The organism is Luteimonas sp. MJ250 (assembly GCF_039548455.1).
In the GTDB taxonomy this organism is placed as follows: Bacteria; Pseudomonadota; Gammaproteobacteria; order Xanthomonadales; family Xanthomonadaceae; genus Luteimonas.
In genome coordinates this window covers 170,850-227,543 of the sequence record NZ_JBCLVB010000012.1, presented here as the reverse complement: position 1 = coordinate 227,543, position 56,694 = coordinate 170,850, and the positions used below count along the sequence as shown (strand labels likewise).

51 protein-coding genes (1 of these 51 cut by a window edge) are annotated in these 56,694 nt (G+C 68.2%); 29 read left to right on the top strand and 22 right to left on the bottom strand.

The features are described from left to right. Positions 1–475: the 3' portion of an FAD:protein FMN transferase gene (locus tag WCE37_RS10745; protein ID WP_343279354.1), read on the top strand. 434 nt of this gene lie to the left of the window's left edge; only the last 475 of its 909 coding nucleotides appear in the window; the start codon falls outside the window, past its left edge; the stop codon is at positions 473–475. Positions 476–519: 44 nt separating this feature from the next. Here the strand turns inward: WCE37_RS10745 and WCE37_RS10740 are convergent, their stop codons facing one another. After that, positions 520–810, bottom strand: a complete 291-nt coding sequence (locus WCE37_RS10740; RefSeq protein ID WP_343279438.1) for a metalloregulator ArsR/SmtB family transcription factor — start codon at positions 808–810, stop codon at positions 520–522. Positions 811–1,013: 203 nt separating this feature from the next. Between WCE37_RS10740 and WCE37_RS10735 the strand changes: the two genes are divergently transcribed. From WCE37_RS10735 to WCE37_RS10705, 7 genes are all read left to right on the top strand, one after another. Further along, positions 1,014–2,282, top strand: a complete 1,269-nt coding sequence (locus tag WCE37_RS10735) for an FAD/NAD(P)-binding oxidoreductase (RefSeq protein ID WP_343279353.1) — start codon at positions 1,014–1,016, stop codon at positions 2,280–2,282. Between the two features lie 36 nt (positions 2,283–2,318). Beyond that, positions 2,319–2,522, top strand: coding sequence for a DUF2892 domain-containing protein (locus WCE37_RS10730; RefSeq protein WP_343279352.1), 204 nt, complete (start codon positions 2,319–2,321; stop codon positions 2,520–2,522). Between the two features lie 10 nt (positions 2,523–2,532). After that, positions 2,533–3,627: an efflux RND transporter periplasmic adaptor subunit gene (locus tag WCE37_RS10725; RefSeq protein ID WP_343279351.1), complete on the top strand. Its 1,095-nt coding sequence runs from the start codon at positions 2,533–2,535 to the stop codon at positions 3,625–3,627. A 1-nt stretch (position 3,628) separates the two neighbouring features. Beyond that, positions 3,629–6,934: an efflux RND transporter permease subunit gene (locus WCE37_RS10720; protein ID WP_343279350.1), complete on the top strand. Its 3,306-nt coding sequence runs from the start codon at positions 3,629–3,631 to the stop codon at positions 6,932–6,934. 52 nt (positions 6,935–6,986) lie between these two features. After that, on the top strand, positions 6,987–7,430 hold the full coding sequence (trxC, locus tag WCE37_RS10715) for a thioredoxin TrxC (RefSeq protein WP_343279349.1): 444 nt from the start codon (positions 6,987–6,989) through the stop codon (positions 7,428–7,430). Continuing rightward, entirely contained in the window at positions 7,427–8,554 is a 1,128-nt protein-coding gene (locus WCE37_RS10710) for an FAD-dependent oxidoreductase (RefSeq protein WP_343279348.1), read from the top strand. Before trxC ends, WCE37_RS10710 begins: the two co-directional genes overlap by 4 nt. Positions 8,555–8,746: 192 nt before the next feature. Beyond that, positions 8,747–9,343, top strand: coding sequence for a GNAT family N-acetyltransferase (locus WCE37_RS10705; RefSeq protein WP_343279347.1), 597 nt, complete (start codon positions 8,747–8,749; stop codon positions 9,341–9,343). Positions 9,344–9,412: 69 nt separating this feature from the next. Here WCE37_RS10705 and WCE37_RS10700 read toward each other — a convergent pair whose 3' ends face one another. The 5 genes from WCE37_RS10700 to WCE37_RS10680 all read right to left on the bottom strand — a co-directional run bounded on the left by WCE37_RS10700 (position 9,413) and on the right by WCE37_RS10680 (position 13,669). Further along, on the bottom strand, positions 9,413–9,700 hold the full coding sequence (locus WCE37_RS10700; RefSeq protein ID WP_343279437.1) for a lipid-A-disaccharide synthase N-terminal domain-containing protein: 288 nt from the start codon (positions 9,698–9,700) through the stop codon (positions 9,413–9,415). Between the two features lie 38 nt (positions 9,701–9,738). Further along, on the bottom strand, positions 9,739–10,509 hold the full coding sequence (locus WCE37_RS10695; protein ID WP_343279436.1) for a glycosyltransferase family 2 protein: 771 nt from the start codon (positions 10,507–10,509) through the stop codon (positions 9,739–9,741). 229 nt (positions 10,510–10,738) lie between these two features. Continuing rightward, positions 10,739–11,914 carry an ATP-binding protein gene (locus WCE37_RS10690; protein WP_343279346.1) on the bottom strand — a complete coding sequence of 392 codons (1,176 nt, stop codon included), beginning with the start codon at positions 11,912–11,914 and terminating at the stop codon, positions 10,739–10,741. Between the two features lie 169 nt (positions 11,915–12,083). Next, complete coding sequence (locus WCE37_RS10685) at positions 12,084–13,106, bottom strand: zinc-dependent alcohol dehydrogenase (RefSeq protein WP_343279345.1); 1,023 nt, start codon at positions 13,104–13,106, stop codon at positions 12,084–12,086. 170 nt (positions 13,107–13,276) lie between these two features. Further along, positions 13,277–13,669: a hypothetical protein gene (locus WCE37_RS10680; protein ID WP_343279344.1), complete on the bottom strand. Its 393-nt coding sequence runs from the start codon at positions 13,667–13,669 to the stop codon at positions 13,277–13,279. Between the two features lie 144 nt (positions 13,670–13,813). On the opposite strand from WCE37_RS10680, the gene WCE37_RS10675 reads away from it, so the two are divergent. Further along, complete coding sequence (locus WCE37_RS10675; protein WP_343279343.1) at positions 13,814–15,214, top strand: MBL fold metallo-hydrolase; 1,401 nt, start codon at positions 13,814–13,816, stop codon at positions 15,212–15,214. Then, positions 15,198–17,621 carry a cation-transporting P-type ATPase gene (locus tag WCE37_RS10670; RefSeq protein ID WP_343279342.1) on the top strand — a complete coding sequence of 808 codons (2,424 nt, stop codon included), beginning with the start codon at positions 15,198–15,200 and terminating at the stop codon, positions 17,619–17,621. Before WCE37_RS10675 ends, WCE37_RS10670 begins: the two co-directional genes overlap by 17 nt. 78 nt (positions 17,622–17,699) lie before the next feature. Here the strand turns inward: WCE37_RS10670 and WCE37_RS10665 are convergent, their stop codons facing one another. Further along, positions 17,700–18,947, bottom strand: a complete 1,248-nt coding sequence (locus tag WCE37_RS10665; protein WP_343279341.1) for a thymidine phosphorylase — start codon at positions 18,945–18,947, stop codon at positions 17,700–17,702. A gap of 231 nt (positions 18,948–19,178) precedes the next feature. Here WCE37_RS10665 and WCE37_RS10660 point away from each other — a divergent pair, with 231 nt between their 5' ends. From WCE37_RS10660 to WCE37_RS10630, 7 genes are read left to right on the top strand one after another with little or no spacing between them, the layout of a single operon-like run. Then, the gene (locus WCE37_RS10660; protein ID WP_343279340.1) at positions 19,179–19,835 is read left to right on the top strand and encodes a thermostable hemolysin; all 657 of its coding nucleotides are present in this window, start codon (positions 19,179–19,181) and stop codon (positions 19,833–19,835) included. Then, positions 19,832–21,310, top strand: coding sequence for an AMP-binding protein (locus tag WCE37_RS10655; protein ID WP_343279339.1), 1,479 nt, complete (start codon positions 19,832–19,834; stop codon positions 21,308–21,310). Before WCE37_RS10660 ends, WCE37_RS10655 begins: the two co-directional genes overlap by 4 nt. After that, entirely contained in the window at positions 21,307–21,987 is a 681-nt protein-coding gene (locus WCE37_RS10650) for an iron-containing redox enzyme family protein (RefSeq protein WP_343279338.1), read from the top strand. The genes WCE37_RS10655 and WCE37_RS10650 overlap by 4 nt, the downstream gene beginning before the upstream one ends. Next, on the top strand, positions 21,987–22,826 hold the full coding sequence (locus tag WCE37_RS10645) for an SDR family oxidoreductase (protein ID WP_343279337.1): 840 nt from the start codon (positions 21,987–21,989) through the stop codon (positions 22,824–22,826). Before WCE37_RS10650 ends, WCE37_RS10645 begins: the two co-directional genes overlap by 1 nt. Continuing rightward, the gene (locus WCE37_RS10640; protein ID WP_343279336.1) at positions 22,807–23,472 is read left to right on the top strand and encodes a hypothetical protein; all 666 of its coding nucleotides are present in this window, start codon (positions 22,807–22,809) and stop codon (positions 23,470–23,472) included. The genes WCE37_RS10645 and WCE37_RS10640 overlap by 20 nt, the downstream gene beginning before the upstream one ends. Before the next feature lie 21 nt (positions 23,473–23,493). Next, positions 23,494–24,168, top strand: a complete 675-nt coding sequence (locus WCE37_RS10635) for a response regulator transcription factor (RefSeq protein WP_343279335.1) — start codon at positions 23,494–23,496, stop codon at positions 24,166–24,168. Positions 24,169–24,185: 17 nt separating this feature from the next. Next, positions 24,186–25,574, top strand: a complete 1,389-nt coding sequence (locus WCE37_RS10630; RefSeq protein WP_343279435.1) for an ATP-binding protein — start codon at positions 24,186–24,188, stop codon at positions 25,572–25,574. A gap of 524 nt (positions 25,575–26,098) precedes the next feature. Here WCE37_RS10630 and WCE37_RS10625 read toward each other — a convergent pair. Further along, on the bottom strand, positions 26,099–26,545 hold the full coding sequence (locus WCE37_RS10625) for an MBL fold metallo-hydrolase (RefSeq protein WP_343279334.1): 447 nt from the start codon (positions 26,543–26,545) through the stop codon (positions 26,099–26,101). A 138-nt stretch (positions 26,546–26,683) separates the two neighbouring features. Between WCE37_RS10625 and WCE37_RS10620 the strand changes: the two genes are divergently transcribed. Both WCE37_RS10620 and WCE37_RS10615 read left to right on the top strand, forming a co-directional pair. Continuing rightward, complete coding sequence (locus WCE37_RS10620) at positions 26,684–27,031, top strand: metalloregulator ArsR/SmtB family transcription factor (RefSeq protein ID WP_343279333.1); 348 nt, start codon at positions 26,684–26,686, stop codon at positions 27,029–27,031. A 2-nt stretch (positions 27,032–27,033) separates the two neighbouring features. Next, the gene (locus WCE37_RS10615) at positions 27,034–27,813 is read left to right on the top strand and encodes a sulfite exporter TauE/SafE family protein (protein WP_343279434.1); all 780 of its coding nucleotides are present in this window, start codon (positions 27,034–27,036) and stop codon (positions 27,811–27,813) included. A 98-nt stretch (positions 27,814–27,911) separates the two neighbouring features. Here WCE37_RS10615 and WCE37_RS10610 read toward each other — a convergent pair whose 3' ends face one another. Together WCE37_RS10610 and WCE37_RS10605 are read right to left on the bottom strand one after the other, a co-directional pair. Further along, positions 27,912–29,261 (bottom strand): ATP-binding protein, encoded by a 1,350-nt coding sequence (locus WCE37_RS10610; protein WP_343279332.1) that lies wholly within the window; start codon positions 29,259–29,261, stop codon positions 27,912–27,914. Further along, positions 29,258–29,923, bottom strand: coding sequence for a response regulator (locus WCE37_RS10605; protein ID WP_343279331.1), 666 nt, complete (start codon positions 29,921–29,923; stop codon positions 29,258–29,260). The genes WCE37_RS10610 and WCE37_RS10605 overlap by 4 nt, the downstream gene beginning before the upstream one ends. Before the next feature lie 144 nt (positions 29,924–30,067). On the opposite strand from WCE37_RS10605, the gene dsbD reads away from it, so the two are divergent. The 9 genes from dsbD (at position 30,068) to WCE37_RS10560 (ending at position 41,578) form a co-directional block, all read left to right on the top strand. After that, on the top strand, positions 30,068–31,870 hold the full coding sequence (gene dsbD / locus WCE37_RS10600) for a protein-disulfide reductase DsbD (RefSeq protein WP_343279330.1): 1,803 nt from the start codon (positions 30,068–30,070) through the stop codon (positions 31,868–31,870). Continuing rightward, a complete protein-coding gene (locus tag WCE37_RS10595; RefSeq protein WP_343279329.1) occupies positions 31,870–32,721 on the top strand; it encodes a TlpA disulfide reductase family protein in 852 nt (283 codons plus the stop codon). Before dsbD ends, WCE37_RS10595 begins: the two co-directional genes overlap by 1 nt. Continuing rightward, positions 32,721–33,536 carry a thiol:disulfide interchange protein DsbG gene (gene dsbG / locus WCE37_RS10590; RefSeq protein WP_343279328.1) on the top strand — a complete coding sequence of 272 codons (816 nt, stop codon included), beginning with the start codon at positions 32,721–32,723 and terminating at the stop codon, positions 33,534–33,536. Before WCE37_RS10595 ends, dsbG begins: the two co-directional genes overlap by 1 nt. Before the next feature lie 129 nt (positions 33,537–33,665). Beyond that, complete coding sequence (locus tag WCE37_RS10585) at positions 33,666–34,331, top strand: response regulator transcription factor (protein ID WP_343279327.1); 666 nt, start codon at positions 33,666–33,668, stop codon at positions 34,329–34,331. After that, complete coding sequence (locus WCE37_RS10580) at positions 34,318–35,733, top strand: HAMP domain-containing sensor histidine kinase (RefSeq protein ID WP_343279326.1); 1,416 nt, start codon at positions 34,318–34,320, stop codon at positions 35,731–35,733. Before WCE37_RS10585 ends, WCE37_RS10580 begins: the two co-directional genes overlap by 14 nt. Positions 35,734–35,789: 56 nt before the next feature. Then, a complete protein-coding gene (locus WCE37_RS10575) occupies positions 35,790–36,857 on the top strand; it encodes an efflux RND transporter periplasmic adaptor subunit (RefSeq protein ID WP_343279325.1) in 1,068 nt (355 codons plus the stop codon). 1 nt (position 36,858) lies between these two features. Beyond that, complete coding sequence (locus WCE37_RS10570; RefSeq protein ID WP_343279324.1) at positions 36,859–39,936, top strand: CusA/CzcA family heavy metal efflux RND transporter; 3,078 nt, start codon at positions 36,859–36,861, stop codon at positions 39,934–39,936. Beyond that, the gene (locus WCE37_RS10565) at positions 39,933–40,247 is read left to right on the top strand and encodes a DUF3240 family protein (protein ID WP_343279323.1); all 315 of its coding nucleotides are present in this window, start codon (positions 39,933–39,935) and stop codon (positions 40,245–40,247) included. Before WCE37_RS10570 ends, WCE37_RS10565 begins: the two co-directional genes overlap by 4 nt. Further along, positions 40,208–41,578: a TolC family protein gene (locus tag WCE37_RS10560; protein WP_343279322.1), complete on the top strand. Its 1,371-nt coding sequence runs from the start codon at positions 40,208–40,210 to the stop codon at positions 41,576–41,578. Before WCE37_RS10565 ends, WCE37_RS10560 begins: the two co-directional genes overlap by 40 nt. Positions 41,579–41,588: 10 nt before the next feature. Here the strand turns inward: WCE37_RS10560 and WCE37_RS10555 are convergent, their stop codons facing one another. From WCE37_RS10555 to WCE37_RS10505, 11 genes are all read right to left on the bottom strand, one after another. Continuing rightward, positions 41,589–42,053, bottom strand: coding sequence for a cytochrome c (locus WCE37_RS10555; RefSeq protein ID WP_343279321.1), 465 nt, complete (start codon positions 42,051–42,053; stop codon positions 41,589–41,591). 45 nt (positions 42,054–42,098) lie between these two features. After that, positions 42,099–43,274 (bottom strand): lipid A deacylase LpxR family protein, encoded by a 1,176-nt coding sequence (locus WCE37_RS10550; RefSeq protein WP_343279320.1) that lies wholly within the window; start codon positions 43,272–43,274, stop codon positions 42,099–42,101. 11 nt (positions 43,275–43,285) lie between these two features. Beyond that, the gene (locus tag WCE37_RS10545) at positions 43,286–44,152 is read right to left on the bottom strand and encodes a TIGR00730 family Rossman fold protein (RefSeq protein WP_343279319.1); all 867 of its coding nucleotides are present in this window, start codon (positions 44,150–44,152) and stop codon (positions 43,286–43,288) included. Continuing rightward, positions 44,149–45,555 (bottom strand): MBL fold metallo-hydrolase, encoded by a 1,407-nt coding sequence (locus WCE37_RS10540; protein WP_343279318.1) that lies wholly within the window; start codon positions 45,553–45,555, stop codon positions 44,149–44,151. The genes WCE37_RS10545 and WCE37_RS10540 overlap by 4 nt, the downstream gene beginning before the upstream one ends. After that, positions 45,552–47,027, bottom strand: a complete 1,476-nt coding sequence (locus WCE37_RS10535) for an efflux transporter outer membrane subunit (protein ID WP_343279317.1) — start codon at positions 47,025–47,027, stop codon at positions 45,552–45,554. Before WCE37_RS10535 ends, WCE37_RS10540 begins: the two co-directional genes overlap by 4 nt. Next, positions 47,024–48,115 (bottom strand): ABC transporter permease, encoded by a 1,092-nt coding sequence (locus WCE37_RS10530; protein WP_343279316.1) that lies wholly within the window; start codon positions 48,113–48,115, stop codon positions 47,024–47,026. The genes WCE37_RS10535 and WCE37_RS10530 overlap by 4 nt, the downstream gene beginning before the upstream one ends. 30 nt (positions 48,116–48,145) lie before the next feature. Beyond that, on the bottom strand, positions 48,146–49,267 hold the full coding sequence (locus WCE37_RS10525; protein ID WP_343279315.1) for an ABC transporter permease: 1,122 nt from the start codon (positions 49,265–49,267) through the stop codon (positions 48,146–48,148). A 62-nt stretch (positions 49,268–49,329) separates the two neighbouring features. Further along, complete coding sequence (locus WCE37_RS10520) at positions 49,330–51,114, bottom strand: ATP-binding cassette domain-containing protein (protein ID WP_343279314.1); 1,785 nt, start codon at positions 51,112–51,114, stop codon at positions 49,330–49,332. Between the two features lies 1 nt (position 51,115). Then, positions 51,116–52,162 (bottom strand): secretion protein HlyD, encoded by a 1,047-nt coding sequence (gene hlyD, locus WCE37_RS10515; RefSeq protein WP_343279313.1) that lies wholly within the window; start codon positions 52,160–52,162, stop codon positions 51,116–51,118. Beyond that, positions 52,159–52,770 (bottom strand): TetR/AcrR family transcriptional regulator, encoded by a 612-nt coding sequence (locus WCE37_RS10510; RefSeq protein ID WP_343279312.1) that lies wholly within the window; start codon positions 52,768–52,770, stop codon positions 52,159–52,161. Before WCE37_RS10510 ends, hlyD begins: the two co-directional genes overlap by 4 nt. 211 nt (positions 52,771–52,981) lie before the next feature. Then, complete coding sequence (locus WCE37_RS10505) at positions 52,982–54,358, bottom strand: rhodanese-like domain-containing protein (protein WP_343279311.1); 1,377 nt, start codon at positions 54,356–54,358, stop codon at positions 52,982–52,984. Between the two features lie 480 nt (positions 54,359–54,838). Here WCE37_RS10505 and WCE37_RS10500 point away from each other — a divergent pair, with 480 nt between their 5' ends. Further along, entirely contained in the window at positions 54,839–55,048 is a 210-nt protein-coding gene (locus WCE37_RS10500) for a hypothetical protein (RefSeq protein ID WP_343279310.1), read from the top strand. 1,332 nt (positions 55,049–56,380) lie between these two features. On the opposite strand, the gene WCE37_RS10495 is transcribed toward WCE37_RS10500, so the two are convergent. Continuing rightward, positions 56,381–56,665 (bottom strand): helix-turn-helix transcriptional regulator, encoded by a 285-nt coding sequence (locus WCE37_RS10495; protein ID WP_343279309.1) that lies wholly within the window; start codon positions 56,663–56,665, stop codon positions 56,381–56,383. Positions 56,666–56,694: the final 29 nt, after the last annotated feature.

Genomic DNA, 56,694 nt, shown 5'->3' with positions numbered 1-56,694 from the left:
CTATGGCGTGGATGCGCTGGCGCGTTGTCTGGACGGTTTTGGAATCACCCGTTACCTGGTTGGCATCGACGGGGAAATGCGCGCAAAGGGCCACAAGCCGGATGGCCAGGCGTGGGCCGTTGCCATCGAAAAACCGCTGCGCCACGTGCGCGAAGTCATGGGCGTGATGGAACTGGAAGATGCCGCAATCGCCACCTCGGGTGACTACCGACACTGGGTGGAAGTCGATGGCATGCAACATTCCCACACCATGAGCCCAAGCGGCCGTCAGCCTGCGCGCAACCGGCTCGCGGCGGTCACGGTGGTGATGAATGACTGCATGCTTGCCGATGCCTGGGCGACGGCCTTGCTGGTGCTGGGAGATGTCACTGGCGTCGAGCTGGCGCAAAAGCGGGGAATGGATGTCTTGTTCGTATTGCGCGATGGCGATGGTTTCCGGGAAGTATCCATCGTGGACGGCCAACGCCAGCCTTAGGTGTGTCCCGGTGGCAGGGCGGCAGGCGACGGACCCTCTGGCCATCAGCGCCCAGCGGGGGCGCAGTAGATCCCGTGCAAGGTCTGGATGATGTCGAAGGCTGGCCCCGGTTGAAGGGCGTAATGGATCGATTGCGCCTCGCGCCGGGTCCGCACCAAGCCCTCTTCCCGCAACACCGCCAGATGTTGGGAGAGCGCTGACTGGCTCAGGTCGACCATCGCATTGATCTCCCCGACCGTCCGCTCGCCCCCGGCGAGCAGGCAAAGCACCTGCAGACGGGTCTCATTGGCCAAGACCTTCAGCAGCCGCGCGGCATCGCCGGCGTGTCCGCGCATGGCCGCAGCATCGAAGATGAAGGAGGGATCGGTGGGGGCGCTGCTCACAGGGTGGGGCTCCTTTTGGCGCCGACTCGTACGGATGCGCCTGCATGGGGGACGGCGTATATTCTCACACTCTTGATTAGTTGACACGCATATAAGAGTTTGCTAATTTTCCGACGAGTCAAGGAGCATCCGTTCGACCGGAGAGGAGGTGAGCCATGCCACGCATCGTCGTACTGGGCGCGGGACTGGGCGGCATGAGCGCCGCCTACGAACTCCGCGACACACTAGGCCCCGCAGCGGAGATCCTCGTGATCGGCGAGGGAGATCTGTTCTCGTTCACACCTTCCAACCCTTGGGTCGCCGTGGGCTGGCGGTCCTCCGACGACATCCAGCTGCAGGCCGCCACCTGCCTGGCGAAGCGGAACATCGGCTTCGAAGGCGTCGGCGCCGAGCGCGTGGATCCCGCGGCGAACCGTGTCCTGCTCCGCGACGGCCGCCACCTGGCCTACGACTACCTGGTAATTGCCACGGGTCCGCGGCTGGCCTTCGATGAGGTTCCGGGCCTCGGCCCTGCGGGACACACCCACTCTGTCTGCACCACGCCGCACGCCAGTGCCGCGTACGCCGCCTACCAGGCCTTCCTCGACGACCCGGGACCGGTCGTGGTGGGTGCGGCGGCTGGCGCCAGCTGCTTCGGCCCGGCCTACGAGTTCGCGATGATCCTCGACCGCGACCTGCGCAAACGCAAGCTGCGCGACCGCGTGCCGATGACCTACGTGACCCCGGAACCGTACATCGGCCACATGGGGCTGGGCGGCGTCGGCGATTCCAAGGGCCTGATGGAATCCGAACTGCGCCAGCGCCACATCCGCTGGATCACAAACGCCAGCATCACAGGCGTGCGCGACGGCGAGATGGACGTGGCCGAAATGGACGAGGACGGCCAGCCAAAAAAGACCCACACGCTGCCGTTCCGGTATTCGATGGTCCTGCCCGCCTTCACCGGCGTGGACGCGGTGCGCGGCGTGGAGGGCCTGGGCAACCCGCGCGGTTTCATTCTGATCGACCGACAGCAGCGCAATGCGGCGTATCCCAACGTCTACGCACTGGGTGTGTGCGTGGCGATCCCGCCGGTGGAGGTCACGCCCGTGCCGACCGGCGCGCCCAAGACCGGTTTCATGATCGAGTCGATGGTGACCGCGGTGGCGCGCAACATCCTGGCCGACATCGAAGGCACCCGAGGCACTGCGGAGGCGACCTGGAACGCGATCTGCCTGGCGGACATGGGCGACACCGGCGTCGCGTTCGTGGCTCTGCCGCAGATCCCGCCGCGCAACGTCACGTGGGCAAGGGCTGGCAAATGGGTCCACGTGGCCAAGATCGCATTCGAGAAGTACTTCCTGATGAAGATGAAATCCGGCCATACCGAGCCGATCTACGAAAAATACGTGCTCAAGCTGCTGGGCATCATGCGCACCCGCTGAGCTCCCCTCCCCTGTACAACCCGTAAGGAGACCCACATGAACCTCGACCGCGCCATCTTCGCCTTCGCCGGCGTGATGATCCTCGCCAGCCTCGCGCTGGGATATTTCGTTTCGCCCTGGTTCCACCTGCTGACCGCCTTCGTCGGCCTGAACCTGCTGCAGTCCAGCTTCACCGGCTTCTGCCCGGCGGCCCGGCTGTTCGCCCGGTTCGGCGTGCGCAGCGGCTGCGCGTTCAAGTAAGGGGCACGACGTGCAAGACGGCACCCCAGCGTTGTTCCCGCGCACCCTGGCCCGCATTGGCGGCATTGCGCTGCTGGCGGGCGTGCTCGCGGCATGCGGCGGCGCGGGCGATGCTGCCCCTGCGCCGGACTCGATCGAAGGCCTGGACACGCTGGTCGTTCCCGCCGGCGAGGCCGCCGGGGGTCGCGACTGGGACGGCGTGGTGGAAGCGGTGCGCCACGCCACGCTGGCCGCGCAGACCAGCGGCCGCGTCGCGGAGGTGCGGCGCGACGTCGGCGAGCACGTGGCCGAGGGCGAGTTGCTGCTTCGCCTGACCGCCGTGGAGCAGCAGGCCGGCGTCGATGCCGCGCGCGCCGCGTTGCACGCCGCCGAGGCCGTGGCCCGGGAGGCCGACGCCAACTACCAGCGCTACCTGTCGCTGTCGCAAGGGCAGTACGTGTCGCGTGCGCAGCTGGAGCAGGCGCACGCGGTGCGCAATTCGGCGCGCGCCGCACGCGACGCCGCGCGCGCGCAGCTGTCCAATGTCGGCCAGCAGGCCGCCTACACCACCATCCGCGCGCCCTATGCCGGGATCGTCGCCTCCCGCGACGTCGAGCAGGGCGAAAGCGTCGGCGTCGGCCAGCCGTTGATCAGCGTGTTCGCGCCGGATGCGTTGCGGATCGAGGTCAGCGTGCCGCAGTCGGCGGCCGAGTCGATCCGCGCCCACCCGGTCGCACGCGTGCGCTTCCACGACGGACGCAGCGCGGATGCCGCCGGCGTGACCGTGTTCCCCGCCGGCGACGCCGCGACCCACGCGGTGCGCATCCGCATCGACCTGCCGGCGCTCGACCCGGTGCCGGCGCCGGGCAGCACCGCCAAGGTGGCGTTCCCGGCGGTGGCAGGTGCCGCGTTCCCGCGCATTCCGACCTCGGCGGTGGCCACGCGCGGCGAGGTCGCCGCCGCCTACGTGCTGGCCGACGGCCGGCTGTCGCTGCGCCAGCTGCGCCTGGGCGAAACCTCCGCCGGCCAGGCCGACGTGATCGCCGGCCTGCGCGCCGGCGAGACCATCGCCACCGACCCGGTCGCGGCGCGCCAGGCGCTGGTCGCCGCGCGCGGGGGCGACTGAGATGGCGACGCCCGACACCCCGCGGCTGGGCATTTCCGGCCGCCTCGCGCGCACCTTCCAGGCCAATCCGCTGACGCCGATCCTGGCCCTGCTCGGCCTGCTGCTGGGCGTGGTCGCGGTGATGATCACGCCGCAGGAGGAAGAGCCGCAGATCGACGTGACCATGGCCAACGTGATCGTGCCCTTCCCCGGCGCCGACGCGCGCCAGGTGGAGCAGATGGTGGCCTACCCGCTGGAGCAGACGCTCGCGGAGATCGAGGAGGTCAAGCACACCTATTCGGTCAGTCGCCCGGGGATGGCGGTGCTGACCGTGGAGTTCGAGGTCGGCGTGAAGCGCCAGCCGGCGCTGGTGCGCCTGTACGACAAGGTGTTCTCCAACCAGGACTGGATGCCCCGTGGCCTGGGCGTCGGCCAGCCGATCATCAAGCCCAAGGGCATCGACGACGTGCCGGTGATGGCGCTGACGCTGTGGACCGACGATCCGGACCGCGGCCCGCTCGAGCTGGCGCAGATCGCACACACGCTGGAAACCGAACTCAAGCGCATTCCCGGCACCCGCGACGTATTCACCATCGGCGCGCCCGAGCGCGCGCTGATGGTCGAACTCGACGCCACACGCCTGGCCAGCCACGGCCTGGCGGTCGAGGACCTCGCCGGCGCGCTGCAGGCCGCCAACCTCGCGCGCCAGGCCGGCGAGCGCGTCGGTGCCGAAGGCGTGGTGCAGGTGACCTCGGGTACCTTCCTCGCCGGGCACGAGGACGTGGCCGGGCTGGTGCTGGGCGTGGATGGCGGCCAGCCGGTGCGGCTGGGCGACGTGGCCCGGATCAGCGACGCCACCGACACCCCGTCAAGCTACGTCTGGCACGGCGCGCCGGCCGGCCGCGCGGGCCCGGACTCCGGCGTCGCGCCCGCGGTGACGCTGGCGATCGCCAAGAAGCCGGGCAGCAACGCCGCCGATATCACCACCACCGTGCTCGAGCGCATCGATGCGCTGCGCGGCCAGGTGATCCCCGAGGGCGTACATGTCGAGGTCAGCCGCGACTACGGCCTGACCGCGAGCGACAAGGCGAAGACGCTGATCAAGAAGCTGTTCTTCGCCACCTCGGCGGTGGTGCTGCTGGTGCTGTTCGCGCTCGGCCGCCGCGAGGCGCTGGTGATCGGCACCGCCGTGGTGCTGACCCTGTCGCTGACCCTGTTCGCGTCCTGGGCGATGGGCTTCACCCTCAACCGGGTGTCGCTGTTCGCGCTGATCTTCTCGATCGGCATCCTGGTCGACGACGCGATCGTGGTGGTCGAGAACATCCACCGGCACATGGCGCTAGGCGGGAAGAGCCTGCGCGAGGCGATCCCGCCGGCGGTCGACGAGGTCGGCGGCCCGACCATCTTGGCCACCTTCACCGTGATCGCGGCGCTGCTGCCGATGGCCTTCGTCAGCGGGCTGATGGGTCCGTACATGCGCCCGATCCCGATCAACGCCTCGGTCGGCATGCTGCTGTCGCTGGCGATCGCGCTGGTGGTGACGCCGTGGCTGTCGCTGAAGCTGCTGAAGCGGCACGGCGAAAGCGACGCTGCCGGGCCTGGCGGACCCATCGCGCACCACGGCGCGGCAGACGCGCCCGCCCCCGACGCGCGATCCGGCCATGCGCACGGGTCCATTGCCGCCCGCCTGCACCGCTTCTTCGACTGGCTGATGACGCCGTTCCTCGACCCCGCCCGCGGCGCGCGCCGCCGCCACCTGCTGTTCGCCTCCATGGCCGGGCTGGTGCTGCTGGCCGTGAGCCTGGCCGGCTTCAAGCTGGTGGTAATGAAGATGCTGCCCTTCGACAACAAGTCGGAGCTGCAGGTGGTGGTCGACCTGCCCGAGGGCCGCACGCTCGAGGACACCGGTGCGCTGCTCACCGAGCTGGCCGCGGTCATCGACCGGGTGCCCGAGGTGCTGCACTACCAGGGCTACGCCGGTACCGCCGCGCCGATCAACTTCAACGGCCTGGTGCGCCAGTACGACCTGCGCGCCGACGCCAACGTCGGCGACCTGCAGGTCAACCTGGTCGACCACCGCGAGCGCGATCGCAAGAGCCACGACATCGCCGTCGCCCTGCGCCCGCAGCTGGCCGAGGTCGGTCGCCGTCACGGTGCTTCGGTGAAGGTGGTAGAGGTGCCGCCGGGGCCGCCGGTGCTGTCGCCGATCGTGGCCGAGGTCTACGGGCCCGACTACGCACGCCAGCGCCGGATCGGCCTGGCGCTGGAGCAGCGCTTCCTCGCCACCGAGGGCATCGTGGACGTCGACACCAGCGTCGAGGCCAATGCCGCGCGCGAGGTGCTGGTGATCGACCGCGAGCGCGCCGCGCGCCTGGGCGTGTCGCAGTCGGCGATCGCCGACACCATCGCCGCGGGGCTGTCGGGCCATGACGCCACGTACATCATCGACGGCAGCTCCCGATACCCGCGCCCCATCCGCCTGCGCCTGCCCACCGCCGACCAGGCCACGCTCGACGGCGTGCTGTCGCTGCGCGTGCGCGGCGGCGACGGCCAGCTGGTGCCGCTGTCGGAGCTGGTCGAGGCGCGCGCGGACGCCTGGGACGGCGCCATCCACCACAAGGACCTGCTGCCGGTGGTGTACGTGATGGGCGACGAGAGCGGCCGCATCGACAGCCCGCTGTACGGCATGTTCGACCTGGTCGGCCAGGTGGCCGACAACGCCATCGACGGCCAGCGCCTGCAGCAGACCTTCATTGGCCAGCCGGAAGACACCGCCGGCTTTTCGATCAAATGGGACGGCGAGTGGCAGATCACCTACGAGACCTTCCGCGACATGGGCATCGCCTACGCCGCCGGCCTGGTGCTGATCTACCTGCTGGTGGTGGCCTACTTCGGCAACTACCTGGTGCCGCTGGTGATCATGGCGCCGATCCCGCTGACCGTGATCGGAGTGATGCCCGGGCACGCGCTGATGGGCATGCAGTTCACCGCCACCAGCATGATCGGCATGATCGCGCTGGCCGGGATCATCGTGCGCAACTCGATCCTGCTGGTGGACTTCATCAACCACCTGCTGGCACAGGGCCGCACGCCAGCGCAGGCGGTGATCGACGCCTGCGCGGTGCGCGCGCAGCCGATCGCGCTGACCGCGCTGGCGGCGATGGCCGGCGCGGGGTTCATCATCGACGATCCGATCTTCAACGGCCTCGGGATATCACTGCTGTTCGGCATCCTGGTGTCGACCGTGCTGACGCTGCTGGTCATCCCGCTGCTGTACTACGCACTGATCACGCGCAAGCCGCCGCAACCTGAGGTTTCCACGCCATGAGCATTGACAGCCCGATCCGCACCAGCCGCACCAGCCGCTTCGAGGCCGGCGCATGAGCACGCACCTCAAGGTCGCCTGCCCGCATTGCAGCGCGCTCAACCGCGTGCCGGACGAGCGCCTGGCCGACGGGCCGACCTGCGGCCGCTGCGGCAAGCCGCTGTTTACCGCCGCGCCTCTCGTGCTCGATGCGGGCAACTTCGACCTGCACTCCACGCGCTCGGACCTGCCGCTGCTGGTGGATTTCTGGGCACCCTGGTGCGGGCCGTGCCGGATGATGGCGCCCCACTTCGAGGCCGCCGCCGCGCAGCTGGAGCCGCGGATGCGCCTGGGCAAGCTCGACACCCAGGCCGAGCCCGCGCTGGGCACGCGCTTCGGCATCCGCAGCATTCCCACGCTGGCGCTGTTCCACGGCGGCCGCGAGATCGCGCGCACGTCCGGCGCGATGCAGGCCGCGGACATCGTGCGTTGGGCCACTTCGCAGCAGGCGCGCCCATGAAGCACATCGCCATCCTCGGCAGCGGCTTCGCCGCGCTCACCACCATCCGCAGGCTGCGTGCCCTGGGCGTGCGCGACGCGATCACCGTGGTGTCGCCGCGCAATGAACTGGTCTACCTGCCCAGCCTGATCTGGCTGCCCTCGGGCCAGCGCAGTGGCGACGACCTGCGCATCCCGCTGGCCCGCTTCTTCGAGCGCCAGGGCGTGCGCTGGCACCGCGGCAGCGTGCTGCAGGTGCTTGACGGCGGGCGCCGCGTGGCCACCGACCAAGGCGATATCCACAACGATGTGCTCGTGATCGCCACCGGCGGTCGCTACCTGCGCACGCTTCCCGGCATCGAGCACGCGGTCATCCCCTGCGAAGGCATCGCCGCTGCGGAATCGATCCGCGACCGGCTCGCGTCCATGGACGGCGGCACCATCGCGGTCGGGTTTTCCAGCAATCCGAAGGAGCCCGGCGCGGTGCGCGGCGGGCCGATGTTCGAGTTCCTGTTCGGCATCGACACCCTGCTGCGCCGGCAGGGGCGGCGCGAGCGCTTCAAGCTGATGTTCTTCAATCCGGCCGAGCAGCCCGGGCAGCGGCTCGGGCCGGCAGTGGTGGCGAAGATGCTGGCGCGCATGCAGGCGCTGGGCATCGACACCCACCTGGGCCACAAGCCGCTGCGCTTCGAGCCCGGCCGGGTGGTGACCGATGGCGGCGGGTTCGACGCCGACCTGATCCTGTTCATGCCCGGCCTGACCGGCCCGGCCTGGCTGGAAGGCAGTGCGCTGCCTCAGTCGGACGGCGGCTTCGTGGCCGCCGACGAAAGCTGCCGCGTGCGCGGCATGGAGCAGGTGTACGTGGCTGGCGACGCGGGCAGCTATCCCGGGCCCGAGTGGATGGCCAAACAGGCCCACCAGGCGGACCTGCAGGCCGGGGCCGTCGCGAAGAACATCGCAGCCGAAATACGCGGCGAGCCCACGCGTCATGGCTTCAAGACCGAACTGGTGTGTATCGTCGACGCGCTCGACAGCGGCATGCTTGTCTACCGCCGTGGCAGGCGGAATCTCGCATTGCCGCGAACGCGCGGCTTCCACTGGCTCAAGCAGTACTTCGAGGCGCGGTACCTCAAGGCTTACCGTTGACCCCCCGCTCCTGTCCTTCGGGAGACACGAAGTTCAGAGGGTGCTCAATTCATCCATCAATAGGCAGTTGGTCCGCGCTCTGTGGAGCGACTCCCCCACCGCCACCGCAGCATGCATTATTGATCTGGATCAATTAATCGGGCTGGATGTCAGTGCATCCTCGGCATGTCCCAATTCTCCCTGAGGTGCGCTATGCGGTCTTCAGAAGAGACCTCCCCTGCCACGGAGCCTCGCCACTGGATCGAGCGTCTGAGCGATGGCTGCCACGTCATCATTCGGCCGCTGTGCCGCTCCGATGAAGACGCAGAACGCGCATTCATCAAAAGCCTGTCCCCCGAGTCGCGCCGCGCCCGGTTCCTTGGCCATGTTTCGGAGCGGGACGATGCGCTCATCACGAAGCTCCTGGACATCGATCAGGTCAACGACGTAGCGGTTGCGGCCTTCTCGCCGGATATGTCAGGCGAGCGCATCGTAGGCGTCAGCCGCTACTCGGTTGGGCCGGACAAGGAGCGGTGCGAATGCGCAGTTGTCGTGGCGGATGACTGGCAGCGCAAAGGTCTGGGCTCCGCACTCATGGGCCGGTTGATCGAAATCGCGAAGCGCAGTGGGCTGCGGTCGATGGATTCGTTCGACCTCGCGAACAACCGCGACATGCATGATCTTGCCAAAAGACTTGGGTTCAGCGTGCGCTCCGATACCAACGATCCCCGCCAAGTGATCTATACGTTGCGGCTGGACGACTCCCTCGGGGCACAGCGTCACGTGCCATCGTGGGGCAACCGGGCTTGACTACCTCGCTGCGCCGATTCTTCCGGCGCACGACGCGAATGCGCCCCGCCGCAGCGCCGGCCGGCAGAACTATTCACTCGTTCGAATCAAGCCAGGCTTGCGCGGAGGCCGAAGTTCCAGCCATAGGCTGTAGGCGGCGGTGAGCGCGGGCAGCAGGTTCTGCAGCACGCCGACTGCGTCCTGCTTCTCCGAGAAGATGAAGTACGACAGCGTCAGCCCGCTGCCGCAGAGGCTGATGATCCAGAAGCTGCGCGGCACCACGGCACGGCCGGCGCGCCGCGACGCTCCGAACTGCACCAGCCAGCGCGCCCCGAACAGCATCGCGCCGGACAGCCCGATCAGCTTCCACGGCGTCATGGCGACGCCCGTCCACGCCAAGGCGGCGATGGTCTCGTTCACGGCAGAACCTCCAGGTCACGCGTGATGCGTTCATCGGCCACGGCGCAGGCACTGCGCCGCAGCAGCCACAGCATGCCGCGCAGGTCGCTGATTCCCACCAGTGCGCGGCTGAGGTTGTCGTACTTGCTCCGGCCGTGCAGCCGCGGGCGATGGTTGACCGGCACGCTCAGCGTCCGCCAGCCCGCGCGTTGCATCAGCGCCGGCAGATAGCGGTGCATGTGGTCGAAGGCGGGTAGCTCGAGGAAGGCTTCGCGCTCGAACAGCTTGATGCCGCATCCGGTGTCGGGGGTGGCATCGTGTAGCAGGCGCGCACGCAAGGTGTTGGCGAAACGCGAAGCCCAGCGCTTGCCGGCGGAGTCCTCGCGCTTCACGCGCCAGCCGGCCAACAGCCGTACGTCGGCCCCGGCCTCGGCGCGCGCCCGCAGCAGCCGGGGCAGGTCGGCGGGATCGTTCTGGCCGTCGCCGTCGAGCGTGGCGATCCACTCCGCGCGTGCCGCCTTGACACCGCTTCGCAGCGCCGCGCTTTGCCCACTGCGTAGGCGGTGGCGGAGCACGCGGAGGTGCGGCCGGGTGGCGCCGCAGGCCGCGAGAACGGCATCGGTGCCGTCGTCCGAGGCGTCGTCGACGCAGATGATTTCGTGATCGACGTCGCGCAGTGCGTCGTCGATCTCGTCCAGCAGCGCCGGCAGGTTGCCAGCCTCGTTATATGCCGGAACAACAATGCTGAGTTCGGACGACCAGGGGCCGCTTTGGCGGTGACTGTTCATGGCCATGCGCAGCATCCGGATAAGCCATCTTGGCTGCCGTTGTAGAGCACGTGCACACCTCATGTCCGCTACCGGGTGAAGGTGTCCAAATCGGATCCGCTGGAGCTGTATACAACAGGGGGTGATGGTACAAGCCGTTCGCGGCAAGCGACTCGTCGTTCTCGGATACTTGGCCCACGCTCTCTCTCATTTGCACGGGCAGCGTGCAGGCCAACAGCGGACGGCGCCGCTAGTCGTCCGCCATAGGAAGCACGTCTGCACCGGCGGCCGCTCCGCGAAGCAGCGGGAGCCGCACGATGAACTCACTTCCCCTGCCCGGTCCCTCGCTTGTTGCCTCCACCGTGCCTCCATGCAGCTCGACCAATCTCTGTACCAGAGCGAGCCCGACCCCCAGGCCACCGGATCTCTGGCCTCCAGCGCTATCCGCCTGAGTGAACAGCTCGAAGACCCGAGACAGCATGTCCCTCGAAATCCCCGATCCGTCATCACGAATCCGGATGGTGGCTACCCCACCCTCCTTGGCAGCCGAAAGCCAAACGTTTCCCCCCTCTGGAGTATATCTGGCCGCATTTGTGAGCAGGTTCACCACAACCTGGACCAGACGCGTGGGATCAGCACTTACCCACAATGGCTCGACACCCTGGCTGACGTCCATGTGGTGCTCACGGCTCTCTACGAGGGGTTGCGCCATTTCGATCGCATCTGCAAACACTGTGCGCAGGTCCACAAGTTCCTGACGTAGCATGAGGGTGCCGTTCCGGACTCGGGCCAAATCGAGCAAATCTTCGATCAGGCGGGCCATGTATGCGGTCTGGCGCTCAAGAGTGCAGAGAGTTCGTTCTGTAAGCTGGTCATCAATTTGAGGGCGCCTGAGGATCTGGGCGGCGAGACTGAGCACGGCCAAGGGAGTACGCAGCTCGTGTGCGACCGCACAGAGAAACTCGTCCTTTTGCCGGTCGGCTTGTTCAAGTTCGCGAGAGCGCCGGCGCAGTTCCTGCTCAAGTTGCCGGTGAGACGTGACGTCGCGGATGGTACTGGCGAAAAGACGTCCCCTTTCAGGGGGCAGCGGGCTGATGGAAACGTCGATCGGAAACTCGCTGCCATCCTTCCGCAAGCCATACAGATCGAGGCCGCTTCCCATTGGGCGCGGGCGGGGATCGGCACTGTAGGCACGCGCTTTTACAGCGTGTCGGTCACGGTACCTCTCCGGCATGAGCATCCCCAATGATCGACCCATGAGGTCCTCCCTCGAGTATCCGAACAGTTCCTCGACTTGCCTGTTGACCCGCACAATCGTCCCGCTGTCGTCGGTGATTACAACCGCGTCCGGAGCAGCCTCGAGGAAGTTGTGAAAGGGCTCCCCGGGCTCCCCCCCCTGGGGAGTCGGATTCGACGCTCGGGTCAACCTTTCCAGATTTCATCGCACTCCCCATCACGGTCGCCCCACCGAATCTGCATCAGACGACGAACCCCTGGCTTGGGCCCTTGACACACCGAAGTCGGTTACGGATGGCCCCTCGCCGCGCTATGAAGTGACATCCGATGGGAGGCTGACCGGTGACAGCGGGACGACGCTAGAGTTTCAGCACGACACGCCCCTCCACGCGTCCCCCGCGAAGGCGGTCCAGCACTTCGTTCACCGCCGACAATGGCTCCACGGTGAACCTGGTCGCCACCTTGCCCTCCGTTGCAAACTCGATGGCTTCAGCGAGATCCTGCCGCGTGCCGACGATCGAGCCGCGGATGGTGATGCGCTTCAGGACCACGGGAAAGATCGGTGTCGGAAAATCGCCGGGTGGCAGGCCGACGAGCGCGACCGTGCCGCCGCGTCGGACGCAGCCGATGGACTGGGCGAACGCCGCGGGGGAGACCGCCGTGACCAGGACTCCGTGCGCCCCGCCATCCGTCAGCTTCAGGACGTCTTGCGCAGCGCCTTCGCCGGAGCAGTTCACACACGCATCGGCACCCAATTCCCGGGCGAGCTTGAGCTTTTCATCGGACACATCCAGCGCGACCACGTGCAGACCCATCGCTTTCGCATACTGCACGGCCAGGTGACCCAGACCGCCGATACCCGAGATGGCGGCCCATTGCCCCGGCCGCACCTCGGTCTCCTTGAGCCCCTTGTAGCTCGTCACACCGGCACACAGGATCGGCGCCAGCGCCGCGAAGTCAGGGTTTGCCGGCAGGCGTCCCACGAACGCGGCTTGAGCGAGTGCGTATTCCGCGTAGGTCCCGTTCACGCTGTAGCCGGAGTTGTGCTGGGACTCGCACAGCGTTTCCCATCCCGTCCGGCAGTACTCGCAGACGCCGCAGGCGTCATGCAGCCATGGGATGCCGACGGCATCCCCTTCGCGGATCCCGGTGACGCCAGCACCAAGCGCAGCGACATAGCCCACGCCCTCGTGCCCCGGGATCAGGGGGAGCGTCGGCTTGACCGGCCAGTCACCATCGATTGCGTGCAGGTCGGTGTGGCACACGCCTGACGCTTCTATCCTGACAAGAACCTGGCCCGGGCCCGGGGAGGGGATGGGCATGTCCTCCAACCCCAAGGGCGCCCGCAGTTGCCGAGCCACCGCCGCCCGCATCGTGCTCATTCGGCTTGCCTCCTGTGTCTGCTGCCCCTGCTTACTGCTCCCAGGAACGCAAGGGCATTGCTATGGCTACGAAGAAAGCAATCGGGGCAGGCCAACTCCCGGGGACCATCCTGCGGCTAGCGGCTGGCCAGGTCCACGATTCAACGCGGATACTGCCTGCCGGGCCACCGTCAGCAGCGCAGTACCAAGGCGACGGCAGGGGCACATGCAGTTGCCAGCAATACCAGGGGCCAGAGGTTTCCGTCACGGAAGCGGTACGCCGCTCGGAGCTCAGACCATGCCTTTCCCTGCACCAGTCCCAGCCCGCATTCGAACGCGATGGTCATCAGCAGCCAGCCTGCCCCGACGGCCGCGGCCTGGGCGCCGGTCCGGAGGCCCATCCAGGAGGCTGCCAAACAGGCCACCCAGATGACGATGGCGGCCAACAGGATTCCGCTCGCAGCGAAGGCCATCCGCTTCCCAAGCAGCGGCAGCAACAGGGCCTCACGAAGCGCACCATTGGCGAAGGCCAACACCAGGATTCCCGCCCATACTGCCAGGGCAAGCGTCGCGAGCTCACTCATCCGGATCTCCAGTCAAACGACGTGGTGAGGCCACGCGCCTCGAGGCCGATCATGGCTTCCCGGCTTCATTGCCGGCTGACTTGGCGTAGATTGTTCCCGCATAGTTCGTGGCAGTCGCAGCGTGGACATCTCAAGGAGGCCCTGATGCTGCCATCCCCTGGTCCCACCCTCCAGTTTCTCGGCGCCACGGGTACCGTCACCGGGTCGCGCTACCTGGTCGAAAGTGGTGGCACCCGCGTCCTTGTCGACTGTGGCCTGTTCCAGGGCTACAAGGTACTTCGCGAGCGCAACTGGCGGCCGTTTCCGGTTCCGGCGGATTCCATCGACGCGGTCGTGCTGACGCATGCGCACCTCGATCATTCCGGCTATCTGCCCCGCCTGGTCCGCGAAGGCTTTCGCGGGCCGGTGTACTGCACGCGCGCGTCGCGCGATCTCTGCGGCCTGCTGCTTCCCGACAGCGGCCGGCTGCTTGAAGAGGAGGCCCGGTTCGCGGCGCTGAAGGGCTATTCGCGGCATGCCAGACCGGAGCCCCTGTACGACGAGGAGGCCGCGCGCGCCGCGCTCCGGCAGCTGCGCCCCATCGAATTCGGGCGGCAGTTCGAGCTGCCGGGCGGCATGTCCGCCAGCTTCATCGTCGCCGGGCATATCCTCGGCGCCGCGCAGGTGACGCTCACGGTAGCCGGCCGTCGACTGCACTTCACCGGCGACCTTGGCCGTCCGGCGGACGCCCTGCTCCCTCCGCCGGCGCCACTTCCGCCCTGCGATGTCCTGGTCTGCGAGTCCACCTACGGCGACCGCAGCCATCCCCATGTGGACGGCGAGACGGAAATCGCGACGGTGATCCGGCGCGTGGCCGCGCGTGGTGGTGTCGCCGTCGTCCCCGCCTTCGCGGTGGGTCGCGCGCAGGAGCTGCTGCTCCACCTTGCACGTCTCCAGCAGGGTGGCACGATCCCGCGCGTGCCCGTTTACCTGAACAGCCCGATGGCGTCGAAGGCCACGTCGCTGTATCGGAGCCATATCGGCGAACACCGGCTGTCGGCGCAGGACTGTGACGCGCTGTTCGGCATTGCAACGATCATCGAGGACGTCGAGGCCTCCAAGGCGCTGAACCGTCGCCGCGGACCTATGGTCATCATCTCCGCCAGCGGCATGCTGACGGGGGGCCGGGTGCTGCACCACGTCGAGGCCTTCGGCCCGGACCCGCGCAATGCGATCCTGCTGTCGGGCTACCAGGCCGGCGGCACCCGCGGCGCCGCGCTGCGGGATGGCCAACGAACGCTTCGGATGTTTGGTCGCAACGTCGACATCCGTGCCGAGGTCGTGCAGTTGCAGTCGTTTTCCGCACATGCCGACGCGGACGAGATCCTGGCCTGGCTGGCCCGGTCCGCAACACCGCCGTCCAGCATCTACGTCACCCACGGCGAGCCGACCGCCGCGGATACCCTGCGCGCCCGCATGCGGCGGGAGCTCGGCTGGAATGCCCGGGTTCCGGACCAGATGGAGCGGGTGGACCTTGGCGTTGCGGCCGATGCAGCACGAGATTGATCCTGCACTCCTGACGACCGCCCAGGGTGGCCTCTCCACTGCCGAGGCCGCTGCACGCCTGGCGCAGCATGGCGCCAACGACATCCTGCCGCCGATGCGCGGCGGTGTCTGGCGCCTGCTCGCTGCCAGCCTTGCCGACCCGATGCTGTGGTTCCTGCTGGTCAGTTCCGGCTTGTTCGTGCTGGTGGGGCAACGCAACGAGGCCCTGGTGCTGCTGGCGGCGATCGTGCCGCTGTTCGGCATGGACGCCTTCCTGCACGGGCGCACGCAGACCAGTACCGCCGCACTCGCGGCGCGGCTTGCCGACCACGCGGACGTCATCCGCGACGGCGTCCGCCGCACCATCGACAGCCGCGGGCTGGTTCCCGGCGACCGCGTCATTGTCAGCGCCGGCAACTGGGTTCCCGCGGATGGCGTGCTGAGCACCGGCGAGGGCGTCCAGATCGACGAGTCCGCGCTGACCGGCGAATCCTTCCCGGTGCGCAAGCAGCCGGTGCCCGAGGGTGCGATCGACCGCACCATCTCCAATGATCACTGGCTGTCCGCCGGCACGCGCCTGCTGACCGGTGAGGCCGCGCTGCTGGTCGCCGCGACCGGCCCGGGCACGCTGTACGGAGAGCTCGCGCGCTCCGCACAGGCGGTGGCGCAGGAGGCGACGCCGCTGCAGCGCTCGATCAGGCGACTCACCGCCGTGCTCCTGGCCGTCGCCGTGGGCCTGTGCGTGCTGCTTGCCGTGGTGCGCCTCTGGCAGGGCTTCGGCTTCATCGATGCGCTGCTTGCCGCGATCACCCTGGCGGTGGCCGCACTGCCCGAGGAGTTTCCACTCGTGTTCGCAGCCTTCCTCGGCGTCGGCGTCTACCGTCTCGCGCGCCGGCGCGCCCTGGTGCGGCGCGCGGTGGCGGTCGAGAACATCGGCCGTATCACCTGCATCTGCACCGACAAGACGGGCACGCTCACCGAGGGCCGGGTGCAGCTTTCGCATCTCGTTCCTGCCGAGGGCGTCTCGCGTGAGCGCCTGCTGCACGCGGCCGCGGGTGCCTCGGGACCCGACAGCCGCGACCCGGTCGACGAGGCCATCGTCGCGCTGGCAGGAACCGTGGTGGCGGCGCTGACGTTTCCCTTCAGCGAGGCACGCCGACGGCAGGTGGGTCTGGTCGACGACGCCGACGGCCGCCTTGCGGTCATGAAGGGTGCACCCGAAACGGTGCTGGGCCACTGCAGCCTGGAGCCTGGTGCGGCCAGGGAGTGGCTGGAACGTGTGGGCACGCTGGCCGCTGAAGGCCACAAGATGCTGGCCTGCGCCGAGCGGCGCGTCGCCAGCGAAGCCACCGCCGAACCCGACGACGGCTACACCTTCCTCGGCTTGCTGGCCTTCGAGGATCCGCTGCGCCCAGGCGTGGCCGACGCCGTGGCTGCGGCGCGTCGCCACGGCATCCGCGTGATCATGCTCACCGGCGACCATCCGGCGACCGCGGTCGCGATTGCCACCGAACTCGGGCTTGGCGATGGCCACCCGAGTGTGCGCCAGGGCGATGAGGTGGTTGCCGACAAGGCGCCCCTGCCCGACGTCGTCGCGCGCTGCCTTCCCGGGCAGAAGCTGGTGCTCGTGCAGCGCCTGCAGCGCCAGGGCGAACGCGTGGCGGTGACCGGCGACGGCATCAACGACGTCCCCGCGTTGCGGGCCGCCGATGTCGGCATCGCGATGGGCGGCCGCGGCACCCGTGCAGCACGCGACGCCGCGGCCATCGTGTTGCTCGACGACGATTTCTCCACGCTGGTGCGCGCCATTGCCGAGGGCCGGCAGTTGTTCACCAACCTGCGCGCGAGCTTCGCGTTCCTGCTGCTCGTGCACATTCCGCTGGTGCTGACCGCGGCCGTGCTGCCGCTTGCCGGGCAGCCGCTGCCCTATCTCCCGATGGTGATCGTGCTGCTGGAACTGGCGATTCACCCGCTTGCATTGCTGGCGTTCCAGCAAGGGGCCGACGACGTCCCGACGGCCCTTGCACCCGCTGGCGCACGGATCTTCCACCGCGGCCAGGTGGTGTGGCTGCTGGTTGGCGGCGTGCTCGCGACCCTGGCGGTGATGGCCGGATGGTTCATGTGGATCGACGAGGACGTCGGCCTGGCGCGGTCGATGGTGGCCGGCCTGCTGATCGCAGTCGCCGTTGGCAGCGCCGCAGGACTGTCCGGCCTGCGCGGCGCCCTTGCCCGCCGTGTGGTCGCGGCGGTGGCGGTGGGCGGCTTCGGCATGCTGCTGTGGCCGCCGGCCGCGGCCTTGCTGGACCTCACGGTGCCACCCTTGGGTGCAATCGTCCCGTTCGCGGCGATGCTGCTCGCGGCAGCCGCGCTCGGGTCGGTGCTGCGTGGGCGGCACTCGCCTCCACAACCGGCTCGCCCACCCGCGTGACCACATCAGCCCGACGCCCGCCGCAACTTCCACAGCAACAGTCCGGTCATCCAGACAGGCGGGCAGCACGACCGCCCCTCAGTGGGACCCCATGGCAAAGATCTCCGGATGGGCCGAGGCATACGCGAGTCCGAAGTCCAGCCCACCCCGGGTGCCCGCCTGCACGACAAGCAGTTCGTCGCCACGCTTCACGCGGTCACCCACGCGCCAGACGCAGCGCACGCCTGCCGTCGGATCGCGCGGCGCACCCGCCAGCTTCGCGACACGCGCCAGATGGCGGTCGTGGATGGACAGGATGGCGCCATCGCCTTGGGCACGAAACGATCCCACGTACCGCACGGCCGGCGGCTCGCTGAATCCGCCCTGGGCCTCGCAGATGGCCAGGAACTTCTGCAGTGCCTGCCCCGACTGCAGCACGTCGAGGGCCCGCGCGCGCCCTGCCCCGGGCTGTGATCCGGGCAGGAGGTCCAGGACCGCCCCGGCCACATCGAGCGAGCGTTCCCGGAGGTCCGCTGGCGCATCCGCCTCGTTGCGCAGAACCGCCAGCACGTCGCGCGCTTCCAGCGTCGGGCCGATGCCCCACCCCACCGGCTGTCGGTCATCGGACAGGTGGATACCGACCCGCAGGCCCACGCCCTCGCCGACGAAGGCCAGCCGGCGTGCGATGGCGTCCGCCGCCGCGTGTGTCCGGACCTTGGCCGTCGGACCGACCGGGATGTCGATCAGCACATGGGTCGAGCCGGCCGCGGCCTTCTTCGACAGGATGCTCGCGACCATCTGGCCGTCGCTGTCGAAGTCGAGGGGCCGTTCGACCTGGATCAGCAGGTCGTCGGCGAGACTGAGATGCATCCGCCCCCCGGAGGCCAGGCAGCCCCCATGCGCCTCCACGACGCGCCGCATCAGGTCGAGGCCGAGGTCGACACGGGTCATCGTCGCCATGACGTCCGCCGTGCCTGCCGGGGAGGTGATGGCGGGGGAGGAGGTCTTCGGAACCCGGTACCCGAGTGCCGCGACGATGGGGACGACAATCGGTGAGGTCCTGTTCCCGGGCAGTCCACCGACGCAGTGCTTGTCGAGGACGAAGCCGTCGCCCCAGTCGAGCCGCTCGCCGACCGCGATCATCGCCCGCGTCAGGGCGACCGTTTCATCGAGATCCAGCCGATCACCCGCGCAGGCGGTGGCGAACGCGGCGATCTCAAGGTCCGACAACCGCGATGCGAGCAGGTCGTGCAGGATCGCGTCGAAGTCCGCTTCGACAAGGCGGATGTCGAAGACCTTCGCCCTGACATGGTCGGTGGACCCGGCGGCCGCGGCGTGCGCACTCATGGTGGGTTAGGTAACGCGTAGAACGCTGCTTCGGTGCGGACGAGGTCAGGAGCTCACATCGTCCCGGCATCTTGCGACCCCAAGTCGATTTGGCCGTCCAGATGCTGACGGGGATCAAGAACCGGTCCATCACGACCTAGAGTGCTGCCCAGCGCGGCACCGATCTCTCCGAACGAAGTCCTAACTTCGGGCTAATCAGGGGGTAATCCGGCGCTCGCAGCATGCGCTCCCATGGATACCCCATCTGCAATTCGTCACCCCCGCCCCTGGGCCCGCTGCGAATGCGTTGAGCCTGGCGACCCTGCACGCGACGAGGTCGAACACTTCATCGGCCACGCGTACCGCGTCCGCTATGGCGCCCTGCTGCGCAGCTTTTTGCCGCATCTGCTGGCCTTCCGCGACGATGCCGGGCGACTGCAGGCCGCGGTGGGCCTGCGCCTCGGTTCCGAGGGCCCGCTGTTTGTCGAGCAGTACCTCGACGGCCCGGCCGAGGCCGCGATCGCCGCCCATGGCCGTGAAGTCGCGCGGCGGTGCGAGCTGGTCGAGGTGGGCAATCTCGCGGCGTTGCGTGGCGGTGACGCGCGTGCGTTGATCGTGCACCTTGCCGGGACACTGCACGCGGCAGGGCTGCGCTGGGTCCTGTTCACCGCCACCCGGCAGTTGCGCAACGCGTTCGATCGCCTGCACCTGGATACCATCGTGCTTGCTGACGCGGACCGCTCGCGTTTGCATGGCGACGCCCGCGACTGGGGGCGGTACTACGATGTGCAGCCGCAAGTACTGTTCGGCGACCTGTCCGCGGCGCATGCGTTTCTGCAGGCACCGGCCAGGACGGCGCCGCAGCGCGTAAAGCAGCCGGATCCTGTCGTGATGGGGGCTCTCGGATGATGGGATTCGGCGACCTGCTCCAGTCGTTGGAGACGACGACGACCCGCGTGCTCGGCAGCGACGGCTGCCTTGACGGCGCGACGTTGCGCGCGCACGCGCTCGCCATTGCCGATGCGCTGCAGGCCCGTGGTGCACGCGTCATTGCAAGCCGACTCGACAATGGTCCGGACTGGCTCGCGCTCGATCTCGCACTGCGCGCGCTCGGGCTTGTGCACGTCCCGCTCCCCACGTTCTTCAGCCCATCGCAGGCCAGGCACGCACTTGCCCGCAGTGGTGCCGAGCTCCTGGTCCTGGCCGACGATGGGTCGTCTGCCGGCGACGCGGTGCGCCTGGTTCCCGGCCTGCGGGCGCGCTTTCTCGCCACGTGGCACACGCCGCTTCCCGTCGGCACCGCGTGCATTACCTTCACTTCCGGCACGACTGGCCAGCCCAAGGGAGTATGCATCGATGCACCCGCACTGCTGACGGTGGCAGGCGCGCTGGTCGGCGCGGCGCGGCCCCTCGCACCCACCCGCCATCTGTGCCTGATGCCGCTGTCCACGCTGCTGGAAAACATCTCCGGCCTGTACGGCGCCCTGCTGTCCGGTGCGGACATCGCAGTGCCACCGCTGGGCGACGTCGGTTACAGCGGCGCCGCGGGACTCGACGTGACGCGCCTGGTCGCGTCCCTGCATCGCTACGCGCCACACAGCGTCATCGTTTTCCCGCAACTGCTGTCGGCCCTGGTCATGGCCGCGGAGCAGGGAGTCGCGTTGCCTGCATCGCTGCGGTTTGTCGCAGTCGGCGGCGGCCGCGTCGGACCCGCACTGCTGTCGCGTGCGGCCGCGCTCGGGATGCCCGTGTTCGAAGGCTATGGCTTGAGCGAGTGTGTTTCGGTGGTTGCCCTGAACAGGCCAGGTGCGGTGCGGCCCGGCAGCGTCGGACGCCCGCTTCCGCACGCGAACGTGTCGGTCGTCGATGGCGAGCTGCACGTCGAGGGCGTGCGCTGCCTGTCGTACCTTGGCGAGGATGGCCCACCCTCCGGCCCGATCGCCACCGGCGATCTCGGCCATGTCGACGACGACGGGTTCGTCCACGTCACCGGCCGTCGCAAGCACATGTTCATCACCAGCTTCGGTCGCAACATCTCTCCCGAATGGGTTGAGGGCGAACTGCTGCAGCACCCCTTGTTCGCACAGGCGGTCGTCTTGGGCGAGGGCCGGCCGTTCAACGTCGCCGTTGCGTGGCTGCGAGATCCCGAAGCGGACGCCGCGACCGTCCAAAGCGCGCTGGACGCCGTCAATGCCGGCCTGCCGGACTACGCGCGGGTCGCCCACGTGATCCGGGCCCCGCGACCGTTCTCCTCCGCGGGCGGCTTCCTCACCGACAACGGCCGTCCGCGGCGCGATGTGATCGCGCGGGCTCACGTCGACGCCATTGCCCACGCCTATGACGAGCTCGACCCCACTCCACTTCCCATGGAACTGAACGCATGACCTTTCATGACCGCCTGCTGGCCGAAACCGCCGACGTGCGCGCTGTGCTCGTCACCTTGCCGATCATCCAGCGCGCACTCTCCGGCGACATCACGCGCGAGACCTACGTCGACTTCCTGACCCAGGCCTACCACCACGTGCGCCACACCGTGCCGCTCCTGATGGCATGCGGCGCACGCCTCCCGGCGCGGCTGGAATGGCTGCGGACCGCCATCGGCGAATACATCGAGGAGGAGATGGGCCACCAGGAATGGGTACTCGACGACATCGCCGCCTGCGATGCCGACCGCGCGGCCGCTGCTGCCTCGGAACCGTCGCTGGCCACCGAGCTGATGGTCGCGTACGCCTACGACACCATCGCGCGTGGCAACCCCGTCGGCTTCTTCGGCATGGTGCTGGTGCTGGAGGGCACCAGCGTCGCGCTGGCGACGCACGCGGCCACCAGCATCGAAAGCTCGCTAGGCCTCCCGCGCACAGCCTTCAGCTACCTGCTGTCCCATGGCGACCTCGACATCGAACACGCCGGCTTCTTCCAGAGCCTGATGAACCGCCTGAACGACCGGGACGACCAGGCTGCGGTGGTCCGCGCGGCGCGGCGCTTCTATGTGCTGTACGCCGACGTGTTCCGCACGCTGCACGCGCCCGGCCTTGACGTGCGCCGCGCGGAGGCCGCGTGATGGAGCTCCAGGACACAACCGTGCTGCTGACCGGCGCCACCGGCGGCATCGGTGTGGCGCTGGTGGCCACGCTGGTCGCGCGCGGTGCGCACGTGCTGGCGGTCGCGCGGGATGCGGCCCGGTTGTCGGCGCTGGCGCGGGCTCACCCGGCAGGCGCGGTCACTCCGTTCGCCGCCGATCTCACCGAGGCCGTTGATCGCGCGGCCCTGCTGGCGCGCGTACGCACGCTGGTGCCCTCGCCATCGGTGCTGCTGCTCGCTCACGCCCGGCCCGCGTTCGGCCTGTTCCCGACCCAGGACGACGCCGAGCTCGCGGCCCTGGTGGAGACCAATCTCATCGCGCCCATGCAGTTGATCCGTGGCCTGCTGCCCGTATTGCAATCGCATCCCCAGGCCGCAGTGGTTGCCATCGGCTCCACTTTCGGCAGCCTTGCCTTTCCGGGATTCTCAGCCTACAGCGCGTGCAAGTTCGGGCTGCGCGGGCTGATTGAGGGCCTGGGGCGGGAGTACGCGGACACCCCGGTGCGCTTCCAGTACCTGGCGCCGCGCGCGACGAACACCGCGTTCAACTCGCCGGCCGTGAATGCGCTGAACCACGCACTCGGCACACGCGTCGATGCGCCGGCTGCGGTCGCCGAGACGCTGGTGCGCGCGATCGAGCACGGCACCCGGCGCCGTCAGCTCGGCTGGCCCGAAGCGCTGTTCGCACGCCTCAATGGCGTGATGCCCGCCCTTGTCGACCGCAGCCTCGCGCGGCAACTGCCGCTGATTCGCCACCACGCCGGTGGCTTCGCCTCCGCCGCCTTCCAGGAGCATCGTCATGATCCACTCGCACTTTGAGCGATTCGCCGCTATTGCCCTTGCCGTCTGCCTCGCCGTTTCCGCTCTTGCATCGGCCGCGGAGCCGGCCGCGTCGGTCGTCGCCATTCGTGATCAGTGGGCACAGACCATGTACGTCACGCCGAAGCCCGAACGCGAGGCAGCGCTGACTGCCCTCGCCGCCACAGCCGAAGCCGTGGTCGCAGCGCGACCGCGCGATCCCGACGCGCTGATCTGGGACGGTATCGTGCGTTCCAGCCTGGCCGGCGAACGCGGGGGTCTTGGCGCGCTGTCGCTCGCCAAGCAGGCACGGCGGGATTTCGAGGCTGCGATCGCGCTCGACTCTGCAGCCCTCGGCGGCGCAGCGCATACCAGCCTGGGGGCGCTGTACTACCAGGTGCCTGGCTGGCCGCTGGGGTTTGGCAACGAGGCCAAGGCACGCGAGCACCTGCAGCGCGCGCTCGTGATCGATGCCACCGATATCGATGCGAACTACTTCTACGGCGATTTTCTCCGGGACCAGGGCGATTGGGCCGGCGCCGCGACGGTGTTCGAGAAGGCAATCGCCGCGCCGCCCCGTGCCGGAAGGGACGTCGCCGACCGCGGTCGCCGCAGCGAGGCCGCACGCAAGCTCGCCGAGGTGCGCAGGCATCTTGCCAGCCGCTGAGCTTGGTCACAGACTGACCCAATGCGCATCTTGCTGGTAGAGGATGATCCGTCGTTGGGTGAAGGGTTGCGCACGGCGTTGCGGCGCGCGGCCTACGCAGTCGACTGGCTCCAGGATGGCAGCAGCGCGCTCGCAGCCATCAAGGCCGGCGGCATCGATCTCGTGGTCCTCGATCTGGGGCTTCCGCGTCTGGACGGCCTCGATGTCATCCGCGAGGCGAGGCGCGCCGGCGCCACCGTGCCCATCCTTGTGTTGAGCGCCCGCGAGCGCGCCGCTGACCGCATGATGGGCCTGGATCTTGGCGCAGACGACTATGTCGGCAAGCCCTTCGACAGCGGCGAACTCCTTGCTCGGGTCCGGGCGCTCCTCAGGCGCAGCAGCGGGCAGGCGCGTCCCGCGTTCTCGTTCGGAGGACTCGCGCTGGATCCTGCCACGTTGACCGTCACCTGGCATGGGCGCGTCGTCGATCTCCCGCGACGCGAGGTCTCTCTCCTTCGACTGCTGATGGAGCATCCGGGGCGCATCGTGTCCCGGGAGACGGCCCAAAGGCGTCTCTACGGCTGGGACGACGACGTGGCCAGTAACGCGATCGACGTGCATGTCCACCATCTCCGCAAGCGCCTGCATCCGGGCCTGATCCGGACCGTGAGAGGTGTCGGCTACGGGCTCGAAGACGTGGACAGGACCGACGCATGAGATCGATCCGCCGCCTTCTGCTGGTCGGACTCATCGGCGTGATGTCGCTTGTCATGCTCATCGCCGGTGCATTCAGTTACCGCGCCGGTTTGCAGGAAGCCGGTGAGATGTTCGATGCCAAACTCGCCCACTCTTCGCGCGTGCTGATGAGCCTGGTCGATGCGCCGCTTGGCGATCTCGGGAACAACGGCGCCAATGGCGATCCGCTGGTCATCGCCGTCTGGCAGGGCGCTGCGGAAGGCGTCGGCGACGCCCTTGCGTTTCCCACCGGGCATGCGTACGAAACCAAGCTCGCCTTCCAGGTCCGCGATGCGGCAGGGCACATCCTGTTGCGCTCGGACAGCGGTCCGGAGACGCCGCTGGCGCCGCTGGTGCCTGGGTTCGCGAATGTCGTGATCGACGACGCGCACTGGCGCACGTTCACGCTTCGTTCGCCAGGCGGATACTGGTATCAGTCCGGGGAACGCGCCGACATCCGCGCAGAGTTGGCCGGAGACCTTGCCGAAGGCACCTTGCTTCCCCTGCTCCTGGCCATCCCCTTGATGGCGATACTGGTCTGGGTGCTGGTCGGCTGGAGCCTGCGTGGCCTGCTGCGGGTATCGGACCAGGTTGAAGCACGCGCGGCCCACCATCTGCGCCCGCTGAAGCCAGACGGTGTTCCGCGTGAGGTACACGGGCTCATCACTGCGATCAACCGGCTCCTCGTGCGCCTGGATGCCTCGTTCCAGCGCGAGCGACGCTTCACTGCCGATGCAGCGCACGAGCTGCGCACCCCCGTCGCCGCGGTCAAGCTGCATGCCGACAATCTGAAGGCCTCGACCGATCCGGCAGATCGTGTGACGACGCAGCAGCAGCTCGATGTCGCCGTATCGCGCATCGAACGCCTGGTGGAGCAGTTGCTCCAGCTGAGCCGCGTCGAACCGGGAGCGCGAACCTGGTCTCCGCACCACGTCGACCTGCACGCGCTTGCCGAAGCGCACCTGGCCGACAGGCGTGCACTTGATGCCGCACGCGGGACTTTCATCAGCCTCGAGGGTGCAGCTTGCGATGTCGTCGGCGATGAGGCTGCGCTTGATGCCCTGGTGGGGAACCTCGTGGACAACGCCTGCCGCCATGCCCCCGTCGGAGGTGCGGTACGAGTGCGCGTGGCGCGCGAGGACGGTGGAGCGAGACTCGTCGTCGAGGATAGCGGCCCCGGAATTCCCGCACATGCGCGCGAGCGCGTGTTCGACCGTTTCCACCGGGAACTGGGTGCCGGCGTGGCCGGAAGCGGGCTGGGTCTCTCGATCGTACGCCAAGTGCTGGACCTGCACGGAGGGAGCATCGCGCTCGACAGCTCGCCGACGTTGGGCGGGCTTCGTGTGACGGTGAGCCTACCCTCTGCCGGCGCAACCGAGGCTTCGTGAGTGCCAACTGAGGCATTCCACGCAGTCCGTGCAACCCTCCCGTGGGACAGGTTGCAAGAAGGCGCGATTTCGCTGCAGTCAGCTCTTGGCCCTAGATGGAAAAGCCACCCGTCGGTCCTTGTCGCCCTTCCCCAAACTTGCCTGTGCGGCCTCCTCGACCTTTCCAATACGGTCGTTGCCGTGAACCCAGCGCGCCGCCTGCTTGTTGATTGTGTAGCTTGCAGAGCCAGTACTACTGTCGAGAGCGCGAGCATCAGTACTGGGGATCAACGGCATAGCGAGGTCGGGCGCCACCCTGGCGACGTCCGCTTGCGGCAAATAGCGGACACTCAGGATTCTGTCCGGCGATCTATGAAGCACAGACCCACACGACGTCCCCCTGCACGCAGCACAGTAGTTGCGAAGCACCGGTCAGCAGTCGCGCGTCGATGTGCTCCAGCGCGGGCGGGCAAGGACTTCTTCATGGATTTCGGAAGCACGACGCCGCCGAGGATCCGCCTGACGGCAGCCGCCTTGCCGTATCGTCAATGGCCATCTCCGAGCTGGTTGAGCGGAAGCCGCAGGTAGCGGACGCCGTTGATATCGGGAGGCGGCAGTTCGCCGGCACGAATGTTCACCTGCAGCGCCGGCAGGATCAGTTTCGGCGGCGCGAGCGTCGCGTCACGCCGGGTACGCATCTTCACGAACGTGTCCTCGCCGACGTTCCGACCCCCATGGATGCTGTCCTGGACCTGCGTGATGCCACGGCCGATCGCGACCTTCGCCCCGGTTCCCCGCCTGAGGTGGGCGGCGGCCGTAAGGTGGTCGGCATGTGCGTGTGTCTCGAGGATCCAGTCCACGGGCAGGTCATGGGAGCGCGCGAATTCGAGCACGCGTTCGGCTGACCCGGTCGAGGTGCGGGCGCTGGCGGGATCGTAGTCGAGCACCGGATCGATTACGGCCGCATGGCCACCGTCGCGGTCATAAAGCACTTAGGTGAAGGAGGATGTCGCCGGATCGAAGAAGTTGGTCACCCGCGGAATCACTTCGGGCTCCTTGCAATTTTATGTTAGATAACTCTACATTAGTTTATCTAATATTACTGTCAAGAGTTCTCTAAAGTATCTGCCATGACCCGTTCACCGAAGACGATTTCCGGCACTCCGCCCTCCCCCTTCGACATGGCGAAGCACGCCGATGAAGCCGCCGCACTGCTGAAGGCGTTGGCGCATCCTGCCCGCCTGCTCGTGCTTTGCCAGCTCGCAGAAGGCGAACGTTCGGTCGGTGAGCTCCAGCCCATCACCTCGCTGAGCATGTCCGCGCTTTCGCAGCACTTGGCCATCCTGCGGGACATGGAGCTGGTGAATACGCGGCGCGAAGCCCAAACCATCATCTATTCGCTCGCCGAGGACCCTGCCGCTTGGGTGCTCGACGTCCTGTATGCCGCCTACTGCCGGAGCGTGGAGGACAAAGCGTGACCATCCTTGAACTCCTGTTCGGAGCGCTGGCGGGCAGTGCCGTTGGATTCACGCTGGGGCTCGTGGGAGGGGGTGGATCGATCTTGGCAGTTCCCTTGATGGTCTATTTCGTCGGAGTGGACGATCCACACGTGGCGATCGGAACCAGCGCGCTCGCCGTTGCAGCGAACGCGCTGATCGGCCTCGGCAGCCACGCCCGCAAGCGCAATGTGAAGTGGCGGTGTGCCGCGACCTTCGCTACCGCCGGTGTGGCCGGCGCGTGGACGGGTGCGATGCTCGGCAGGGCAATGGACGGGCAGATGCTGCTCGCCCTGTTCGCGTTGCTCATGCTGCTCGTCGCAGGTCTCATGTTCCGCTCGCGCGGGCGCCCGGGCAATCCGGCGGTGGTGCTGAATCGCGGTAACGCGCTGAAGCTCTTGGGCTCGGGCGCCGGGACTGGTCTGCTCTCGGGCTTCTTCGGGATTGGCGGCGGCTTTCTCGTGGTCCCCGGGCTCATCGCCTCGACCGGCATGCCGATTCTTTTCGCGGTCGGTTCGTCACTTGTGGCAGTGGCGGCTTTCGGATTGACGACCGCGCTGAGTTACGCCAGTGCCGGGCTCGTCGATTGGCCAATCGCAGCGGTGTTCATTGCAGGCGGTGCGATCGGCAGCCTGTCCGGCACGCGGCTGGCGACGCGCCTCGCTGACCGCAAAGGCGTGCTCACTCTGGTCCTTGCCGGCCTGATCATCTTCGTCGCGCTCTACATGCTTTATCGAACGGCCGGTGAGCTTGGCTGGACCTGAGGCCCAGCCGACGGGTCGGCTGATCGGGGCAGCCTTCGCCGGAAGCACGTGCACGTTCATTGCAGAACGCGTGGGAGAGACGCTGGTCAACGTCAAGATCAAGCCAGGCGTTCGCGGCGTCCGTCTCCGTCCTGTCTCAGAGGGAGCACCAGCTCTGCGACCGCCCCATTGGCCTCGCCCGACTTCAACGTGACCTGCCCACCATATCGGGTCGCGATGGCGTCGACGATCGCCAAGCCCAAGCCGCTTCCACCGCCACCCTGCCCGCGCCAGAACCGCTGCATGGCGTGCTCGGCATCACCCGGATCAAGCCCCCGTCCCTGGTCGATCACCCGGAAACGGACACTCGTGCCATCGCTATGGGTGACCACCTCCACGGAGCTTCCCGTGGGCGAGTAGCGCAAGGCGTTGTCGATCAGATTGCGCAGTGCCGCCACGGCCAGCGCCGGCGGAACATCCGGCAGCGATGCACCGCCAGTGCCGCTGCGGACAAGACGCCCCAGGGCGTTCGCCGCGTTCGCCTCGATGGCCCGGCCCACCACTTCGTCAGCGTCGATCAGGTCGCCCTCGTCGAACGGGAGCCGGCCCTCGACGCGCGCCAGCATCAGCAGCTGGTCCAGCGTCGAACGCATGCGGCGTACGCCCTCGTCGGCATCGGCGAGCGCCTGCTGCGCTTCCGCCCCCGTGGTCAGCCGCGCTACCTGGAGATGGGTGTCGATCGCAGTCAACGGGGTGCGCAGTTCGTGCGCGGCATCGTTGGTGAAGCTGCGTTCGCGCTGCATCGCCTGCCCGATGCGCTGCAACAGGCGGTTCAAGCCGTTGATCAGCGGGCGGAGTTCGGTGGGCGGTGAGCGGACCTCGACCGGCGCGATGCTGTCGGGCTCGCGCTGCGCCAGCGTCCTGCGCAGCTGCTCGAGCGGTGCCAGGCCACGGCTTGCCCCAATCCAGAGTGCAAGCAGGCCGCCCACGGCGGCAATCAGGAACGGCAGTCCGGCTGCGAGCGCGATTCCGCGGCGCAGGGACAGGCGCTCGTCCAGGCTGTCGGCGGTGGTGATGCTGTACCCGTCGCTTTGCAGCGTGTAGGTGCGCCACTCCACTCCATCCACCGCCTGAGTGCGATAGCCGGGTGCAGCTGCGGACATCGCCAGCGCAGGGGCGCCGCGGGTCACCGCCACCACTTCGCCGCGCAGCGAACGGATCTGGCACGCCATGCCGCGGCTGCCGGGCACGGTGACCGCGTCGCGCACGCTCATCGCCGGCGCGTCGCCTTCGCCGATCGGTGACTGCGCCAGGAGTCCCGACACCATCCGTGCCGACATCGACAGGCGCTCATCCAGCGTCTGCTGCAGGTGCCGGTCCAGGTCGCGCAGCATCCACACCGCCGCCCCGCTCCACAGCACCGCCAGCGCGATGCCGATGGTGAGCACCAGGCGCAGTCGCAGGCTCATCGGCCGGCCTTGCCAAAGCGATAGCCAAGCCCGCGCACGGTGTCCACGACACCGGCACCGAGCTTCCGGCGCAGATTGTGGATATGCACGTTGATCGCGTTGCTGCCCACGTCCTGCCCAAGGCCGTAGAGCTGGTCCTTGAGCTGTTCACCGGACAGGCAGCGCCCGCCGGCCTGCATCAGGCTTGCCAGCAGCTCGGTCTCGCGTCGGGACAGCTCCACCGGTGCTCCGTCGAGCCAGGCCTGGCCACTGGCCGGATCCAGGCGCAGCGTGCCGGCTTCGATCAGGTTCACGCTGCGGCCGGCAGCGCGGCGGACCAGGGCATGCAGGCGGGCCACCAGCTCGCCCAGGTCGAAAGGCTTCACCAGGTAGTCGTCTGCGCCGCCGTGCAGGCCGGCGATGCGGTCTTCGATGGCGTCGCGCGCGGTCAGGAGCAGGACCGGCAAGGTGTCGCCTTGCCGGCGCATGCGGGCCAGCACCTGCATGCCATCCTCGTCGGGCAGGCCCAGGTCCAGCACCATCGCATCGAACTGCCCGGCGCCCAGCGCAAGCGCCGCCTGCGCCGCGTTCGGCACGCTGTCGGCGGTCATGCCGTAGGCGCGCAGGCCGGACACGATGCCGCGCGCGATGAGTCCGTCGTCCTCGACGACCAGCACCCGCATCGGCGGCGCTCCAGGCAAAGGGGTGGCGCCACCGTAGCGCAGACATCCCTGGCGGACCACACGCCATGCACCGCGCCAACGCACTTAATTCCCACTTAACCCCAGGCACCGATGATGCCCCGCATGCAGATGCCGGGAAGTCGAATGTCGTTGCTGTTGCGCGTGCTGTGGGCGTTCGCGCTGTTCGTGCCTGCGGGTGCCCAGGCGCAGGACTGGCTGTCCTCGCTGGCCGGGCGCGCCGAGCCGGAGTTCCTCGATCCCGTCGATGTCTTCACCGTGCAGGCCTCGGCCGGCGAGGACGGCGGCACGCGCCTGCAGGGCGAGATCGCACCGGGCTACTACCTCTATCGCCATCGCCTGTCCGTCACTACAGGCGCCGGACCGTTGCCGCTCACCTTGCCCAAGGGCCTGGAGAAGACCGACGAGTTCTTCGGGCGCACCGAGGTCTATTACGACGCCGTCGACATGCGCGTCGATGGCGGCGGTGCCACGACCGCCACGCTGCACTGGCAGGGCTGTGCCGACGCCGGCATCTGCTATCCGCCGCAGACCCTCGACATCGAGCTGCCGCACGCCGGCGAAAGTGTCGCCGTCACGACCCCTATGATCGCTACCGCGCTGCCGGCCACTGCCGCGGGCGAAGACCAGCAGCTTGCCAGCCGCCTGGCCAACGGCAGCCTGGCGACCGCGATCGCAGTGTTCTTCGGCCTCGGGCTGCTGCTGGCGTTCACGCCCTGCACGCTGCCGATGATCCCGATCATCTCCAGCCTGATCGTCGGCGGCGAGCCACCGCCGCGGCGCGCGCTGGCGCTGTCCGCCGCCTACGTGCTGCCGATGGCGCTGACCTACGCCGCGCTCGGCGTCGCCGCGGGCCTGGCCGGCGCCAATCTGAGCGCCGCCCTGCAGAACCCCTGGCTGCTGGGCGGGTTCGCGGCCGTGTTCGTGATGCTGGCGCTGTCGATGTTCGGTGCCTTCGAGCTGCAGCTGCCGGCATGGGTCCGCCACCGGCTTGAGCGCGCCGGTCGCGGACGCCAGGGCGGCACGCTGGCCGGCGCCGCGGCGCTCGGCTTCCTGTCCGCGCTGTTGGTCGGGCCCTGCATGACGGCGCCACTGGCCGGCGCGCTGCTGTACATCGGGCAATCCGGCAGCGCGGTGACCGGTGGCCTGGCGCTGTTCGCGCTGGGATTGGGCATGGGGGTCCCTTTGCTGCTGATCGCGGTGTTCGGCGCGCGCATCCTGCCGCGGCCGGGCGCGTGGATGGACCGGGTCAAGGCGGTGTTCGGATACGGGCTGCTGGCGCTCGCGATCTCGATGCTGGCGCGCGTGCTGTCGCCCGCCATCGAACTGGCGCTGTGGGGTGTCTGGCTGCTTGCGGTCGCCGTCGGCCTGGTGGCGATGGTGGCGCCGGCCGGCAGCAGTCCGGTCCGCCGCTGGCTGCCGCGCTATCTCGCGGTGGTGTCGTCGGTGTGGGCGCTGGCGCTGATGGTCGGCGGCGCGTCCGGCGCCAGCGATCCCTGGCGTCCGCTGGCCGGCTTCGGCGCCGCCGGAGCGGCGCCCGTGGCCGCCGCGCCGGCAGTGGAATACGTGCAGGCCAAGACCGTGGATGACGTCGCAGACCGCATCGCCGAGGCCGGCACGCGCGGCCAGTGGACCCTGGTCGATTTCTACGCCGACTGGTGCGTGTCCTGCCACGTGATCGAGCGCGACGTGTTCGGCGACCCGCGCGTGGCCGAGGTGCTGGCGGGCATGCAGGTGCTGCGCCCCGACGTCACCGCCAACGATGCCGAGGACCAGGCGCTGCAGCGCGCCTGGCAGGTCGCAGGTCCGCCCACGCTGCTGCTGGTCGGGCCCGATGGCGAGGAACGGCGGGCGGAGCGCACGATCGGCGAGCTCGGAGCGGACGCGTTCCTGCAGCGCCTGCAGCGGGTCATGGATGGGGCCGGCTGATGGTCGGCATCGGACCGTTCCCGATCCAGCTGGCGGTGCTGCTCCTGGCGCTGGCCATTGCCGTGGTTGTTGGCTGGAGCACGGCGCGGACGTCCCCGGAGCCACGGGTGAAGGTCACGCCGGTGCTGGTCGACATGCTGTTCGTGGGCCTGCTCGCGGCGCGGGTCGGCTTCGTGCTGCAGTGGCTGCCGGAATACCTCGCCGATCCCTGGTCGATCATCCGCCTGGGTGACGGCGGCTTCTCGCTGTGGGCGGGCGCCTCCGCCGGCCTTGCGTTCGGCGCCTGGCAGGCGCGCAAGGCAAAGCCGCTGCGGCGCCCCCTGGCGATGGCCGCGGGTGCCGGGCTCGGATCCTGGGCGCTGCTGGCCGGCGCGCTGTTGCTGATGCAGGCCTCTGCCCTGAAACTGTCTACGACCGACCTCGCCATGCTCGACCGCGAGACGCCCGTCAGCCTGGCGGCGATGTCCGGCCAGCCGATGGTGGTCAACCTGTGGGCCACCTGGTGCCCGCCCTGCCGGCGCGAAATGCCGGTGCTGGCCGCCGCGCAGGAGCGGCGGCCCGACGTGACCTTCGCCTTCGTCAACCAGGGCGAATCCGAAGACGACATCCGCGCCTACCTGGACGGCGACGGCATGCGCCTGCGCAACGTGCTGCTCGATCCGTTCTCCGCCACGTCGCAGGAGGCCGGCGCGCGCGGCCTGCCGGCGACCCTGTTCTTCGATGCCGACGGCCGCCTGGTCGACACCCACATGGGCGAACTGTCGGAAGCCACCCTGGCCCGCGCGCTGCAGCGGTTCGGCCCCGCGTCGACCCCGTGGCCCGCTCCCGATCCTTCCAAGGAAACCGACTGATGTTGCGTACCCACCCCACCCTGTTCGCCCTGTTGTCGGCACTGCTGCTGGTCGTGTCCGGCTGCAGCCAGGCCGAAGACTCCGCCGACGCAGCTGCTGCCACCAGCGGCGCTGCCGCAGTGGACCGGCCGGCCGTCATCCAGGCCATCGAAGCACAGGGACTGGAAGTGCTGGGCGAGTTCGATGCGCCCTCCGGCCTGGGCGGCTTCGCCGGCGTGGCCGGCCAGCAGCCCGTGGCCGTGTATCTCACTCCCGACGGGCGCCATGCGCTGGTCGGCGTGATGCTCGACGCCAAAGGCAAGGATGTCGGCGCGGAGGCGCTGCAGCGCCTGGTATCCGGGCCACAGTCCAAGCGCACCTGGGGGCAGCTCGAATCCGCCGACTGGATCGTCGACGGCCGCCCGGACGCGCCGCGCGTGGTCTACACCTTCAGCGATCCGAACTGCCCCTTCTGCAACCGCTTCTGGGAAGCCGCGCGCCCCTGGGTCGATGCCGGAAAGGTGCAGATCCGGCATCTCCTGGTCGGCGTGATCAAGGCCGACAGCGCCAACAAGGTGGCCGCGATCTACGGTGCGGCATCGCCGGAAGACGCGCTGCAGCGCAACGAGCGCAACTTTGTGCAGGGCGGCATCGAACCGCTCGCCACCGTACCGGCCGCCGTGGCGCGCCGGCTGGAGACCAACCAGCGGCTGATGCTGCAGCTCGGCTTCCAGGGCACGCCGGGCATCCTGTTCCGCGACGCCGACGGCACGGTGCAGCGCCGTTCGGGAATGCCCCCTGCTTCGGATCTGACCACGGTGCTCGGCCCGCGGTGAGACCTGGGCTGCGATCGACTACGCCTGGGGCCTGACGGAATCCTCGGCAAAACGGCCAGGCGGCTGCCCGGACTTAAGCATCACCAAAGCCTGCGGTCCTACACTGGTGGCATCTTTCAGGAGGCCGCCGTGCGGGTACTGGTCGTCGATGACTCCGAACGCCTGCGCGAAGCCCTGCGCAGCGGTCTTGGCAGCGTGGGCCTGGCAGTGGACGTCGCAGCGGACGGCCGCGCAGCGCTGGCCTTCCTGGATGCTGGCGCATACGACGTGATCGTGCTTGACCTGCTGATGCCGCGCCTGGACGGGCGCGAAGTGCTGCGTGAGGTCCGCCGGCGAGGACTGGACGCCCGGGTGCTGGTGCTGTCGGCACTTGATTGCGTGGACGAACGCGTCAGCCGCCTCGACGACGGCGCGGACGACTACTTGGTCAAGCCGTTCTCCTTCGAGGAGTTGCGTGCGCGGGTGCTGGCCCTGGGCCGCCGTCGCCACGAGCAGCCGGTGCCGGTGCTCGAACACTGCGGGCTGCGCCTGGATACCTCACGCCGGACCGCCACCGGTCCCGGCGGCGGCATCGAACTCGGCCCCAAGGAGTACGCCCTGCTCGAAGTGCTGGTCCGGCATCCCGGTCGCGTGTACAGCAGGGCGCAGCTGTTCGAGCAGCTGTACTCGGCGGACAGCATCGCCTCGGACAAAGTGATCGAGGTGCTGATGAGCACGCTGCGCGCGAAGCTCGCGTGCGGCGGACTCGAGGACCTGATCGAGACCCGCCGGGGGTTCGGCTATGCCGCGCGCTAGAGCCGCCTCGCTGCAGCAGCGCGTCAGCCTCGGGGTGGCGGCGGCGCTGGCGCTGGCGCTGGGGGGGCTGTTCCTGACCCTGGACCTGGCGGTGGATCGGGAAATCTACCATCGCTTCGATGCCGGACTGTCCTCGCGCGCGAACGCGATCGCCACCTACCTGGGCGCGCAGGTGGAAGGTACGCGGCCGATCGAGCAGTGGATGCCCGAGTTCCGCGAGGAAGGCCACACCGATTTCTTCCAGGCCTGGGATGCGCACGGCGACGTGGTGGCACGTTCACGCTCGATGGAGTCCGGCAACCTGCCCCGCCCCGACACGAATGGCGCTACCGCCGCCACGTACTTCGACCTGCCGCTTCCCGACGGCCACGCCGGTCGCGCGATCGCCCGGCGCTATCCGCTCGGTCCCGGCGATCCGCGTGTCGCACTCGACCTGGTCGTGGCCGAGGAGCGCGAGCAGCTTGACGCGCTCGAACGCCGCCTGCACCTGATGCTGGCGGTCGCGATCGGCCTGGCACTGGCGATGGCCATGCTGCTGGCAGCCAGTGCCGCAAGCCTGGGACTGCGACCACTGGACCAGCTGGTGGGCCGCATCGCAACGATGCGCCTGCGGGAGCCGCGCGACCGCCTTGATGATGGCAACCTGCCGCGCGAACTGGCGCCGGTTGCACGACGCTTCGACGAAGTCATCGACACCCTGCTCGGAAACCTCGCGCGCGAGCGCCGCTTCGCCCAGGATCTTGCCCACGAGCTCCGCACTCCGGTGGCCGAACTGCGCGCGATTACCGAAACCAGCCTGATGCACGACGACCCCGCGCGCCTGCGGCAGTCGCTGGAGGAGCTGTCCCGGCTTGGCTCGGAGATGGACCAGACGGTCGCCGGCCTGCTCGCCCTCGCCCGCCACGAGGCCGGGCTGACGGTCGTGCAGCCGGAACCGCTGGACCTCTCCGACCTCGTGCGCACCACATGCACCCGGCTGGCCGGACGCCAGGCCGAACGCGGCCTGGCCTGCGCTCCCGGGCTTCCGGCAGAAGCCTGGGTCAGCGCCGATGCGGCGATGAGCGCGCGATTGCTGGCGATCCTCCTCGACAACGCGATCGAACACGCACCCGCCGACAGCATCGTGAATGTCGATCTCTTCGCCGTGCCGCTGCGTCTGGTGATCTCCAATGCCGCGCCGGCGCTGACGCCGGCGATGTTGCCCGAGCTGGGGCGGCGCTTCTTCCGTGCCGATGCCGTCGATGCGCCAGACGGGCGTGACAGCGTGCACGCCGGCCTCGGATTGGCACTGGCGCATGCGCTGGCGAGCGCACAGGGTTTGACGCTCTCGTTTCGCCTCGACAAGGGACGCCTGGGCGTCGAAGTCGCGGGCTGGCAGGGGCTGGAGGAGCCTGCGGTTTAAGCGAAACCAAAGCTTCCCCCTCGACACTGGCCACGAATCCCCACTCCGGAGAGCCCGTGTCCCGTCCCCGCACTGCGTCCCTACTGGTCCTCGCGCTTGCCGCGCTGCTCGTCCCCACGGCACAGGCCACCACACCGCTTCCGCTGCCCCTGGAGCCGGCCCAGGTCGAGGCCATGGCGCTGGCCTTCGCGCCGGCGGTCGACGCTGCCTGGATCCCCGTTGCGCGGATACCGGCCGAGGTCGAACTCGCCTCCGATGCGCAGTTCGCGCTGGTCGCGCCGTATCCCGGCACCCTGGCCGCAGTTCTGGCACAAGAGGGTCGCGATGTCGTTCGCGGGACGCCACTGCTCTCGATCGCCAGTCCTGCGTGGGCGGCGGCACTCGCCGACGCAGCGGGACGCTCGGCGCGGCGCGACGTGGCATCGCGCCAGGCCGTGCGCGGCCAAGCCCTGCTCGAGGCCGGCGTGATCGCTGCCCGCGAGGTCGAAACGCTTCGCGCGGAGGCGGCCGCGCTCGGCGCCGCGACGCGCGCCGACCAGGCCCTGGCCGGGAGCGCCTCGCTGTCCGCCGACGGCACGGTGCTGGTGCGCGCGCCGCGCGCCGGCCGCCTGCTCCAGCGCGCCAGCGGCCATGGCCGGATCATCCAGGCCGGCGGACTGCTGGCCCGGATCGGCCAGCGCGACGAGCGCGTCGTAACGGGCCGCGCACCGGCACGCCTGGCCGGCACGCTGGCCCCGGGCATGCGCGCCACGGTCGGTGGCGCGGTCGGCGAACTCGACTCGGTGGCCGGGGCGATCGATACCGACAGCCGTTCGCTCACCGTCTCGGCGCGGATGCCGGCCGGAGCCGGCCTGCCGGGCGCGCTGGTGGAGCTGGCGATCGACCGCGCCGCCCCCGCTGGCGCCCGACGGGTGCCGGTCAACGCCGTGGTCGCCCTGGCCGCGGGCGATGCAGTGTTCACCCGTCGCGGCGAAACCATCACGATGACGCCGGTGCAGGTGCATTACCGCGACGGCAGCTACGCCTGGGTCGGCGGCCTTCCTGCCGGCAGCGAGGTCGTCGTGCGCGGCGTGCTCGCGCTGAAGGCCGTGGCCGGATCCCTGCCCGCCGCCGGGGACCGCTGACGTGTTGTCGCGCCTGATTGCCTGGTCGCTGTCGCAGCGGCTGCTGGTCGCGCTGGCCGCGTTTGCCCTTGCCTTTGCCGGCGTGGTCGCTTGGCGCGGACTGCCCGTCGACGCCTTCCCCGACATCGCGCCCACCCAGGTCAAGCTGATCCTCAAGGCTCCGGGGATGACCCCCGGCGAGGTCGAACAGCGGGTCGTGGTACCGCTGGAAATGGAGTTGCTGGGCATCCCGCGGCAGACCATGATGCGCGCCTCGGCCAAGTACGGGCTGGCCGACATCACCCTCGACTTCGAGCAGGGCGCCGACATCTACTGGGCGCGGCAGCAGGTGGCCGAGCGCTTTGCCGCGGCCGCGGGCGACCTGCCGCCCGAGCTCGATGGCGGACTGGCGCCGATCGCGACGCCGCTGTCGGACATGTACATGTTCACCATCGAGGGCGAAGACTATTCGCTGGCCGAGCGCCGCGAGGTGCTCGACTGGGTGATCCGCCCTGCCCTGCGCACGGTGGCCGGCGTCGCCGATGTCAATGCGCTTGGCGGCCGCGTGCGCACGTGGGAAGTGGTCCCCGACCGCGCAGCGCTGGCCGCGGCCGGGCTGGGCATCAACGAACTTGAGACGGCGCTGGCCGGCAACAACCGAAACGACGGTGCCGGCCGCCTGGACGAGGGCGAGGAGTCACTGGTGGTGCGCGTAACCGGCGCCATCGCCGGTGGCGCCGATATCGAGGCAACCGTGATCGTCGAGCGCGACGGTCACACGTGGCGGGTCGGCGACGTCGCCACGGTGCGCGAGGGCGCGCTGACGCGGTACGGCCTGGTGACCCGCGACGGCGCCGGCGAGGCGGTGCAGGGCCTGGTGGTCGGACTGCGCGGGGCCAACGCCTCGGCGGTGGTGGACGGGGTCAAGACGCGGCTGGCCGAGCTCGCACCGAGCCTGCCGCCGGGCATGCGCGTCGAGCCTTTCTACGACCGCAGCGAGCTGATCGACCGCGCCACCGGCACGGTCGGCAAGGCGTTGGTCGAGGCAATGGTGCTGGTCGTGGTGCTGCTGCTGCTGTTCCTGGGCAACGTGCGCGCGGCGGTGGTGGTGGCGGTGACCCTGCCGCTGTCGGTGCTGACGACCTTCCTGCTGATGCGCCTGACCGGGCTGAGCGCGAACCTGATGAGCCTCGGCGGGCTGGCGATCGCCATCGGCATGCTGGTCGACGCCGCGGTGGTGGTGGTGGAGAACACCGAGGAGCAGCTCGCGGGCGCGCGCGATGACGACGGCGTGCCGCGCCTGCACCGGGTGTGGCACGCGGCCGCGGAAGTCGCCGCGCCGGTGACCTCCGGCATCCTGATCATCGCCCTGGTCTTCACCCCGCTGCTGACCCTGCAGGGGCTGGAGGGGCGGATGTTCAGCCCGGTGGCGCTGACTATCGTGTTTGCGCTGGGCGCCTCGTTGTTGTTGTCCCTGACGGTGGTGCCGGTGCTGGCCTCGTGGCTGCTGCGCAGTGGCCACCGGGAGCCCTGGCTGATGCGCCGCATCGCGCCGCCCTATGCAGCCGCGCTGCAGGCCACCCTGGCACACCCGCGGCGCGCGGTGCTGGCAGCGGGGGTTGCACTGGCCCTGGCGGCGCTGTCCTGGCTGGGCATCGGCAAGACCTTCATGCCGACCCTGGACGAGGGCGCGATCCTGGTACAGCTGGAGAAGTTGCCCTCGGCCAACCTAGACGCCAGCGGCGAGGTCGACCTGGCGGTGCAGCGCGCCATTCTGGCCGAGGTGCCGGAGGTGCGCAGCATCATCGCCCGCGCCGGCGCCGACGAACTCGGCTTCGATCCCATGGGGCTCAACCAAACCGACAGCTTCCTGGTGCTGGCGCCCAAGGACGAGTGGCGCCGGCCCGACAAGGACTGGCTGACCGAACAGTTGCGGGCCGTGCTCGAGCGCTTTCCGGGCACCGCGTACGCGTTCACCCAGCCGATCGAGATGCGTGTGTCGGAGATGCTGACCGGCGCCCGAGGCGACGTCGCGATCAAACTGTTCGGCCCCGACCTGGCGGAGCTGGAAGTGCTCTCGGCGCGCGTGGAGGACGCGGTGCGCGCGGTGCCCGGCGCCGAGGACGTGTACCGCCTGGCCAACGACGGCGTGCAGTACCTGGAGATCGAGGTGGACCGGCTCGCCGCCGGCCGCGCCGGCCTCGACGTGGCCACCCTGCAACGCGAGCTGCGTGCCCAGGTCGAGGGCGTCGCGGTCGGGGTGGTGGTCGAGGACGGCCGCCGCATTCCGCTGGTCGTCCGCGGCGACCAGGCGCTGCGCAGCGACCCGGCCCGCTTCGCCGACTTGGAGCTTGTCTCTCCGGGCGGCCAGCGCGTGCGCGTCGGTGACGTCGCGCAGGTGCAGCGCGTTGAAGGGCCGGTGAAGGTGGACCGCGAGGCCGGCTCGCGCTACGCGCTGATCCAGGCCAATGTCGCCGGTCGCGACCTGGTCAGCTTCGTCGATGACGCGCGCGCGGCGGTGGAGCAGGCCGTGCCGCTCGCGCCGGGCTACCGCCTTGAATGGGGCGGCCAGTTCGAGAACCAGCAACGCGCCTCGGCGCGGCTGGCGCTGGTGGTGCCGGTTGCGCTCGGACTGATCTTCGTGGTGCTGTTCTCCAGCCTCGGCGGCGCCCGGCCAGCCCTGCTGGTGCTGGCCAACATCCCCTTTGCCCTGGTCGGCGGCGTACTGGCGCTGTGGCTCTCCGGCGAGTACGTCTCGGTGCCGGCCTCGGTCGGCTTCATCGCCCTGCTCGGCATCGCGGTGCTCAACGGCACGGTGATGGCGAGCCACTTCAACGACCTGCGTGCGCGTGGCCTGCCGATGGCGCAGGTGGTGGTGGAGGGCGCGAAGCGGCGGCTGCGGCCGGTGCTGATGACCGCTTCGATCACCGCCCTTGGCCTGGTGCCGCTGCTGCTGGCCACCGGCCCCGGTTCGGAGATCCAGCGTCCGCTGGCGATCGTCGTGGTCGGCGGCCTGGTCACCGCAACCCCGCTCACCCTGCTGATGCTGCCGCTGCTGTTCCTGCATTTCGGCCAGCCGCGCCCCCGGAGCACGCCATGAACGATCCTTCCCTGGTCCAGCTGACGCTGGCCTTCCCCCCATCCGCGGAACGCCCCCTGCTGGCCTTGCTGTTCGAGATCGATCCAGAGCTGGGAGGCTTTTCGACCATGGCCGCCGCCGGCCATGGACATGGCTTTGAACATGCGTCGGTGCAGGAACTCGTGCGTGGCCACGCGGATCGGCGCCTGCTGTTGGCGGTGATGCCGCAGGCTGCGGCGGCGCGCCTTCTGGAGGGACTCCGCGATCGCATGTCGGCCGCCGGAATCACCTGGTGGCTGACCCCGGTGCTGGGCTTCGGGAGGCTGGCATGAGTCGGCCCAGGGCGGCCCTGCTCGCCCTCGCGCTGGCGTCGACGTGGGCCACGGGCGCGGCCCTGGCGCAGTCGGGCGAATTGCCGGCGGCGCTGCTGGGCACGCTGCCCGACAGCGCCCACGCGACCGCCGCGATCGACGCCCACCCGCGTGTCGAGCGTGCGCGCGGCGAACAGTCGGCGGCGCATGCCCGCGCGGGTGGCCGCCAGCGCGGACCGCATGACTGGATTGGCGGGGGACAATGGCAGCAACGCGATGCCGGCATCGGCGGTCGCTTCGACGAATGGGAGCTCAGCCTGCAGCGCGGGGTGCGCCTGCCCGGCAAGGCGGCGCTCGACCGCAACATGGCCGACCTGGAGATCGACGTCGGTGCGGACACTCTGGCAGACGCCCGCCACGTGACCGCGACCGGGCTGCTCCATGCATGGGTCGAATGGTTGGCCACGAGTGAACTGGCCACCCTGTCGTACGAGGCGGCCGCCTTGGCCGGTCACGATCTCGAGGCGACTGCACTGCGCTTGGCCGCAGGCCATGCCGCTGCCGCCGAACACGACGCGGCAGTGGCGGCCGAAGCGCGCGCGCGACGCGCGCTCGAGGATGGCAGGCTGCGGGAACAGGAAGCACGGCTGGCCCTGGCCCTGCGCTACCCGCAGCTGCGCCTGCCTGCGCAGGCGCCGTCCATCGCAGTACCCGGTGATGAACCCATCGACTGGAACGCATGGGCCACCAAGGTGGTCGATGTCAGCCACGACATCACCTTGGCCGAGGGACGCGCCGCGCTGGCCGACCTGCGTGCCCAACGCTCCCGGCTTGACCGTCGCGCCGACCCGAGCATCGGGGTGCGCGCGATGTCGGAGCGCGGCGGCGAGGAAACGATCCTGGGCGTTTTCTTCAGCATCCCGCTCGGGGCGGGGCCCCGTCGCGCCGTAGCCGACGAGGAAGCCGCCATGGCCGCTGCCGCATGGGCCGATGCGGCGGCATCGCAGGTCGAAGTGACGCTGCAGGCCCGCACTTTGGCGCGCCGCGCCGAGCTCCTGGGCAACGCCTGGACACTTGCCGACACGGCCGCGCGCGCCCAGGCCCGAGAGGCCGAACGCCTGACCCGGGGCCATGCGCTTGATGGTGTCGACCTGGCCGATTTGCTGACCGCCCGCCGGCGTGCATCCGAGGCTGCGATGGCCGAGGTCGAAGCCCGCGCCCTCGCTTTCTCCGCGGTCGCCGGCCTGCTTCTGGACGCCCATGCCTACTGGATCGACGACGACGGACACTCCCGCCGCGATGGGGGCCGTGGGGCGGTCATGCCCTCACCCATTTCAGGGGATCAGGAATGAAACTGCCGCCTCACCTATCGCGGCGGTTATGGAAATGCTCCACGAAAGGCCCTCTGAATTGCTGATGGCACCCCAGACAGGCCTGCTGCACCTCTGAAAACCTGCGGATGACCTCGAGCCCATCGTCACGGGCCGCCGCCTCAGCCATCGCGTTTGCCGCCTGCTCGACCTGGGCATCGAAGCCGCGGAACTTGCCGGCGTCAGTACCCACCCACCTGAGGATGCGCACTTTTTCCATGGCCGGTGGCTCCGCATGGCGGGCGATCCCGGGCGCGAGTTCCTCGACGAGCTCCCAGTCTTCCGTCGAGATTGCGCCGGTCACGGCCTGCATGTCCCGGCCGAGCTTCTCCATCAGGGTGCGCAGCCCCATGGGTGCTTGCCGGTCCTCCGCACGCGCATCGATGCCTGCGGCCGACACGAAGAGAAGCGCGGTCGCGGTAAATACCGGAACGAGGACGAACTTCATGTGTTTCATTACTGTTTCCTCTATGGCTAGATGGGAAGGCACGACCCGGGACGCTCAGTAATCCACGCTGAGCGCAACAGATCCGAACGCATGAGAGCCCGCCTGCTCCCTGAATTCTCGGGTTCGCCAGACGCGCATGAGCGCGAGCCGGACGCCGCGATCACCGATCAACCACTGACCGCTGAGGCCAATCGCTGCTTGCCCGACCCAAGGTTCGCGGCTGACACCATGGCTATCGCGGACCAGGTTGCCATCGAGCGAAAAGTCCCAGGCCACAGCCTTTGCCTCAAGGATGACGAATCCATGGATTCCCGCCTGCGGCGCGACCGGGGACAAGGGATTCGACGTTCGCATCGCGGCGGCCGACGACGGGGGACGGTTCTCCGCCCCGGCGCGAATGGGATAGCTTCCAAAGTCGTTGGGCACGTTCCACCCGAACCGTCCTTCGAGGCCGACGGTGGCAGCGGTCTCGATATTTCCGAACCGAAGGGCGTGGCTGGCGATGACGTCATGCCCCCAACCTGGCCGGACGGCACCCTCGGCCAGCCGCCGGTACTTGCGCTCGGTGACGAACTGGAGCGCCGGTTCATTACCCAGTTGGTGATCCCAGCCCCGGAAGCGGTCGATCCCGCGAATGTCGTGCACCAGATGCTGCGATCGCTCGGCCAGCGACCATGGTCCGATCACCCCCAGCGTGAGCTCGCGTACGTCCAGCAACTCGTAGCTGGCGCCGGTCGGGCGCAGTCGACGGTTCCATGCGACCCCAGCGTACAGCAGCCCGGCATAGGGACGATCGTCAGACACCAGATCGGTGCGGCTGCCATCCCCTGGCGTATACATCGCCTGGCCAATGCGAACCACTACGTTTCGCGATGCCTCCTCCCCTTCGCCATGGCGCCAGAAGCCCGGCTCGATCCAGGCCAGCAAACGGGTGTAGAGCCGGAGCGGTGTCCGCAGGCAGTCAATGCGCTGCGGGCCGTCAAGGTCATGGGACGCGATGGTCACGGCCGCTCCATTGGTGTAGTTGCGATCCGTCCCGGCAGGCATGTCGTTCTCCAGCCGCACCGTGCCACCGCGCCAGCGTGGACGGTCATCCACCGAACAGCCGGTTCCGATGGAAGATACGTGCGAGATACCCGGCTCGGCCGCCGAAGCTGCAATGGGCAACGACATGGTCAGCAGCAGAATGCAGGAACCTGGAACCCACCTGGCCAGCCGCGTCATCACCATGCTTACCCCGATTACGTGGGTGGAACCGGCGGTCTGCGCGTACCGTGGAATCGCTCCAGGGCGGCCACGACCTCCTCAGCCTCGTCGACGCATGTGAACAAGGTGGCGTCCTTGGGTTCGATGTAACCTTCGTCAACCAGATAATCGAAGTTGACGGCGCGGCTCCAGAACGAGCGTCCTACCAGAACAACTGGAATAGGCGCGATCTTCCCGGTCTGGATCAGGGTCAGCACCTCGAACAGTTCGTCCAAGGTCCCGTACCCCCCAGGGAAAGCAACGAGGCCACGGGCGTGCATCAGGAAATGCATCTTGCGTATTGCGAAATAGCGGAACCGGAACGCGAGCTCCGGACTGATCCAGGGGTTGGGCCCCTGTTCGTGCGGGAGCGTGATATTGAGTCCGATTGAGCGCGCACCGACTTCGCAGGCGCCCCGGTTTGCCGCTTCCATGATCCCCGGTCCACCACCGGTCACGACGACGAAGTCCTTTCGCTCTTCCCGCTGGAAGCGCAATGAAATCAGCTGCGCGAAGCGGCGCGCTTCCTCGTAATACCGTGCCTGGGAAGCACGACGCTTTGCCAATCCCAACGCGCGCGCCAGCGCCACGCTTCCCGGGTTCTCAAGTACGCCACGTTCCAGCGTGGCCACCCATGCCGCTGCGGTGTCTGGATCGGTGATCCGGGCACTCCCGAACACCACCACCGTGGAGCCAACGCCCTCGGCGCGGAGTGCACGCTCTGGCTTGAGAAGCTCCAGCTGCAGTCGCAATGCCCGTTGGGCGTCCTCGCCCAGCAGCGCGGGGTCTTCGTGCGCGAGTCGGTAAGTCGGCGATTGGATGATCGCCTGCAGGCGTTGTGCAAGGTCCGACGGCAGGCTCATCGAGCAACTTCCCGGAAGCCGATCGTGGCCTGCTCGCCCAACGCCGGGACCGTCACGCGCCACCCCGGCCTATCCCGCAATGCATCTGCCAACGCCTGGGATGCCTGGGCCTCACCATGGACCACGAAAGTCCGTGACGGCGGCCTGCGAAATCCGCCCGTCCACTCCAGCAGCGCAGCGCGGTCTGCATGCGCGGATAGACCGTCGACCTGGTGGATCGCGGCGCGGACCGGTAGATCCTGGCCGAGAATTCGCACTTGGCGCGCGCCATCGACCAAACGCCGACCGAGTGTGCCGTGCGCCTGGTAGCCGGGGATCAGCACACTGCACTCGCGGCGTGGCAGGTTATGCAGGAGATGGTGCCGGATCCGGCCGGCATCGCACATCCCGCTGGCAGAGATAATGATTGCGCCTCCGCGGATGCTGTTCAACGCGATCGATTCCTCGACGCTCGCCGTGAAATGAAGCCACGGGAGGTTCTGTCCCTTCGCATGCCAGTCGGCGAGCGCTTTGGCCTGCTCATCGAAGAGCCGCAGATGCTGTCGAGTGATGCGGGTCACTTCGGTGGCCATCGGTGAGTCGACGAACACCTTGAGGTGTTCCAGTCGTCCCTGGCGGACCAGCTGGTGGAGCTGGTAGATGATCTGTTGCGTGCGGCCGACCGCGAACGCAGGAATGATGACGTTTCCGCCCCGTTCGCCGAGAGTGCGCTTGACGATTGAGACCATCTCTTCCTCGACGCCGGCCAGATCGGAGTGCATGCGATTGCCGTAGGTCGACTCGATGACCAGGACATCGGCGTCTTCGATGGGCGTTGGATCACGCACTATCGGCCGTCCGGGCTGCCCAAGATCACCGCTGAAAACCAGCTTGGTCGCGCCATCACGTCCCTTGACCCAGATTTCGACGATGGCCGAGCCGATGATGTGGCCTGCATCCCGGAAGCGACAACGAACCTCGGCGCATGGGGCCAATTCGCTTTCATAGTCCACGGGCTGGACCTGCGCCAGGCAATCCACCACGTCGCGCTGGGTATAGATCGGCGTCGCGTCAACCCTGCTTGGCCGCCGAGACGCGCGCTTGGCGTCACTTTCCTGGATATGGGCGCTGTCAGGCAGCATCACCCCAAGCAAGTCCGCCGTGGCCGTAGTCGTGTAGATGGGGCCACGAAAGCCTTCTTTAACGAGTTTGGGCAGCAGGCCGCTATGGTCGATGTGGGCGTGGGTGAGCAGAACGAAGTCGATCGAATCCGGATTGAAAGCGAACCTGACGCGATTGCGCACGGCGGCTTCGCGTCCTCCCTGAACCATGCCGCAGTCCACGAGGAAGCGGGTTTTCGCTGCTTCCACCAGAAAGCACGAGCCGGTCACTTCGCCTGCGCCGCCGAGGAACTGGATCTTCATGCTGCCTCCCAGCCGCCACCAAGGGCCTTGTACAGGGCCACCAGGTGCACTGCGGCTGCGGTATGGGCGCGCGTTACCGCGGCCTGCGCCTCATGCAATTGACGCTGGGCGACGAGCAGTTCGCCCAATGCGATGACGCCCAGCGCATGTCGCTTCGCGGCGTGGTCGTAGCTACGCTGGTTGGCCTCAAGCGCAAGCTGGTGCTGTTGCAGCGCCTTCAGGCCCGCCTGGTAGTTGGCCAGGGCCGTTTCAGCATCGCCCAACGCCGCCAGCACTGCCTGTTCGTAGGCCAGTGCCGCCCGCCACTGGGCTGCCTCGCGCGCACGAATCTCCGCACGCACGCGCCCACCGTCGAACACGCGCCATGAGATCATCGGCAGCACGCCGTAGCGAAGACTGCCGGAATCGAACAGATCATCCGCGTCGAGCGCCTGGAAGCCACCTCCCACGCCGATCGAAAGCTTTGGAAACAGCTCAGCCGTTGCTACGCCGATGTCGGCGGTGGTCGCCGCGAGCTGCCGTTCAGCCACCAGCACGTCAGGCCGGCGGCGCAACAGGTCGGCACGCTCGCCTACCGGGATCTCGGCCAGCGGCGGCAGACCTGTCCCGCCTTCCACCAGTTGCGGGCCGCGTTCCGGCGGTTCGCCCAGCAGCACCGCCAGGGCCAGGCCGGCTGCGCGCTCACGGGCGCGAATGCCGGGAAGCGCGGCTTCAGCGCTGGCCAGTCGCTCCTGCGCGGCGTCCACGTCGGCGAGCGACACGTCGCCCGCTGCCTGGCGCACCTGAAGAAGTACCAACGCATGGCGCAACGCTTCCACCGCTGCCTGTTGCGCCCGCACCTCCTGCCTGGAACCGCTCGCCGTGAACCAGGTGCGGACCACTTCGGCGGCGATACGCATGCGGACGCCCTCTGCCTCAATGACGGCGGCGTGCAAGCGCGCGTCCGCACCTTCCAGCGCACGCCGATTCCCCCCGAACAGATCCAGCTCCCAGCTCGCGTCAAACCCGACGTCATGGATTGTTTGTGTGCTGTCCATCCCGGGAATCGCCCCGATCGGCAGGGAGCCGTTCTCGCTTTGCCGGCGGCGGCTGATGCTGGCCCCCGTCTCGACGACTGGCGCCAGGTCTCCGGCAATCCGGTCACGCACCGCCCTCGCCTCCTCGATACGCGCGGCCGCCTGGTAGATGTCTAGGTTCTCGGCAAGCGCGGCGTGCACCACGCGTTCGAGCATCGGGTCGCCCAAGGTGGACCACCAGTGCGCATAGTCGTCCGCCCCCGACCCTGTGACGACGGGCAGGCTCCAGCCGCTTCCGGTATCCACCGGTGGTGGTTCGCGATACTCCGGGCCAACGGTGCATGCGGTCAACACGGCACAGGCCAGCCCAAACGCCAGCGGCCAACGGAGCACCGCTCCGCGATGACGGGCCGCGGCTGCGAAAAGTGCGAAAACGCGAGATTTCAGGAGTGTCATTGCAGTCGTGCCCGGACAAAGATGGTGGCTGCGGTCAACGTCACCAGCGCGATTGCCGCCAGTGGCCACAGGTTGGACAGGATGTCGGACGGCGGCATCGCCTTGAGGACGCTGCCGTGCACGATCACGAGAAAATGGGTAAGCGGGATGGCCTGCGCCAGCCACTGCAGCGCAATCGGCATGTTTTCCACCGGAGTTGCGAAGCCGGACATCAGCACCGCCGGCACCCCAATGGCAAAGGCGCCCAGGATGGCTTGCTGCTGGGTCTTGCTGACCGCGGAAATCATCAGTCCGATGCCGACCACGGACAGGATGAAAAGCACCAGGCTGAGTATCAGCAGAAGGAACGACCCGGCGAACGGGATACCAAACACAAACGCACCGGCCGCGATCATCGCCAGGCCCAGGACGGTTCCGATGGCCAGCGCCGGCAGCGACTTGGACACGATGATCTCGAAGGTCGAAGTCGGTGAAACCAGCAGCTGGTCAAAGGTGCCAAGCTCCCGCTCGCGCGCAATCGACAGCGAGGTGAGCATCAGCGCACTGAAGAACGCGAGGATGCCGACCAGGCCAGGAACGATGAACCATCGATAGGTCAGGTTCGGGTTGAACCAGTGGCGGACCACCAATGGTGGAGCAAGCGTGGGATCGAGCTCGGCCCCGATCCCGGCGGCGATGGAGGACAGATAGCCCACGACGATCTGGCCGGCGTTGCTGCGCCGGCCATCGACCAGCACCTGGATCCGTCCACTGTCACCTGCGGCGATGGCGCGAGAGAAGTCCGCAGGGATGTTCAATCCGGCAATCACGTCACCGCGATCGATCAACTGGCGCAGCTCGCCCTCGCTGCGAACGGCATGCACTTCCGAGACGAACCCCGCCCCGTCCAGGCGTGCCACTAGTTCGTGCGACCAGCGACCCGTGTCCTGGTCGTGCACGGCCAGACCCACGTCGGTCACCTCGAGCGTGGCCGCGAATGCAAAGATGAACAGCTGGATCAGCGGCGGCGCAAAGACCACCATGCGGCTGCGCGGATCACGCAGGATGCTGAGTACTTCCTTGACCACCTGCGCGCGCAGGCGGGCCAACACCAGCGGGGAGCCTTGTCGCGCCATCGGTCAGAACTCCAGGTTCTTGCGCGTGGCCCGCTTGGCCAGCACGAAGAACACCACGCCGATGGCCGCCATTGCGAGCAGATCGGGCACGAACACGGCCCAGGTGTCGCCGGCCAGGAAGACGGTCTTCAACGAGGACACGAAGTAGCGCGCCGGGATCAGCCAGGTGATGGCCCGGATCGGTGCCGGCATCGAGTCGATCTCGAACAGGAAGCCTGAGAGCATGAACGCGGGCAGGAAGCCGGAGAACAGCGCGATCTGCGCGGCCAGGAACTGGTTGCGCGCCAAGGATGAGATCAGCAGGCCCTGCCCTAGGGCCGGCACCATGAACACCGCCGACAGCAGCATCAGCGCCGTGAGGGATCCGCGCAGGGGCACATCGAACACGAACACCGCCAGCGCCGTCGCCCCGAGCGTGGACACCATTCCCAGCACGAAGTACGGCAGCAGCTTGCCGACAAGGATTTCCACCACCGAGGCGGGCGTGGACATTACCGCTTCCATGGTCCCGCGCTCCCATTCCCGCGCGACCACCAGTGCGGTCAACATGGTGCCGATGATGGTCATGACGATGGCGATCGCGCCCGGGACCAGTGATCGTCGGCTCGCCAGCTCCGGGTTGAACCAGTAGCGGGGCTCGAGCACGATCGCTGACGATGGCATGCTCCCCGCCCTGCCCTCGCGCCAGGTCTGCACGACGCCCTGGGCATAGTTGGCAACAAAATTGGCCGTGTTGGGCTGGGAGCCGTCGGTAATCACCTGTACCAGCGGCTGGTTGCCGGGGGCAGCCAGGCGCTGTTCGAAATCCTGCGGTATGACCACGTACCCGCGGAGCCGCGAGGCCACCACTTGATCGCCAACCTCCCGGCGGTCGTGGGCAAAGGTCACGTCCAGGAAGCGGGTCGACGCGAAGGCCGCAGCCAGCTGCTGGGCGGACACGCCCGGTGATTCCACCACGACGCCGATGCGCACCTTGCGGATGTCCAGCGACACTGCGTAGGCGAACAGGAACAGCAGCACCGCCGGGAGCACGAATGCAATCAACAACGTGGACGGGTCCCGCAGCGCCTGCAGGCTTTCCTTGCGTACCAGCGCCGCAAGCCGACGCGCATCGAAGCTGCGCATGCCCGCAGGCGCCCTTGCAGACCGGCCGGACCCATCCGCACCGGTTCGTCGTTCCTGCGCACTCACGCCGCGACTCCAGGTGCGGCTTCGTCTTCCAGGTCGGCGGACTCCACCAGGTGGATGAAGGCGTCCTCCATCGTCGGATCAGGATTGTCATCGTCGGCCGCGCCGGACTTGAGGGCGTCCGGCGTGTCGAGGGCAATCAGCCGCGCCTGGTACAGCATCGCCACTCGGTCGCAGTACTCGGCCTCGTCCATGAAATGGGTGGTGACCATGATCGTGACCCCCTTGCGCGCCAGGCCGTTGATGTGGGTCCAGAACTCCCGGCGGGTGATCGGGTCGACGCCGGAGGTCGGCTCGTCAAGGAACAGCACCGGGGGCCGGTGCATCAGCGCGCACGCCAGGGCCAGACGCTGCCGGTATCCCAGCGGCAGTGATTCAGGCGCCGCCGCCAACGCGTGCTCCAGGTCGAAGGTCTCGATCATCTCGTCGATGCGGGCGCGCTTCGTTGCACCCTTAAGCCCGTACACGCCGGCCGAGAACTCCAGGTTCTGGCGCACGGACAACAGCCCATAGAGCGAAAATTTCTGCGCCATGTAGCCGAGTTGGCCCTTGGCGGCACCGGTCGCGCGACCCAGGTCCAGGCCGACTACATGCGCCTCGCCTTCGCTCGGCTTGAGCAGGCCGCACAGCATCTTGAACGTGGTGGATTTTCCGGCCCCGTTGGGGCCGAGCAGGCCAAAGATCTCGCCCTTGCGAACCTCGAAGCTCACCCGGTCCGTGGCGGTGAAGTCGCCGAAGCGCTTGGTCAGGTTCCGGCAGGAGACCGCGATGTCCGAGTCAAGCTGCACCGTCGGCATGCGCTCGGCCAGTGCCGAGGTGCCGCCGGGTCCGCCACCAAGCAGGTCGATGAATGCATCCTCGAAGCGGGCCGGCACGGGCACCAGGTGGGCACCGATGCGATGGGCCAGTTCCTGGACCTCCTCCGTCATGGTGTCCTCCCGGAGCACCAGCCGAACGCCGGCGCCCTGGATCACTCCGTCGCCAACGCTCGTCAGATCCAGCGCTTCGGCAAGCACGCTACGGCGCTCCTCACCCACTTCGTCCAGCCGGAAGCTGCGGCCATCGAGGCATTGCGTCAGCTCATGCGGAGGCCCGGCGAAGGCCAGCTCGCCTTCATTGAGCAGCAGCACCGTGTCACAGCGCTCGGCCTCATCCAGATAGGCGGTTGACCACACCACGGCCATGCCTTCGTCGGTCAGCGCCTGCACCATCCGCCACAGGTCCTGGCGGCTCACCGGATCGACGCCCACGCTGGGCTCGTCCAGCAGCAGCACCCGCGGGCGCGCCATCAGCGCGCAGGCCAGCCCGAGCTTCTGCTTCATGCCGCCCGAGAGCTTGCCCGCCAGGCGCGTGGTGAAGGGCTCCAGGCGGGTGAACTCGAGCAGCTCGGCGAACAGTTCGTCGTTGCGCTCGTCGTCCATGCCGCGCAGACGCGCATACAGGCGCATGTTCTCCATGACCGAGAGGTCTTCGTACAGGCCGAAGCGCTGCGGCATGTAGCCGGTGGCGACGTGGATGGCGTCGTTGTTCGTGACCACGTCGAAGCCGGCCACCCTCACGCGCCCGGCGTTCGGCCGCAGCAGGCCGGTCATGATCCGCATCAGGGTCGTCTTGCCGGCACCGTCCGGACCGACCAGGCCGGTCAGGCGGCCATAATCGATCCGTGCATCCAGGTTCCGCAGCGCCTTGACCGCGCCGAAGTGTTTGTCGACGCCGTCGATGTCCACGGCCACGCCGTCATCGGGGTCGTGTGTCGCGGCTTGCGCCGGGGCGGGGCCGGCCATGTCAGGAGCGGCCCTTGTCTGCGTCCGTCGCGACCGACGGGGACGCGGCGTCAACCTCCACGGTGACCGGCATTCCCTGGCGCAGGCCGCCGTCCACCTGGTCCTCGTCGATGACCACGCGCAGGCGGTACACCAGGTCGGTGCGCAGGTCCGGCGTTTCGACGGTTTTCGGCGTGAACTCCGCGCGTGGGGAGACGAATCCGATCTGGCCCCGGTAGGCCTTGCCGGATGAGTCGCTGCGGACCAGGACCGGGGTGCCCGGGGCCACGCGCCCAAGGTCGGGCTCGCCGACATAGGCTCGCACGTACACCGGCCGGTCCAGACTGAGGGTGTAGACCGGGGTCTGGCTGGCGACCATGCTGCCGGGCTCGCGGACCCGCGTGATGATCGTGCCATCGGCGGGCGCGAACAGCTCGGTATCGGCAAGGGCCGTCAGCGCCTGGTCGCGCGCGGCCTGAGCGGCGGCCAGGCGCGCCTCGCCGGCGGCGATGTCCTCGCTGCGAAAACCCTCCACCGCCTGCGAGAGTGCCGCTTCGGCCGCCCGGACGCTCGCAACCGCCTGGTCGCGGGCCGCGCGCGCCGCGTCGACCGTGCTCTGGCTGCTGGCGCCCGAAGGCAGCAGGCCCGCCTGGCGTTCGTAGTTGCGCTCGGCGTCGGTGGCTGCCGCCCGCGCGCGGTTCAGGGCCTCCTGGGCCTGTGCGACTTCCTGCGGACGCAGGCCGCCGTGAAGCTTGTCGACTTCGGCCTCGGCAACCCGGACTGTCGCCTCGGCCGCGGCCAGCGCATCTTGGTAAGGCCGGGTATCCAGCAGCGCCAGGCGGTCACCGGCGGAAGCGGCATCGCCTTCCTCCAAGCCCATCTCCACGACCCGCCCCGGCTGCCGGAAGGCCAGCTGGACCTCACGGATGTCGACGTTTCCATAGAGCACCAGGGCGTCGTCGCCGCCGTCGCGCTTGAGCCAGAGCACCGCGATGGCAAGCACCAACAGGGCCGCAACGCCAAGGACAACCGCCCGCCTGCCGGCAGGGGGAATCCTGCGGCCGCTCACTGACCACCCCCGCTGATCCCGCGGCGGTAGATGGAGAACACGACGCGTGCATCCCGACGGATACGGGCGACATCGCCTGCCACCATCGCCTGGATCACCAGGCCCTGGATCGTCCCGATGAAGAGCAACACCGCCCCTTCCACGTCGAGTCCCGGCTCCAGCTCACCGGACTGCTTGCCGGCCTCGATCAGACGGCGCAAGCGCTCGCCATAGCGGGCGATCAGGGTCTGCACCATTTTCCGGGGCAGCGTATCGTTGGCTCGTTGCAGTTCCCCAAACAGCATCCGCGGCACGCCGGGGTGTTCGGCCACGAAATCCACGTGGGCCATGAACACGGCCTCGAGTGCAGCCAGGGACGACGGTGCTCCGTCGGCGGCCCGATCCACGCGCGCCAGCAGGCGCTCGGCGACCCAGGACAGCACGGCCTGCAGGATTGCGTCCTTGGTCGGAAAATGGCGGAACAACGCGCCGTGGGTCAGACCCATGCGCTCGGCAATGGCGGCGGTCGTGATATCGCTGGGGTTCTGCTCGGCGGCCAGTTCGATCACGGTCTCGACCGTGATCGCACGGCGCTCTTCAGCGGAAAGTCGGGTCGCGCGCTTGTTCATGCCGGTCGATAGTAAGTGAGTGCTTGCTTACTCTATCCACCATCGCCAGCATTGGCAAGCGGTTTCTGTCCCCGGTTCTGGATGCGACGATGACTGGCTGGCATACGGCATCCCGCGGCAGGTCAGCACGCCCAGGTAGGTCGAGCCAGCCGGCCGCCAAGGTTGCCCGAGCGCGGGCGAAGGATGGGGCATTTCGTCACCCCTGCTAGTCTTACACGACTAATCCGGCAGCCTGCCAAGCGGTCCATGAGCCAGGCACATTCGCCACGTGCGCGAACCCGTGACGTCGCAGCAGGCTGGCCGCGATCGAGGCTCGGTAGCCCGTGCCGCAGTAGACGGCGATGGTCTTTTCACGGTCGAGTTCCTCGAGTTGCTGCTCAAGATGGGCGACGAATACGTGCCTCGCACCTGGCACCCTGCCTTTCGCGACTTCGGCGTCGCTGCGCACATCGAGCACCAGGACGTCTTGTTCGAGCCTCCGCCGGTCGAGTTCGTGCACGGTCCACTGATCGATGCGCTCCAGCGGCAGACCGGCGTTCTGCCAGTCCGTCATGCCATTGCGAAGGAACCCGGCGACATCGTCGATGCCGATGCGATGGAGGTGCAGCGCCGCCTGGTAGGCGTCCTGCGCCTTCTCGGCGACAAGCAGTACCGGGCGATCCGCGTCGAGCATGCGCCCAGCCCAGTTTGCGAACGGATCCCGCAGCGCGATGTTGATCGCGCCTTCGACGTGCCCGCCACCAAACGCGAGGATCGAACGCACGTCCACGACCTGCGCGTCCTCGGCCGCATCTCTGAACGCATCCGGCGCGAGCGGTGGCGGAATCGGTGCGCCGCCGCCCAGGGGGGCACCCTGCCCGTTGAGCTTCTTGATGCGCGCGTAATGGCGGGGTGGCTCGGGCATGTCCTGCAGCAGCCACTCCACGAACCCGTCTTCATCTCGCGGTTCGAGGGCATCGCTGAACACACGCTCGTTACCGATGGTCGATTGCCGACGGTCGCCGATGGACTTGCCGCACGCGGAACCAGCGCCGTGGCAGGGATACACCTCGATGCGGTCGCCCAGCGGCACCAGCGTCTCGAACAGGGAGCTGTAGAGCTGCCGCGCGAGCGCCCGGGTCTGCTCTTCGCCGAGCAGGTCGGGCCGGCCCACGTCGAGGTTGAACAGGGTGTCACCCGTGAATACCCCGAACGGCGCCTCGCCCTGCATCTCGTCGCGAAGCAGCAGCGAAATGTGTTCGGGCGTGTGGCCCGGCGTGTGCAGCACTTCCAGGCTCGTGGCGCCGAGCTCGAGCCGCTCGCCTGCACGCAGGAGCCGTCGCTCGAAGCCGTAGTCGTCCGAAACGGGACCTGCGATCCGGGCGCCCGCCCGCTCGGCGAGTTCGTGGACGCCCGACACGTAGTCGGCGTGGATGTGGGTTTCAATGGCGTACGCCAGGCGCACGCCATTGGCTCGTGCGCAGTCCAGGTAAACCTCGATATCGCGGCGCGGGTCGATCACCGCAGCGATGCCGGCGTCGGTATCACCGATCACATACGAGATCTGCGCGATTCCATCGGTGTAGACCGGCTCAAACAACAGGCTCATCGCAAGGCTCCTGTGAAGACGAGGCAGTTTTGCTGTCTGCTGTGCGGTCAGAACCTAGGCTCACGGCCGTGAAGCTCGTATGACCTTAAAACCGGCAGCGAACATTCCACCAGCCTTTCGCATCCCAGCTTTATTCGGGCAACGCGCGCACCTGTACGGGCTTCCGGCGACCGGGCTGTGGTTCTTCACCGTCTACGGCCCTTGGGGGCGGCAGGACAGGTGGCCCATGTTGTTTGCCAGGGCGATCCTGGCCGGCGAACCCATCAACGTGTTCAACCACGGCAGGCACACCTGAAGCTTCACCTACATCGACGACATCATTGAGGGCGGCCTGCGAGTGCTGGACACGCTTCCGCTTCCTGATCCGCAGTGGGACCAGCGCTTGCCCGATCTGGCCTGCAGCCCAACCGCGCCGTGCCGATCGGTCGCGCTGCTCGGCTTCATCCAACTGCTGGAATCGTGCCTCGGCAGGGAAGCGTCATGCGGTTCCTTCCCATGCAGCCGGGCGGCATGCCCGATAGGGAGTCCGACGAGTCCACGTCGGCCCACGCGGTCGGCTACCCGATGGTCAGTATCGAAGAAGGGGTCGCGCGCTTTGCGCAGTGGTATCTCGAGTACATCGACCACCGAGAGACACTACCGCACTGCACAGCTAACCGCTCCGCGCGCAGTGAGTCCATGCTGACCTGACGCTTGGTCCACTCGCCACTCCAGCCATACGGGACCGACGTGGAGCCACGGCCCCGTGGCGTATCTCAACGTGCGCTTAGTTCGAGCGTGGCCCCTATCCCCGATACCGCTCCCCTAATCCCCCCGCATCCTCCGCCCTGCCCCGTTCTACGTCCACTTCCAGCAGAGAGTGGCCGCCACTCTCTCCGCGCCAAATCAATAGCTTACGAAAGATGAAAATTTGCACGCAACTCCAAACGCACGAATGTCAGTCTGCGGCTTCCGGTCCATTCCGCGTCCTGGAATCATGGAGAACATCACATACGATCTGCTGTTGACTCCGGATCTAGGCGATCGTGGGACTGCGTCGAATGAGTTCTACCCCACGCGGTTCTGCCTCGGCGCGCCGGGGTTGTTTTTGCGAGATTTGGCAACAGCTTGTTGCCAAATTGCACCGCGGCAGGAAATCGATTCGATCCTCCTGGGGCACGCCGCTTCTGCTACATGCGGCCACGCACGGCAAGAGCAAGCATTCCTCAGCGCGGTAGCGGGGCGATCGGTGGAGCTTGATGCTCGCGATCCGCACATCCTCTTGCGCCTTCTTGGCCGTCTTGGCCGTCTTGGAAGGCGCGCAGCGAACCGATGGCGCCGAGCAAGTGGCCACAACATCCTGATGCCTGCCAGTAACGCACGGTACGCCAACCGGGGATCGTCTTCGACCCAGTTTGCCGGGTTATCCACGATCCGCGCCGTGGAGTCATCCAGCCTCGCGGGTACTGCCGGGATACGGCGTTGCCGGCCCATTCCATCCGTCCGCAACTTTGCTCCATTGGGCAACAGCTTGTTGCCCAAATCACCTTGAAGTCCGGGGCATGGCAACGGCAGCGAGATTGATCTCCAAGATTGACTGAAACGATCATCTGGCGAAGGCGGATTCACGGGCAGGGCCGACCCAGGTCAGACATCGCGGCTGCCCCGCCCTCCTAGCCCGCAACTATCTTGCCGCTTCTCCCGCAACAGGGATCGCTTCCATGTCCGCCATGACCTGTTCGTGCGGAATGCCGGCCGGGGGCGGCCAGCACGGCTTTGACCCTCGCCCGGAACCAGCGTCCGAAGCGCTCCGCGGCCTCAGCGCTCTCGAATTCGGACACGATGAGGACCGAGATCGGCCATCGCCGCAACGTGCCCCCCATTCAAGCCGAGTCGCCATGCCAAGGCTTGGCTGACAGCTGTTGGCCAATTGCCGAAGGCGCCCTGCCATACCCCCGATAACGTCCCCTAATCGCCCCTCCAGAGGGATACCAACTGCAGGGCGGCTGGCGGGCGAGTCTCCACGATGTAAGGGCAGCCGGACTACTGAGCAGGTTCTCTTGGCTTGGAAGCCTTGGTCGGGGGCTCTGCCGCGCCCGCTGCGATCCTGATCCCCTCCTCCGGTGACAAACCGAGTGCTCCGGTCAGTTGCAGAAACTCCATTACGTCCAGCCTTCGGGCACCAGCTTCGATTGCCGAAAGGCGCTGCTGGGGCCACCCCAACTGTAGGGACAGCTTGGACTGAGAGATCCCTGCCTTTTCACGGAGGGTTCTGAGGCTCTCAACGAACCGTCGGTACTTGGGAGAGTAGATCGTCTTGGTTGGCATGGTCGCACCGGTGGAGGGCGACCATGAAA

What these genes read in the sequence shown, in the direction of transcription:
- WCE37_RS10635 (WP_343279335.1), top strand. Translation starts at nt 23,494, where the DNA reads ATGCGCATCTTGCTGGTAGAGGATGATCCGTCGTTGGGTGAAGGGTTG.
- WCE37_RS10730 (WP_343279352.1), top strand. Translation starts at nt 2,319, where the DNA reads ATGAACCTCGACCGCGCCATCTTCGCCTTCGCCGGCGTGATGATCCTC.
- WCE37_RS10655 (WP_343279339.1), top strand. Translation starts at nt 19,832, where the DNA reads ATGATGGGATTCGGCGACCTGCTCCAGTCGTTGGAGACGACGACGACC.
- WCE37_RS10500 (WP_343279310.1), top strand. Translation starts at nt 54,839, where the DNA reads ATGCGGTTCCTTCCCATGCAGCCGGGCGGCATGCCCGATAGGGAGTCC.
- WCE37_RS10620 (WP_343279333.1), top strand. Translation starts at nt 26,684, where the DNA reads ATGACCCGTTCACCGAAGACGATTTCCGGCACTCCGCCCTCCCCCTTC.
- WCE37_RS10645 (WP_343279337.1), top strand. Translation starts at nt 21,987, where the DNA reads ATGGAGCTCCAGGACACAACCGTGCTGCTGACCGGCGCCACCGGCGGC.
- WCE37_RS10735 (WP_343279353.1), top strand. Translation starts at nt 1,014, where the DNA reads ATGCCACGCATCGTCGTACTGGGCGCGGGACTGGGCGGCATGAGCGCC.
- WCE37_RS10740 (WP_343279438.1), bottom strand. Translation starts at nt 810, where the DNA reads ATGCGCGGACACGCCGGCGATGCCGCGCGGCTGCTGAAGGTCTTGGCC.
- WCE37_RS10555 (WP_343279321.1), bottom strand. Translation starts at nt 42,053, where the DNA reads ATGAAACACATGAAGTTCGTCCTCGTTCCGGTATTTACCGCGACCGCG.
- WCE37_RS10605 (WP_343279331.1), bottom strand. Translation starts at nt 29,923, where the DNA reads ATGCGGGTGCTGGTCGTCGAGGACGACGGACTCATCGCGCGCGGCATC.
- WCE37_RS10510 (WP_343279312.1), bottom strand. Translation starts at nt 52,770, where the DNA reads ATGAACAAGCGCGCGACCCGACTTTCCGCTGAAGAGCGCCGTGCGATC.
- WCE37_RS10705 (WP_343279347.1), top strand. Translation starts at nt 8,747, where the DNA reads ATGCGGTCTTCAGAAGAGACCTCCCCTGCCACGGAGCCTCGCCACTGG.
- WCE37_RS10710 (WP_343279348.1), top strand. Translation starts at nt 7,427, where the DNA reads ATGAAGCACATCGCCATCCTCGGCAGCGGCTTCGCCGCGCTCACCACC.
- WCE37_RS10720 (WP_343279350.1), top strand. Translation starts at nt 3,629, where the DNA reads ATGGCGACGCCCGACACCCCGCGGCTGGGCATTTCCGGCCGCCTCGCG.
- WCE37_RS10595 (WP_343279329.1), top strand. Translation starts at nt 31,870, where the DNA reads ATGGTCGGCATCGGACCGTTCCCGATCCAGCTGGCGGTGCTGCTCCTG.
- WCE37_RS10650 (WP_343279338.1), top strand. Translation starts at nt 21,307, where the DNA reads ATGACCTTTCATGACCGCCTGCTGGCCGAAACCGCCGACGTGCGCGCT.
- dsbD (WP_343279330.1), top strand. Translation starts at nt 30,068, where the DNA reads ATGTCGTTGCTGTTGCGCGTGCTGTGGGCGTTCGCGCTGTTCGTGCCT.
- trxC (WP_343279349.1), top strand. Translation starts at nt 6,987, where the DNA reads ATGAGCACGCACCTCAAGGTCGCCTGCCCGCATTGCAGCGCGCTCAAC.
- WCE37_RS10525 (WP_343279315.1), bottom strand. Translation starts at nt 49,267, where the DNA reads ATGCGCAGCTTCGATGCGCGTCGGCTTGCGGCGCTGGTACGCAAGGAA.
- WCE37_RS10535 (WP_343279317.1), bottom strand. Translation starts at nt 47,027, where the DNA reads ATGACACTCCTGAAATCTCGCGTTTTCGCACTTTTCGCAGCCGCGGCC.
- WCE37_RS10670 (WP_343279342.1), top strand. Translation starts at nt 15,198, where the DNA reads ATGCAGCACGAGATTGATCCTGCACTCCTGACGACCGCCCAGGGTGGC.
- WCE37_RS10640 (WP_343279336.1), top strand. Translation starts at nt 22,807, where the DNA reads ATGATCCACTCGCACTTTGAGCGATTCGCCGCTATTGCCCTTGCCGTC.
- WCE37_RS10665 (WP_343279341.1), bottom strand. Translation starts at nt 18,947, where the DNA reads ATGAGTGCGCACGCCGCGGCCGCCGGGTCCACCGACCATGTCAGGGCG.
- WCE37_RS10610 (WP_343279332.1), bottom strand. Translation starts at nt 29,261, where the DNA reads ATGAGCCTGCGACTGCGCCTGGTGCTCACCATCGGCATCGCGCTGGCG.
- WCE37_RS10565 (WP_343279323.1), top strand. Translation starts at nt 39,933, where the DNA reads ATGAACGATCCTTCCCTGGTCCAGCTGACGCTGGCCTTCCCCCCATCC.
- WCE37_RS10695 (WP_343279436.1), bottom strand. Translation starts at nt 10,509, where the DNA reads ATGAACAGTCACCGCCAAAGCGGCCCCTGGTCGTCCGAACTCAGCATT.
- WCE37_RS10660 (WP_343279340.1), top strand. Translation starts at nt 19,179, where the DNA reads ATGGATACCCCATCTGCAATTCGTCACCCCCGCCCCTGGGCCCGCTGC.
- WCE37_RS10540 (WP_343279318.1), bottom strand. Translation starts at nt 45,555, where the DNA reads ATGAAGATCCAGTTCCTCGGCGGCGCAGGCGAAGTGACCGGCTCGTGC.
- WCE37_RS10685 (WP_343279345.1), bottom strand. Translation starts at nt 13,106, where the DNA reads ATGAGCACGATGCGGGCGGCGGTGGCTCGGCAACTGCGGGCGCCCTTG.
- WCE37_RS10580 (WP_343279326.1), top strand. Translation starts at nt 34,318, where the DNA reads ATGCCGCGCGCTAGAGCCGCCTCGCTGCAGCAGCGCGTCAGCCTCGGG.
- WCE37_RS10700 (WP_343279437.1), bottom strand. Translation starts at nt 9,700, where the DNA reads ATGACGCCGTGGAAGCTGATCGGGCTGTCCGGCGCGATGCTGTTCGGG.
- WCE37_RS10675 (WP_343279343.1), top strand. Translation starts at nt 13,814, where the DNA reads ATGCTGCCATCCCCTGGTCCCACCCTCCAGTTTCTCGGCGCCACGGGT.
- WCE37_RS10495 (WP_343279309.1), bottom strand. Translation starts at nt 56,665, where the DNA reads ATGCCAACCAAGACGATCTACTCTCCCAAGTACCGACGGTTCGTTGAG.
- dsbG (WP_343279328.1), top strand. Translation starts at nt 32,721, where the DNA reads ATGTTGCGTACCCACCCCACCCTGTTCGCCCTGTTGTCGGCACTGCTG.
- WCE37_RS10680 (WP_343279344.1), bottom strand. Translation starts at nt 13,669, where the DNA reads ATGAGTGAGCTCGCGACGCTTGCCCTGGCAGTATGGGCGGGAATCCTG.
- WCE37_RS10545 (WP_343279319.1), bottom strand. Translation starts at nt 44,152, where the DNA reads ATGAGCCTGCCGTCGGACCTTGCACAACGCCTGCAGGCGATCATCCAA.
- WCE37_RS10520 (WP_343279314.1), bottom strand. Translation starts at nt 51,114, where the DNA reads ATGGCCGGCCCCGCCCCGGCGCAAGCCGCGACACACGACCCCGATGAC.
- WCE37_RS10505 (WP_343279311.1), bottom strand. Translation starts at nt 54,358, where the DNA reads ATGAGCCTGTTGTTTGAGCCGGTCTACACCGATGGAATCGCGCAGATC.
- WCE37_RS10550 (WP_343279320.1), bottom strand. Translation starts at nt 43,274, where the DNA reads ATGGTGATGACGCGGCTGGCCAGGTGGGTTCCAGGTTCCTGCATTCTG.